Annotated in this window: 58 protein-coding genes (1 of these 58 running past the window's edge); 51 read left to right on the forward strand and 7 right to left on the reverse strand. The window is 64.4% G+C overall.

What is annotated here, in order from left to right; translation table 11 throughout:
* The first annotated feature begins 188 nt into the window (after positions 1-188).
* The 9 genes from acpP (at position 189) to NAV27_RS08105 (ending at position 8173) form a co-directional block, all read left to right on the forward strand.
* Entirely contained in the window at positions 189-425 is a 237-nt protein-coding gene (gene acpP / locus NAV27_RS08065; RefSeq protein WP_003283670.1) for an acyl carrier protein, read from the forward strand.
* A gap of 178 nt (positions 426-603) precedes the next feature.
* The gene (gene fabF / locus NAV27_RS08070; RefSeq protein ID WP_102828874.1) at positions 604-1848 is read left to right on the forward strand and encodes a beta-ketoacyl-ACP synthase II; all 1245 of its coding nucleotides are present in this window, start codon (positions 604-606) and stop codon (positions 1846-1848) included.
* Positions 1845-2666 (forward strand): aminodeoxychorismate lyase, encoded by an 822-nt coding sequence (pabC, locus tag NAV27_RS08075; RefSeq protein WP_102828875.1) that lies wholly within the window; start codon positions 1845-1847, stop codon positions 2664-2666. Before fabF ends, pabC begins: the two co-directional genes overlap by 4 nt.
* Positions 2663-3730, forward strand: coding sequence for an endolytic transglycosylase MltG (gene mltG, locus NAV27_RS08080; RefSeq protein WP_008570644.1), 1068 nt, complete (start codon positions 2663-2665; stop codon positions 3728-3730). The genes pabC and mltG overlap by 4 nt, the downstream gene beginning before the upstream one ends.
* On the forward strand, positions 3727-4359 hold the full coding sequence (tmk, locus tag NAV27_RS08085) for a dTMP kinase (protein ID WP_102828876.1): 633 nt from the start codon (positions 3727-3729) through the stop codon (positions 4357-4359). The genes mltG and tmk overlap by 4 nt, the downstream gene beginning before the upstream one ends.
* Complete coding sequence (locus NAV27_RS08090; RefSeq protein ID WP_102828877.1) at positions 4352-5338, forward strand: DNA polymerase III subunit delta'; 987 nt, start codon at positions 4352-4354, stop codon at positions 5336-5338. The genes tmk and NAV27_RS08090 overlap by 8 nt, the downstream gene beginning before the upstream one ends.
* Before the next feature lie 51 nt (positions 5339-5389).
* Positions 5390-5746 carry a PilZ domain-containing protein gene (locus NAV27_RS08095; RefSeq protein ID WP_008570640.1) on the forward strand — a complete coding sequence of 119 codons (357 nt, stop codon included), beginning with the start codon at positions 5390-5392 and terminating at the stop codon, positions 5744-5746.
* An 84-nt stretch (positions 5747-5830) separates the two neighbouring features.
* Positions 5831-6616, forward strand: coding sequence for a TatD family hydrolase (locus NAV27_RS08100; RefSeq protein WP_102828878.1), 786 nt, complete (start codon positions 5831-5833; stop codon positions 6614-6616).
* 162 nt (positions 6617-6778) lie between these two features.
* Positions 6779-8173 (forward strand): amino acid permease, encoded by a 1395-nt coding sequence (locus NAV27_RS08105; RefSeq protein ID WP_008570638.1) that lies wholly within the window; start codon positions 6779-6781, stop codon positions 8171-8173.
* Between the two features lie 202 nt (positions 8174-8375).
* Here NAV27_RS08105 and NAV27_RS08110 read toward each other — a convergent pair whose 3' ends face one another.
* Positions 8376-9509 (reverse strand): aminotransferase class V-fold PLP-dependent enzyme, encoded by a 1134-nt coding sequence (locus NAV27_RS08110; protein ID WP_037020850.1) that lies wholly within the window; start codon positions 9507-9509, stop codon positions 8376-8378.
* A 73-nt stretch (positions 9510-9582) separates the two neighbouring features.
* Here NAV27_RS08110 and NAV27_RS08115 point away from each other — a divergent pair, with 73 nt between their 5' ends.
* From NAV27_RS08115 to NAV27_RS08125, 3 genes are all read left to right on the forward strand, one after another.
* Complete coding sequence (locus NAV27_RS08115; protein ID WP_008570636.1) at positions 9583-10203, forward strand: TetR/AcrR family transcriptional regulator; 621 nt, start codon at positions 9583-9585, stop codon at positions 10201-10203.
* Positions 10204-10281: 78 nt separating this feature from the next.
* On the forward strand, positions 10282-10890 hold the full coding sequence (locus NAV27_RS08120) for a DUF4823 domain-containing protein (RefSeq protein ID WP_369805887.1): 609 nt from the start codon (positions 10282-10284) through the stop codon (positions 10888-10890).
* Positions 10891-10928: 38 nt separating this feature from the next.
* Positions 10929-11498, forward strand: a complete 570-nt coding sequence (locus tag NAV27_RS08125; RefSeq protein WP_102828879.1) for a DUF1285 domain-containing protein — start codon at positions 10929-10931, stop codon at positions 11496-11498.
* A gap of 78 nt (positions 11499-11576) precedes the next feature.
* On the opposite strand, the gene NAV27_RS08130 is transcribed toward NAV27_RS08125, so the two are convergent.
* Entirely contained in the window at positions 11577-13232 is a 1656-nt protein-coding gene (locus NAV27_RS08130) for an electron transfer flavoprotein-ubiquinone oxidoreductase (RefSeq protein WP_102828880.1), read from the reverse strand.
* Positions 13233-13560: 328 nt separating this feature from the next.
* On the opposite strand from NAV27_RS08130, the gene NAV27_RS08135 reads away from it, so the two are divergent.
* The 7 genes from NAV27_RS08135 to NAV27_RS08165 all read left to right on the forward strand — a co-directional run bounded on the left by NAV27_RS08135 (position 13561) and on the right by NAV27_RS08165 (position 19420).
* Complete coding sequence (locus NAV27_RS08135) at positions 13561-14310, forward strand: electron transfer flavoprotein subunit beta/FixA family protein (protein WP_102828881.1); 750 nt, start codon at positions 13561-13563, stop codon at positions 14308-14310.
* Positions 14311-15240 carry an electron transfer flavoprotein subunit alpha/FixB family protein gene (locus tag NAV27_RS08140; RefSeq protein WP_043297378.1) on the forward strand — a complete coding sequence of 310 codons (930 nt, stop codon included), beginning with the start codon at positions 14311-14313 and terminating at the stop codon, positions 15238-15240.
* Between the two features lie 119 nt (positions 15241-15359).
* A complete protein-coding gene (locus NAV27_RS08145; RefSeq protein ID WP_102828882.1) occupies positions 15360-16181 on the forward strand; it encodes a substrate-binding periplasmic protein in 822 nt (273 codons plus the stop codon).
* Between the two features lie 9 nt (positions 16182-16190).
* Positions 16191-16547, forward strand: a complete 357-nt coding sequence (locus NAV27_RS08150; RefSeq protein WP_102828883.1) for a DUF4398 domain-containing protein — start codon at positions 16191-16193, stop codon at positions 16545-16547.
* Positions 16544-17350 (forward strand): OmpA family protein, encoded by an 807-nt coding sequence (locus NAV27_RS08155; protein ID WP_102828884.1) that lies wholly within the window; start codon positions 16544-16546, stop codon positions 17348-17350. Before NAV27_RS08150 ends, NAV27_RS08155 begins: the two co-directional genes overlap by 4 nt.
* Before the next feature lie 94 nt (positions 17351-17444).
* Positions 17445-18875 (forward strand): aminotransferase-like domain-containing protein, encoded by a 1431-nt coding sequence (locus NAV27_RS08160; RefSeq protein ID WP_102828885.1) that lies wholly within the window; start codon positions 17445-17447, stop codon positions 18873-18875.
* A 41-nt stretch (positions 18876-18916) separates the two neighbouring features.
* Positions 18917-19420, forward strand: a complete 504-nt coding sequence (locus tag NAV27_RS08165) for a hypothetical protein (protein ID WP_102828886.1) — start codon at positions 18917-18919, stop codon at positions 19418-19420.
* Between the two features lie 24 nt (positions 19421-19444).
* On the opposite strand, the gene NAV27_RS08170 is transcribed toward NAV27_RS08165, so the two are convergent.
* Positions 19445-22006 carry a bifunctional diguanylate cyclase/phosphodiesterase gene (locus NAV27_RS08170; protein WP_102828887.1) on the reverse strand — a complete coding sequence of 854 codons (2562 nt, stop codon included), beginning with the start codon at positions 22004-22006 and terminating at the stop codon, positions 19445-19447.
* A 137-nt stretch (positions 22007-22143) separates the two neighbouring features.
* On the reverse strand, positions 22144-22311 hold the full coding sequence (locus NAV27_RS08175) for a DUF2897 family protein (protein ID WP_008570503.1): 168 nt from the start codon (positions 22309-22311) through the stop codon (positions 22144-22146).
* 181 nt (positions 22312-22492) lie between these two features.
* On the opposite strand from NAV27_RS08175, the gene pyrF reads away from it, so the two are divergent.
* Complete coding sequence (pyrF, locus tag NAV27_RS08180) at positions 22493-23188, forward strand: orotidine-5'-phosphate decarboxylase (RefSeq protein WP_102828888.1); 696 nt, start codon at positions 22493-22495, stop codon at positions 23186-23188.
* Positions 23189-23192: 4 nt separating this feature from the next.
* Here pyrF and NAV27_RS08185 read toward each other — a convergent pair whose 3' ends face one another.
* Entirely contained in the window at positions 23193-24191 is a 999-nt protein-coding gene (locus NAV27_RS08185; RefSeq protein ID WP_102828889.1) for an NADP-dependent oxidoreductase, read from the reverse strand.
* A gap of 210 nt (positions 24192-24401) precedes the next feature.
* On the opposite strand from NAV27_RS08185, the gene NAV27_RS08190 reads away from it, so the two are divergent.
* Entirely contained in the window at positions 24402-25163 is a 762-nt protein-coding gene (locus tag NAV27_RS08190) for an SDR family oxidoreductase (protein ID WP_102828890.1), read from the forward strand.
* A 118-nt stretch (positions 25164-25281) separates the two neighbouring features.
* Here the strand turns inward: NAV27_RS08190 and NAV27_RS08195 are convergent, their stop codons facing one another.
* Positions 25282-26469 carry a benzoate/H(+) symporter BenE family transporter gene (locus NAV27_RS08195; protein ID WP_102828891.1) on the reverse strand — a complete coding sequence of 396 codons (1188 nt, stop codon included), beginning with the start codon at positions 26467-26469 and terminating at the stop codon, positions 25282-25284.
* A 252-nt stretch (positions 26470-26721) separates the two neighbouring features.
* Here NAV27_RS08195 and fliE point away from each other — a divergent pair, with 252 nt between their 5' ends.
* From fliE to flhB, 18 genes are all read left to right on the forward strand, one after another.
* On the forward strand, positions 26722-27051 hold the full coding sequence (gene fliE, locus NAV27_RS08200; protein WP_003287594.1) for a flagellar hook-basal body complex protein FliE: 330 nt from the start codon (positions 26722-26724) through the stop codon (positions 27049-27051).
* Positions 27052-27064: 13 nt separating this feature from the next.
* Positions 27065-28852: a flagellar basal-body MS-ring/collar protein FliF gene (fliF, locus tag NAV27_RS08205; RefSeq protein WP_043297362.1), complete on the forward strand. Its 1788-nt coding sequence runs from the start codon at positions 27065-27067 to the stop codon at positions 28850-28852.
* Positions 28845-29861 (forward strand): flagellar motor switch protein FliG, encoded by a 1017-nt coding sequence (fliG, locus tag NAV27_RS08210; protein ID WP_008570497.1) that lies wholly within the window; start codon positions 28845-28847, stop codon positions 29859-29861. The genes fliF and fliG overlap by 8 nt, the downstream gene beginning before the upstream one ends.
* A 3-nt stretch (positions 29862-29864) precedes the next feature.
* Positions 29865-30635, forward strand: coding sequence for a flagellar assembly protein FliH (gene fliH / locus NAV27_RS08215; RefSeq protein ID WP_102828892.1), 771 nt, complete (start codon positions 29865-29867; stop codon positions 30633-30635).
* Entirely contained in the window at positions 30625-31983 is a 1359-nt protein-coding gene (gene fliI / locus NAV27_RS08220) for a flagellar protein export ATPase FliI (RefSeq protein WP_043297359.1), read from the forward strand. Before fliH ends, fliI begins: the two co-directional genes overlap by 11 nt.
* Before the next feature lie 3 nt (positions 31984-31986).
* Positions 31987-32439 carry a flagellar export protein FliJ gene (gene fliJ, locus NAV27_RS08225; protein WP_102828893.1) on the forward strand — a complete coding sequence of 151 codons (453 nt, stop codon included), beginning with the start codon at positions 31987-31989 and terminating at the stop codon, positions 32437-32439.
* A 184-nt stretch (positions 32440-32623) separates the two neighbouring features.
* Positions 32624-32929, forward strand: coding sequence for an STAS domain-containing protein (locus NAV27_RS08230; protein WP_003287600.1), 306 nt, complete (start codon positions 32624-32626; stop codon positions 32927-32929).
* Between the two features lie 7 nt (positions 32930-32936).
* A complete protein-coding gene (locus NAV27_RS08235; protein WP_102828894.1) occupies positions 32937-34625 on the forward strand; it encodes a fused response regulator/phosphatase in 1689 nt (562 codons plus the stop codon).
* Between the two features lie 29 nt (positions 34626-34654).
* Positions 34655-35005 (forward strand): Hpt domain-containing protein, encoded by a 351-nt coding sequence (locus NAV27_RS08240; RefSeq protein WP_054093360.1) that lies wholly within the window; start codon positions 34655-34657, stop codon positions 35003-35005.
* A 78-nt stretch (positions 35006-35083) separates the two neighbouring features.
* Positions 35084-36310 carry a flagellar hook-length control protein FliK gene (locus NAV27_RS08245; RefSeq protein WP_102828895.1) on the forward strand — a complete coding sequence of 409 codons (1227 nt, stop codon included), beginning with the start codon at positions 35084-35086 and terminating at the stop codon, positions 36308-36310.
* 208 nt (positions 36311-36518) lie between these two features.
* The gene (gene fliL / locus NAV27_RS08250) at positions 36519-37046 is read left to right on the forward strand and encodes a flagellar basal body-associated protein FliL (protein WP_102828896.1); all 528 of its coding nucleotides are present in this window, start codon (positions 36519-36521) and stop codon (positions 37044-37046) included.
* 12 nt (positions 37047-37058) lie between these two features.
* Positions 37059-38030 carry a flagellar motor switch protein FliM gene (gene fliM / locus NAV27_RS08255; protein WP_043297349.1) on the forward strand — a complete coding sequence of 324 codons (972 nt, stop codon included), beginning with the start codon at positions 37059-37061 and terminating at the stop codon, positions 38028-38030.
* A gap of 40 nt (positions 38031-38070) precedes the next feature.
* Entirely contained in the window at positions 38071-38538 is a 468-nt protein-coding gene (gene fliN / locus NAV27_RS08260) for a flagellar motor switch protein FliN (protein WP_054093358.1), read from the forward strand.
* Position 38539: 1 nt separating this feature from the next.
* Positions 38540-38959: a flagellar biosynthetic protein FliO gene (fliO, locus tag NAV27_RS08265; protein ID WP_102828897.1), complete on the forward strand. Its 420-nt coding sequence runs from the start codon at positions 38540-38542 to the stop codon at positions 38957-38959.
* Positions 38959-39735 carry a flagellar type III secretion system pore protein FliP gene (gene fliP, locus NAV27_RS08270; RefSeq protein WP_003287610.1) on the forward strand — a complete coding sequence of 259 codons (777 nt, stop codon included), beginning with the start codon at positions 38959-38961 and terminating at the stop codon, positions 39733-39735. The genes fliO and fliP overlap by 1 nt, the downstream gene beginning before the upstream one ends.
* 10 nt (positions 39736-39745) lie before the next feature.
* Positions 39746-40015: a flagellar biosynthesis protein FliQ gene (fliQ, locus tag NAV27_RS08275; RefSeq protein WP_003287611.1), complete on the forward strand. Its 270-nt coding sequence runs from the start codon at positions 39746-39748 to the stop codon at positions 40013-40015.
* Between the two features lie 3 nt (positions 40016-40018).
* The gene (fliR, locus tag NAV27_RS08280) at positions 40019-40795 is read left to right on the forward strand and encodes a flagellar biosynthetic protein FliR (protein WP_102828898.1); all 777 of its coding nucleotides are present in this window, start codon (positions 40019-40021) and stop codon (positions 40793-40795) included.
* A 33-nt stretch (positions 40796-40828) separates the two neighbouring features.
* Positions 40829-41965, forward strand: coding sequence for a flagellar biosynthesis protein FlhB (flhB, locus tag NAV27_RS08285; protein ID WP_008570487.1), 1137 nt, complete (start codon positions 40829-40831; stop codon positions 41963-41965).
* A 48-nt stretch (positions 41966-42013) separates the two neighbouring features.
* Here the strand turns inward: flhB and sodC are convergent, their stop codons facing one another.
* Entirely contained in the window at positions 42014-42535 is a 522-nt protein-coding gene (sodC, locus tag NAV27_RS08290) for a superoxide dismutase family protein (protein WP_102828899.1), read from the reverse strand.
* A gap of 237 nt (positions 42536-42772) precedes the next feature.
* Here sodC and flhA point away from each other — a divergent pair, with 237 nt between their 5' ends.
* The 12 genes from flhA to NAV27_RS08350 form a co-directional block, all read left to right on the forward strand.
* A complete protein-coding gene (flhA, locus tag NAV27_RS08295) occupies positions 42773-44893 on the forward strand; it encodes a flagellar biosynthesis protein FlhA (RefSeq protein ID WP_102828900.1) in 2121 nt (706 codons plus the stop codon).
* Positions 44894-44908: 15 nt separating this feature from the next.
* On the forward strand, positions 44909-46183 hold the full coding sequence (flhF, locus tag NAV27_RS08300) for a flagellar biosynthesis GTPase FlhF (protein WP_008570484.1): 1275 nt from the start codon (positions 44909-44911) through the stop codon (positions 46181-46183).
* Positions 46184-46273: 90 nt separating this feature from the next.
* Positions 46274-47098, forward strand: a complete 825-nt coding sequence (gene fleN / locus NAV27_RS08305) for a flagellar synthesis regulator FleN (protein ID WP_102828901.1) — start codon at positions 46274-46276, stop codon at positions 47096-47098.
* Entirely contained in the window at positions 47095-47841 is a 747-nt protein-coding gene (fliA, locus tag NAV27_RS08310) for an RNA polymerase sigma factor FliA (protein WP_083862569.1), read from the forward strand. The genes fleN and fliA overlap by 4 nt, the downstream gene beginning before the upstream one ends.
* Before the next feature lie 73 nt (positions 47842-47914).
* Positions 47915-48289 carry a chemotaxis response regulator CheY gene (locus tag NAV27_RS08315; RefSeq protein ID WP_171819274.1) on the forward strand — a complete coding sequence of 125 codons (375 nt, stop codon included), beginning with the start codon at positions 47915-47917 and terminating at the stop codon, positions 48287-48289.
* Between the two features lie 23 nt (positions 48290-48312).
* A complete protein-coding gene (locus NAV27_RS08320) occupies positions 48313-49107 on the forward strand; it encodes a protein phosphatase CheZ (protein WP_008570481.1) in 795 nt (264 codons plus the stop codon).
* 12 nt (positions 49108-49119) lie between these two features.
* Positions 49120-51261 (forward strand): chemotaxis protein CheA, encoded by a 2142-nt coding sequence (locus tag NAV27_RS08325; protein ID WP_102828902.1) that lies wholly within the window; start codon positions 49120-49122, stop codon positions 51259-51261.
* 46 nt (positions 51262-51307) lie between these two features.
* The gene (locus NAV27_RS08330; RefSeq protein ID WP_102828903.1) at positions 51308-52405 is read left to right on the forward strand and encodes a protein-glutamate methylesterase/protein-glutamine glutaminase; all 1098 of its coding nucleotides are present in this window, start codon (positions 51308-51310) and stop codon (positions 52403-52405) included.
* Positions 52406-53146 (forward strand): flagellar motor protein, encoded by a 741-nt coding sequence (locus NAV27_RS08335; RefSeq protein WP_008570478.1) that lies wholly within the window; start codon positions 52406-52408, stop codon positions 53144-53146.
* A 10-nt stretch (positions 53147-53156) separates the two neighbouring features.
* Complete coding sequence (gene motD, locus NAV27_RS08340; protein ID WP_102828904.1) at positions 53157-54005, forward strand: flagellar motor protein MotD; 849 nt, start codon at positions 53157-53159, stop codon at positions 54003-54005.
* Positions 54006-54081: 76 nt separating this feature from the next.
* Positions 54082-54870, forward strand: coding sequence for a ParA family protein (locus tag NAV27_RS08345; protein WP_102828905.1), 789 nt, complete (start codon positions 54082-54084; stop codon positions 54868-54870).
* An 87-nt stretch (positions 54871-54957) separates the two neighbouring features.
* Positions 54958-55045, forward strand: the start of a protein-coding gene (locus NAV27_RS08350; RefSeq protein WP_102828906.1) for a CheW domain-containing protein. Its footprint extends 710 nt past the window's final position; only the first 88 of its 798 coding nucleotides appear in the window; it begins with the start codon at positions 54958-54960; its stop codon lies beyond the right edge, outside the window.

A 55045-nucleotide genomic window follows, 5' to 3' on the forward strand; every position in this document is an offset into this window, starting at 1 on the left:
GTGACGCCGGGCGTGACTCGGCAGTCATAATGACTGTTTTAATCGCTATAAGCTGCGAAACGTTTATAGACAGATGGTTGGAAGTGGGTTCATGCTTGCCCGCTTTCAGCTTGAAATGCGGAAAACGCTTTCTATACACTACCGCGCAGACCAGCTGCCTGCTTTTTCCATAGGAGTGAAAACAAGGTATGAGCACCATCGAAGAACGCGTCAAGAAAATCGTTGCCGAGCAACTTGGCGTTAAAGAAGAGGAAGTTACCAACAGCGCTTCCTTCGTCGAAGACCTGGGTGCCGACTCTCTTGACACCGTCGAGCTGGTGATGGCTCTGGAAGAGGAATTCGAGACCGAGATTCCGGACGAGCAAGCTGAGAAGATCACCACCGTTCAGGAAGCCATCGATTACATCAACGCGCACGCGCAGTAAGTTGTAGTCCTGCTTCGGAACTAGGAAAGCCGCACTGCCTTGCACGAGGTAGTGCGGCTTTTCTTTGAGAGTCGATTCGCGGTGCGGCGATGCATGTTCGCTGCAGCCGCGAGTGTTCCCGCACTCATCGGACTACCGGCGGGAGCTGAGCCAAACGTCAAGGTATAGGAGAATTGCTGTGTCGCGTAGACGCGTCGTGGTTACCGGTATGGGCATGCTATCGCCGCTGGGCAACGATGTGCCGAGCAGCTGGCAGGGTATCCTGACCGGCCGCAGCGGCATCGGCCTGATTGAGCACATGGATCTTTCCGCCTACTCCACGCGTTTTGGCGGTTCGATCAAAGGCTTCGAGGTTGAGCAGTACCTGCCGGCCAAGGAGGCACGCAAGCTCGACCTGTTCATCCAGTACGGCCTTGCAGCCAGCTTCCAGGCCGTTCGTGATTCCGGTCTGGAAATTACCGACGCCAACCGCGAGCGTATCGGCGTCGTCATGGGCTCCGGCATTGGCGGGCTGACCAATATCGAGAACAGCTGCAAAGCGCTGATCGAGCAGGGGCCGCGGCGTATCTCGCCGTTTTTCGTTCCCGGTTCGATCATCAACATGGTGTCCGGTTTCCTGTCCATCCACTTGGGGTTGCAGGGGCCGAACTACGCGATTGCTACAGCCTGCACTACGGGCACTCACTGCATCGGCATGGCGGCGCGCAACATCGCCTACGGTGAAGCGGATGTAATGGTTGCCGGCGGTTCCGAGATGGCGGCTAGCGGTCTGGGCATTGGCGGGTTTGCCGCTGCGCGCGCGCTGTCGACGCGTAACGATGATCCTGCCGCCGCCAGCCGTCCATGGGATCGGCAGCGTGATGGCTTCGTGCTGTCCGATGGTGCCGGCGCGCTGGTGCTCGAGGAGCTGGAGCATGCCAAGGCGCGCGGTGCGCACATCTATGCGGAGCTGATCGGTTTCGGTATGAGCGCTGACGCGTTCCACATGACCTCGCCGCCGGACGACGGCGCTGGGGCGGCACGCTGTATCCGCAACGCGTTGAACGATGCCCGACTCAACGCCGCCGAGGTGCAGTACATCAACGCTCACGGTACCTCTACCCCGGCGGGTGACAAGGCCGAGGCTGCGGCGATACGCAGCGTGTTCGGCGACCATGCCTACAAGCTGTCCGTGAGCTCGACCAAATCGATGGTTGGTCACCTGTTGGGGGCGGCTGGCGCGGTCGAGGCGATCTTCAGTGTGCTGGCGATTCGTGATCAGGTGGCGCCGCCGACCATCAATCTGGATGAGCCGGACGAGGGCTGTGATCTGGACTTCGTGCCTCACCAGGCGAAGCCGATGCCCATCGATGTGACGATTTCCAACTCGTTCGGTTTTGGCGGCACCAACGGTTCGCTGGTGTTTCGCCGGTTCGCTGAGTGAAATCCTGCTGGATCGACGGACAGCCTGCTACCGGGCTGCCCGTCGACGATCGCGGCTTGGCCTATGGCGACGGCCTGTTCGAGACGATCAAGGTCGTGCGCGGCAAGCCGCAGTTGCTCGAACGTCATCTGCAGCGGCTGGATGAGGGTTGTCGGCGGCTTGCTATCCCTCTCGATCTGCCGCTTGTCAGAGCAGAGCTACTGGCATTCTGCGGTGAACTCGACACTGGAGTGGCCAAACTTACGGTCACCCGTGGTGCCGGCCGCCGCGGCTATGCACCTCCGCATCCCTGCTCTCCGCGGCGCCTGCTGCTCGGCTCGTCACTGCCGGCCTATCCAGTACAAAACGGACAGACAGGCGTACGTCTGTTTCCCTGCGCGACGCGGCTTGCCGAGCAACCGCTGCTGGCGGGGCTCAAGCACCTCAATCGTCTGGAGCAGGTTCTGGCCCGGGCCGAGTGGCAGGATTCGGCCTATGCCGAGGGGTTGATGCGCGATAGCTCGGGACGGGTGATCGAGGGTGTCTTCAGCAATCTGTTTATCGTGCGCGACGGTGTATTGCTCACCGCAGCGTTGCAGCGCTGTGGTGTCGCTGGAGTGATGCGTGCGGAACTCATCGAATGCGCGCAGCAACTAGGAGTTGCCGTGGTCGAGCGCGACCTGACGTACGAGGAGCTGCTGGCGGCCGATGAGGTGTTGCTGTGCAACAGTCTCTACGGCATCTGGCCGGTGGTGGCGTTGGCCGGGCATACCTGGCCGGTGGGCGTTCTGACCCGTAAACTGCAAGCGGCCATAGCCGACCTGTCGAGTGTCTCGTGATTCGTAAACTTCTCATTTCGCTTGGGCTGGTCGCGTTGCTGGCGCTCGCCGGCCTCGGACTCTTTGCCTGGAAGCAGTACTCCGCGCTGGAACAGCCGTTGGCGCTGGAGGAGCTGCAGTTGCTCGACGTCCAGTCCGGCGACACGCCCAGTGGCGTATTCCAGCGGTTGGAGACGCAGGGCTTGTTGCGTGATTCGTTCTGGCTGCGTGTTTACTGGCGGTTGAACCTGTCCGGTCAAAGCCTGCACAGCGGCGAATACAGGCTGACGCCCGGCATGAGCGCGCGCGACCTGATCGGGCTCTGGCAACGCGGCGAGGTGGAGCAATACAGCCTCACCTTGGTAGAGGGCTGGAATTTCCGTCAGCTGCGCGCTGCCCTCCAGGCGCAGCCGAAACTGCAGCAGACCCTGCAAGGGCTCGCGGATGCAGAGGTCATGGCGCGTCTGGGGCAGCCCGGTCTGCATCCTGAGGGACGCTTCTTTCCCGATACCTATCGTTTTACCCGGGGTACCAGCGACCTCGACTTGCTGAAACAGGCCTACACGCGCCTGGAGCAGGTGCTCGCGGAAGAATGGCAGCAGCGCGCGCAAGGACTGCCTTACCAGGACGCCTATCAGGCGTTGATCATGGCCTCGATCATCGAGAAGGAAACCGGAGTGCCGCAGGAGCGCGGCGAAATCGCGGGTGTATTCGTGCGTCGCCTCGCACGCGGCATGTTGCTGCAGACCGATCCCACGGTGATCTATGGCATGGGTGAGAGCTATCGCGGGCGCATCAGCCGCAACGACCTGCGCCGGCCGACGCCTTACAACACGTATACCACCGCCGGTCTGCCGCCGACGCCGATTGCGATGGTTGGGCGCGAGGCGATTCACGCCGCGCTGCATCCGAAGGAGGGGCGCAGTCTCTACTTCGTCGCACGCGGCGATGGCAGCCACGTCTTCAGCGACACCCTCGACGAGCACAATCGCGCGGTACGTCAGTATCAACTCAACCGGCGAGCCGACTATCGGTCCAGCCCGGCACCTCAACCGGCCCCGAGCACCAGCGAGCAAGCACAGTGACAGGACTTTTCATCACCCTGGAAGGGCCGGAAGGCGCCGGCAAGAGCACCAATCGCGAATATCTGGCCGAGCGGCTGCGCGCTCGCGGGCTGGATGTGGTGCTTACCCGCGAACCCGGTGGTACGCCGCTGGCGGAGCGGATTCGTGAGCTGCTGCTGACGCCGGCCGATGAGCCGATGGCAGACGATACCGAGCTGTTGCTGGTCTTCGCTGCGCGCGCCCAGCATCTGGCACAAGTGATCCGCCCTGCGTTACAGCGTGGCGCCGTGGTGCTCTGCGACCGCTTCACCGATGCGACCTATGCGTATCAGGGGGGCGGCCGTGGCTTATCGGTGGAGCGGATTGCCCAACTTGAGAACTTCGTCCAGGGCGATCTGCGACCGGATTTGACGCTGATCTTCGATTTGCCTGTCGAGATTGGGCTCAGCCGCGCCGCTGCACGTGGCCGACTGGATCGCTTCGAGCAGGAAGGGCTGCGATTCTTCGAGGCGGTGCGCCAGGCCTATCTCGCGCGCGCGCATGCCAGCCCAGCACGCTATCGCGTGATCGATGCGGCGCAGCCTCTGATCCAGGTGCAGCAGGCCATCGATCTTCTCGTCCCCGAATTGCTGGGGCGCTTCGATGGGTGAGGTGCTGGCCTGGCAATGTGGGCTCTGGCAACAACTGGCGGGGCGCGCGCAACATGCTCATGCCTACCTGCTGCACGGTCCGCGCGGTATCGGCAAGCGGATGCTCGCCGAACAGTTCGCGGCGTCTCTGCTCTGCCAGAACCCCACCGCGGCGGGCGCCTGCGGCCGTTGCAAGGCCTGTCTGTTGCTGGCGGCACATACGCATCCGGATTACTACGTGCTCGAGCCGGAAGAAGTCGACAAGGCGATCCGTGTCGATCAGGTGCGCGATCTGGTCGGTTTCGTTACGCAGACGGCGCAGCTCGGCGGACGCAAGATAGTGCTGCTCGAGCCCGTCGAGGCGATGAACCTGAACGCCGCCAACGCCTTGCTCAAAAGTCTGGAAGAACCGTCGGGCGAGACGATTCTGCTGCTGGTCAGCCATCAGCCCAGTCGCCTGTTACCGACCATCAAGAGTCGTTGCGTGCAACAGGCCTGTCCACTGCCATCCCACCAGCAAAGCCTCGAATGGCTGGCGAGTCAGCTGCCCGAACTGGCCGCCGAACTGCGCGAGGAGTTGCTTGCGCTTGCCGGTGGCTCTCCGCTGCTGGCAGCGAAGCTGCACGGGCAATCGGTGTTGGAGCTGCGGGCGCAGGTGGTCGAGGGCGTGAAGAAGCTGCACAAGACGCAGCAGTCGCCGAGCCAGCTGGCGGAAAGCTGGAATGCCTTGCCGTTGGGGCTGCTATTCGACTGGTTTTGCGAATGGGCACACCTGATTCTTCGCTATCAGATGACCGGTGATGAAGCCGCGCTCGGCGCTGCCGATATGAACAAGGTCTTGCATTACCTCGGCCAGAAAGCTTCGCGCGAAAACGTCATGGCGTTGCAGGACTGGTTGCTGGCACAGCGGCACAAGGTGCTCGGCAAGGCCAACCTCAATCGTGTCCTGCTTCTCGAAGCATTGCTGGTGCAATGGGCAAGCCTGCCAGGGGCACGCTAGAATCCACCGGACGCGGCTTGCGCCGGAGCGTCAACAATCCTAGGAAATCGCATGAGCCTGCCAGCAAACCTCGGTCCGCGTAACGGCATTCTGTCCCTGACCATCAAGGACAAGTCTGTGCTGTATGCGGCCTTCATGCCCTTCATCAAGAACGGCGGATTGTTCATTCCGACGAACAAGAGCTACAAGCTCGGCGACGAGGTCTTCATGCTGCTCAATCTGATGGATGAGCCGGAGAAGATCCCGGTCGCCGGCAAGGTTGTGTGGATCACTCCCAAAGGCGCGCAGAGCAACCGCGCGGCGGGGGTCGGCGTGCAGTTCAATGACGGCGACGCCACGGCCCGCAACAAGATCGAGACCTATCTGGCCGGCGCGCTGAAATCCGATCGTCCGACCCATACCATGTGACCGGCGGGCGCGGCGCCTCCCCAAGCGTGCACGCGTTTACCTTACAATCGCCGCCTTTCCCAACCAGGCGATAAGCGATTTCCCATGCTGGTAGATTCCCACTGTCATCTGGATCGACTCGATCTCGCCGCTCATGGCGGTTCGCTCGATGCGGCTCTGGACGCGGCACGTGCGTGCGGTGTCGGACATTTTCTCTGCATTGGCGTCAGTGCGGACAATGCGGCCGCGGTCAAGGCCATCGCCGAGCGCCATGCCGATGTCGATTGCTCGATTGGCGTGCATCCGCTGGATCTGGAGCCGGAAGCGCAGCCGGCGCTGGATTGGCTGCTCGCTGAGCTGGCTCATCCGCGGGTGGCCGCCATTGGCGAAACCGGCCTCGATTACCACTACGAGCCGCAGGCTGGCGAGCGCCAGCGCGAGTCATTCCGACTGCATCTACAGGCTGCTCAGGTCACCGGCAAGCCGGTCATCGTGCATACCCGCGAAGCGCGTGCCGATACCCTGGCGCTGCTGCGCGAGGCCGCGTTGCCGCAGGCCGGTGTGCTGCACTGCTTCACCGAGGACTGGGACATGGCCAGAGCGGCGCTCGATCTGGGGTTCTACATTTCGCTGTCCGGAATCGTCACCTTTCGCAATGCGGACGCGCTACGCGACGTGGCGCGGCGGATACCGGCCGACCGCTTGCTGGTGGAAACCGATGCGCCGTACCTGGCACCGGTGCCTCATCGCGGCCAGCCCAACCTGCCGCAGTACGTGCGTGAGGTCGCGGAATTTCTCGCGCACTGGCGTGACGTACCCTTCGAGCGTTTTGCCGAACAGACCACGGCCAACTTCCGCCGCCTGTTCCCGCTGGCGCACGTCGCGCCTTGATTGCAGAGGGCTGCGTGGGCGTTCGGGCGTGTACAATGCGCGCCGCTTGTGCTCATGGCTCTGCGCCATCGAGCGTAATCCGATGCGTTGGCTACATGCTCGGAGTTTCGTCGCTGCCGACAGCGTGTCGGCGGCCCCACAACCGTCACAGAAGGTGACGCAATGACTCGCGACACACTGCATACCGGCCCGCTCCAGCGTGGCCTGAAGAATCGCCATATCCAGCTCATCGCGCTCGGTGGCGCCATCGGTACCGGCCTGTTCCTGGGATCGGCCGGGGTGCTGCGTAGCGCCGGTCCGTCGATGATCCTGGGCTACGCCATTGGCGGCCTGATTGCTTTCCTGATCATGCGTCAGCTCGGCGAGATGATCGTCGAGGAACCGGTCGCCGGCTCGTTCAGCCATTTCGCCCATCAATACTGGGGACCGTTCGCCGGCTTCATGTCGGGTTGGAACTACTGGGTGCTCTACGTTCTGGTAGGCATGGCCGAGCTGACGGCAGTCGGCAAATACGTGCAGTTCTGGTGGCCGGAAATACCCACCTGGGCGACGGCGGCAGCCTTCTTCGTACTGATCAACCTGATCAACCTGACCAACGTGAAGGCGTTCGGCGAGGCCGAGTTCTGGTTTGCGATCATCAAGGTCGCGGCGATCATCGGCATGATCATGCTCGGACTGTTCCTGCTGTTCAGCGGACAGGGCGGCGAGCAGGCGAGCATCAGCAACCTGTGGAGTCACGGCGGGTTCTTCCCCAACGGCATCCATGGTCTGGTCATGGCGCTGGCCATCATCATGTTCTCCTTCGGCGGACTGGAATTGGTGGGGATCACCGCTGCGGAGGCAGCCGACCCGAAAACGGTGATCCCGAAGGCGATCAACCAGGTCGTCTATCGGATTCTGATCTTCTACATCGGCGCGCTTACCGTGCTGCTGACGCTTTATCCGTGGGACAGTCTGCTGGAAACCCTGGGTTCGGCGGCCGACCCCTACAGCGGCAGCCCGTTCGTGCAGATCTTCTCGCTGATCGGCAGCGATACCGCCGCCCATCTGCTCAATTTCGTCGTGCTGACCGCCGCGTTGTCGGTTTACAACAGCGGCGTGTACTGCAACAGCCGCATGCTCTACGGCCTGGCCGAGCAGGGGGATGCTCCCCGCGCCTTGCTCAAGGTCAACCGACGTGGCGTACCCGTGCTGGCGATTGGCGTCTCGGCGGCGGTTACGCTGCTGTGTGTGCTGGTCAACTATCTGGCACCGCAGAATGCGCTCGAACTGCTGATGTCGCTGGTGGTGGCCTCACTGGTAATCAACTGGGCCATGATCAGCCTGGCGCACCTGAAATTCCGCAAGGCGATGCAGCAGCGCGGCGTCGAGCCGAGTTTCAAGGCATTCTGGTTCCCGTTCAGCAATTACCTGTGCCTGGCGTTCGTGGTCGGCATCCTGACGATCATGCTGTTCATCCCGGGTATCCGTTTGTCGGTGTACGCCATTCCGTTCTGGGTGGCCTTCCTCGGTCTGTGCTTTCAGATACGCCGCACGCGTATCGCCCGGACGGCCTAAAAAAACCCGGCTTCCCTGAACGGAGAGCCGGGTCAAGACCATTAGGAGTATGAGAGCGTGTTCCTCACGCTCTCAGCTGGTCAGGCAGTGGGGGGAATGCCTCACCAGTGCTCTCAAGTATTAGTCTGTTCGAAAGATTTCGCCGCCAATAGCGGCGATTTTGTTAAATCTATTTGGAATACATCCGCTGGCGATTCATCGCTCAAGCGCGTGCTAGGCGGGCGACCACCGCCAGGGTTTCATCGATGATCCGCGCCTCGGTGTAGAAGTGCGGTGAAAAGCGCACGCCGCCACCGCGCAGCGCGCACACGATCTGTTCGGCTTTCAGTTGCTCGAAAAGCGTTTGATTCGAGCCGCTGTCCAGGCGGAAGGTGACGATGCCGGAGCGACGTTCCCGAGTCCCGGGACTCAGAAGCTCGATGCCGTCGATGCCTTTCAGACCCTGGTGTAGCCAGTCGATACGCTCGGCCAGTCCGTTGGCAACCTGTGGCATGCCGATCTCCTCGAGCAGCGACAGGCTGGCATCCAGCGCCATCGCGCCAAGCATGTTCGGGCTGCCGCACTCAAAGCGCCGGGCGCTGTGGGCGGGCTCCCATTCGCTGCGCTCGTAGTCGCCGGCATGCTCGAGCATGTGCCAGCCGAATTCGTGCAGTGTGAGGCGCTCGCGCAGATCGCCACGGCAATAGAACACGCCAAGCCCCTCCGGTCCCAGCATCCACTTGTGTCCATCCGCCATCGCAAACGCGCAGCGGCTTTGTTGCACGTCGAAGGGCAGGGCGCCGATCTGCTGAATCGCATCGATACACAGCAGCACGCCCCGCTGCTCACAGCCTTCTCCCAGGCGCTGGAGGTCAAGACGCAGGCCGCTGGCATATTGCACGGCGCTGATGGCCATCAGACGTACCCGCGGGCCGCAGGCGGCGAGCAGGTCGGCTTCCGGATCGGCACCCTTGAGACTGACCTGGATGACCTCCACGCCTTGCGGGCGTAGCGCCTCCCAGACCACTCGGTTGGACGGAAACTCCTCATCGCTGATGATGATCTGGTCGCCGTGTTGCCAATCCAGGCCGAATGCCACGAACGACAGGGCTTCCGAGGTGTTCTTGACCAGCGCGATGTCCGCGCTGCCGGGCGCATTGAGCAGGCGCGCGAGGCGCTCGCGCAGGCGCTGTTCGGTTTCCAGCCATTGTGGATAGTCGCGGGCGCCGATGGTCATGTTCTGCTCGGCGAAGCGCGAGACGGCCTGCGCTGCCCGCCGAGGCCAAGGTGCGACGGCAGCATGGTTCAGGTATCTCAATCCGACCGGATGAGGAAATTCGTCACTGAATTGAATCATTGTTGGATGCCTCGTGCATTCGATGACTGGATAGGCATAATGGCTACCTCGTTTTTCACGCCAGCAGCCCTCCATGCAGACAGAATCCCGGAAGGTTCGCGAGTTTCGTCGCCGCGAACAGGAAATACTCGACATTGCCCTGCAGCTGTTTCTCGATCAGGGCGAAGACAGCGTCACGGTCGAGATGATTGCCGATGCCGTCGGAATCGGCAAAGGCACCATCTACAAGCACTTCAAGTCCAAGGCCGAAATCTACCTGCGGCTGATGCTTGATTATGAGCGTGACCTGAACGCGCTGCTTCATTCCGAAGATGTCGACCGTGACAAGGAAGCGTTGTCACGGGCCTATTTTGAGTTCCGCATGCGCGATCCGCAGCGCTACCGCCTGTTCGACCGGCTGGAAGAGAAAGTCGTGAAGGGCAATCAGGTGCCGGAGCTGGTGGAAGAGCTGCACCGCATTCGCGCCTCCAACTTCCAGCGTCTGACTCAGCTGATCGAAGGCCGCATCGCCGAAGGCAAACTCGAGGACGTGCCGCCGTATTTCCACTATTGCGCGGCCTGGGCGCTCGTGCATGGCGCGGTCGCGCTGTATCACTCGCCGTTCTGGAGCAATGTGCTAGAGGATCAGGAAGGGTTCTTCCAGTTTCTCATGGACATCGGCGTGCGCATGGGCAACAAGCGCAAGCGTGATTGAGGGATACCGGCGGGTGGTATGGCGTGGATGCTGCATTCAGGCAGCGACGTGCCGGCTTCCCGTCGCCGGCTGGAGAATATGCAGATGCGATTGCTCTACGTAGTGCTGGGCGCCCTGACCCTGACCGGCTGCATGAAGGTCAGCGATATGGCCGAAGGCACCCGCTATCACCTGCGCGACGCCGGTATCCTCGACCACAGCCAGACGCGCCGTGCCAGCCCGTGGCGTTTGCAGGCCGATTCCTTCATCTATATTGCGCAGGGGCCTTTCACCCCGCCGGGTAATGGCTATCCGCGTCCCAATGTGGTCGCCGAGGAGGCGTTCGCCGGGTTCGTCGAGTATTTCCCGATGGTGCGTCGCGCGGCGCAGCCGGTCGGCTTCGAAGACGCGATGGCGCAGGCAACGGCCGTCGGCGCGCACTACGTGCTCTATACGCGGTTCGCCGCGGCGGATGACCGTATTGGCAGTTTCGATGAGCTGAACGAACAGCGTGCCGTCGATCGTCTGGGGGTCGACAGTGGCGTCGTGCAGCTGATGCTGGTCGAGACCGGCACGCGTTATCTGGTCGATACTGCCCGTATCCGTGCTCGCGGCGGGCTACTCAATCTGTACGATGCCAAGCCTGACGAGCTGCTCGGCCCGCCGTTGCGAGATTATGCGCGGCGTCTGCTGGGGCTCAGCGACTGAGTGTCGAGTGTCGATGGGCGACGCGGAGGACCATATCAATGAGCGAATCTACGAAAGCCACCGAACTGCTGGGACAGATCCCGAAGGGCGAGGTGCGTGGACTGCCGCCGGTGCATCTCTGGAATCCGCCATTCTGTGGCGACATCGACATGCGCATTGCCCGCGATGGCAGCTGGTATTACCTCGGTACGCCGATCACCCGGCCGGCGATGGTGCGTCTGTTCTCCACCGTGTTGCGGCGTGATGGTGAGGGGTACTTTCTGGTTACGCCGGTCGAGAAGGTCGGGATACGCGTCGATGACGCACCGTTCGTGGCGGTGCGCCTGGAGGTGACGGGGCAGGGTGAAGCCCAGCAGCTGCGCATGATCACCAACGTCGAGGATGAGGTCCTGGTTGGCGGCGAGCATCCGCTGCGCGTCGAACTGGATCCGCAAACCGGCCAACCTTCTCCCTATGTGCATGTGCGTGCGAATCTGGAGGCGTTGGTTCATCGCAACGTGTTTTACGAACTGGTGGAGCTGGCGGTGCCACGTCTGCTCGACGGGGAGAGCTGGCTGGGTGTCTGGAGTGGCGGCGAGTTCTTCCCGCTCGGACGGGCGACGGAGTAGCGCCGCGCGACGGCTCGGCAAGAATGTCACCTCGACGAAAAAGGCTCCCGAAGGAGCCTTTTTTCGTTGACGCTTTATTTACATGTTGGGGTAGTTTGGGCCACCAGTGCCTTCCGGCGCCACCCAGGTAATGTTCTGCGCCGGGTCCTTGATGTCGCAGGTTTTGCAGTGCACGCAGTTCTGCGCGTTGATCTGGAAGCGTTTGCTGCCGTCGTCGTTGCTGACGACTTCGTACACGCCCGCCGGGCAGTAGCGTTGTGCTGGCTCATCGTAAAGCGGCAGATTCTTCTCGATCGGAATGTTCGGATCGGTCAGCCGCAGGTGGATCGGCTGGTCTTCCTCGTGGTTGGTGTTGGAGAGGAATACCGAAGAGAGCTTGTCGAAGCTCAGTTTGCCGTCCGGCTTCGGATAGTCGATCTTCTTCGCCTCGGCTGCCGGCTTCAGGCAGGCATGGTCCGGCTTGCTGTCGTGCAGGGTGAAGGGGATCTTGCCACCGAAGATGTTCTGGTCGATGAAGTTGAATGCGCCGCCAATGATTGCGCCCCATTTGTGGATGGCGGCGCCGAAATTGCGGCTCTTGTACAGCTCATCGTACAGCCAGCTATTTTTGAAGCCTTCCTGATAGGCGGTCAGTTCATCGCCGCCCTCGCGCCCGGCCAGCAGCGCATCGGCAGCCGCTTCGGCGGCAAGCATGCCGGACTTCATTGCCGTATGGCTGCCCTTGATCTTGGCGAAGTTCAGGGTGCCGGCGTCGCAGCCGATCAGCGCGCCGCCATTGAAGACCATTTTCGGCAGGCAGTTCAGGCCGCCCTTGGCGATGGCGCGGGCGCCGTAGGACACGCGCTTGCCGCCCTCGAGGTACTGCTTGATCACCGGATGATGCTTGTAACGCTGGAATTCGTCGAACGGCGACAGGTGCGGGTTGCTGTAGGACAGATCGACGATCAGGCCGACGACCACCTGGTTGTTTTCCAGGTGATAGAGGAATGAGCCGCCGGAGTTCTCATCGTCCAGTGGCCAGCCGGCGGTGTGTACGACCAGACCCTGCTCGTGCTTGGCCGGGTCGATGTCCCACAGCTCCTTGATGCCGATGCCGTAATGCTGCGGATCGACGTTGGCGTTGAGCTGGAAGCGGTTGATCAGTTGCTTGCCGATATGACCGCGGCAGCCCTCGGCGAACAGCGTGTACTTGGCGCGCAGTTCCATCCCGGGCGTGTACATGCCGTCCTTCGGATTGCCTTCGCGGTCGACGCCCAGATCACCGGTGACGATCCCGCGTACCACGCCTTGCTCGTCGATCAGCGCTTCCTGAGCGGCGAAGCCTGGATAGATTTCCACGCCGAGATTCTCGGCCTGCTGTGCCAGCCAGCGGCACAGATTGCCGAGCGAAATGATGTAGTTGCCCTCGTTGTGCATGGTCTTGGGAACCAGGGCGTTGGGCAGTTTGTTGGCGGCGTCGGCGTTCTTGAGCAGATAGATGTCGTCGCGCTTGACCGGAGTGTTCAGCGGGGCGCCAAGTTCTTTCCAATCGGGGAACAGTTCGTCCAGCGCGCGCGGCTCGAAGACCGCGCCGGAGAGAATGTGGGCGCCTACTTCGGAACCCTTTTCGACGACGCATACACTGATTTCCTGACCGGCATCGGCGGCTTTCTGCTTCAGGCGGCAGGCTGCGGACAGGCCTGCAGGGCCGGCGCCGACGATGACAACGTCGAATTCCATGTATTCGCGTTCCATTGGGCTTTCTCCTAGTCAAGGCTTGTTTGTTATGTGAGTGGCAAAGGCACAATCGTTCCCTGATCGAACCGGCCGGCGCATTATATATAGACGCTCGAACCGGTCCAATACAAACGTTTGTTTGAATTTTTCCGAAGCCTGTTAGAATCGCCCGCACCGCATGGTTATGACGGGGCATATGCGTTGTTGACCCCATCCGCGGCCTGCGGTCAAGATACGAACGGTTTGCGCTCGCCGCACAGGCAAATGACTGACGATCCCAGAGCCTTCGCGCCGGGTTCGGTTCGCCTCGGCGAAATTCTATTCACCGGAGAGTAACGAGGAATCCATGAAGGTTCTTGTAGCTGTCAAACGAGTGGTCGACTACAACGTCAAGGTTCGCGTCAAGGCGGACAACTCCGGCGTCGACCTCGCCAACGTCAAGATGTCGATGAACCCCTTCTGCGAAATCGCTGTGGAAGAAGCCGTGCGCCTGAAAGAGAAGGGCGTGGCGAGTGAGATCGTTGTCGTCACCATCGGTCCGGCCGCTGCTCAGGAGCAGCTGCGCACCGCGCTGGCACTGGGCGCCGACCGCGCCGTGCTGGTTGAGTCCGCGGATGAACTGAGCTCCCTGGCCGTCGCCAAGCTGCTCAAGGCAGTGGTCGACAAGGAACAGCCGCAGCTGGTGATCCTCGGCAAGCAGGCCATCGACAGCGACAACAACCAGACCGGCCAGATGCTGGCCGCGCTGACCGGGTACGCCCAGGGCACCTTCGCCTCCAAGGTGGAAGTGGCTGGCGACAAGGTCAACGTCACCCGTGAGATCGACGGCGGCCTGCAGACCGTCGCGCTGAGCCTGCCGGCAATCGTGACCACCGACCTGCGCCTGAACGAGCCGCGCTACGCGTCGCTGCCGAACATCATGAAGGCCAAGAAGAAGCCGCTGGAAACCCTGACCCCGGACGCGCTGGGCGTCGCCACCGGCTCCACCGTGAAGACCCTGAAGGTCGAAGCGCCGGCTGCCCGCAGCGCCGGCATCAAGGTCAAGTCCGTGGCAGAACTGGTCGAGAAACTGAAGAACGAGGCGAAGGTAATCTAAATGACTATCCTGGTTATCGCTGAACACAACAACGCCGTCCTCGCGGCCGCAACCCTGAACACCGTGGCGGCAGCCGCGAAAATCGGTGGCGACATCCATGTGCTGGTCGCTGGCTCCGGCTGTGGCGCCATTGGCGAGGCAGCTGCCAAGATCGCAGGCGTTTCCAAGGTGCTGGTTGCCGACGATGCCGCTTATGCCCATCAGCTGCCGGAAAACGTTGCGCCGCTGATCGCCGATCTGGCGAAGAATTACAGTCACGTGTTGGCCGCAGCCACCACCAACGGCAAGAACTTCCTGCCGCGCGTGGCTGCGCTGCTGGATGTCGACCAGATCTCCGAGATCACGTCGGTCGAAAGCGCTGACACCTTCAAGCGTCCGATCTACGCCGGCAACGCCATCGCCACCGTACAGTCCACCGCACCGATCAAGGTGATCACCGTGCGTACCACAGGCTTCGACGCGGTCAGCGGCGAAGGTGGTTCGGCTGCCATCGAGCAGATCTCCGGCAGTGGTGACGCGGGCAAATCCTCCTTCGTCGGCGAGGAGCTGGCCAAGTCCGACCGTCCCGAGCTGACCGCCGCCAAGATCGTCATTTCCGGCGGTCGCGGCATGCAGAACGGCGAGAACTTCAAGCACCTGTATTCGCTGGCCGACAAGCTCGGTGCGGCGGTAGGCGCCTCGCGTGCCGCCGTCGACGCCGGTTTCGTGCCCAACGACATGCAGGTCGGCCAGACTGGCAAGATCGTCGCGCCGCAGCTGTATATCGCCGTTGGTATTTCCGGTGCCATTCAGCACCTGGCCGGTATGAAGGATTCCAAGGTGATCGTTGCGATCAACAAGGACGAGGAAGCACCGATCTTCCAGGTTGCCGATTACGGCCTGGTCGGCGATCTGTTCGAGATCGTGCCCGAGCTGGAAAAGCTGGTCTGATTCGTCAGCCGCCAAAAAAACCCGCTTTCGAGCGGGTTTTTTTATGCGCGAACGGCAGGGCGGCCAATGCTAAGATCACGCCGCATCGCGTTCGTGTGCTCCTTCAAAAGGTGTCGTTCATGGGGTTTGGCCTTCTGCTGAAATCGGTTCTGGTTGCGCTGCTGGTGGTGCCCTCGCTGGCGTTCGCAGTGGGTAAATGCGAGCGACTGGTTGCCACTGGGGCGGCGGACAACCCACCGTTTCTCTGGCGCGATCCGCAGAATCCGCAACGGCTGCTGGGCGCCAACGCCGAGCTACTGAAGCAGATCGGCAAGTCCCTCGGGGTGAAGGTCGAATTGCTCTACAGCGGCGACGCCAGCAAGGCGCTCGACGAAGTGCGCAGCGGTCGGGTCGATATCCTGGCCGATGCCCGGCTGGTGACGCAGCGCCTGGACGAGATGGATTTCGTTCATCCGTCCATCGCGTCGCTGCAGACAGTGGCCTGGGTGCGCAACGAGCCGGGTTTCTTCTATGCCACGCGCGACGACCTCGCCGGGCATGACGGGCGTTTCGTCAGCACCAGTCGATTTGGTCGCGAGTTTGATGCTTTTGCCAGACAACGCCTGACGCTGCAGGCGGATGCTTCGTTGACACAGGCGATGGAGCAGCTGGTGGCCGGCAAGACCGACTACGTCCTGCACGAGCGCTACAGCGCGCTTGCCGGCATGGGCGCACTGGCGATATTGGACAAGGTGCAGCGGCTGGAGCCACCGGTGCTCAGCCATGAGATGCATCTGGCCATTTCCCACAACTCCGCCTGCAACGACGCCTGGCTGCGGGGACAACTGGCGCTGAAGATGACAGAATTGCGCGCCGCCGGGGTACCCGAGCAGCTGCTGGCCAGCAATCTGGAACGCTGGAAACTGCAGCAGGTCGGAACGGCGAAGGCGTCGCCACAGTAGGACATCGTCGTGAAGAAACTTTGCTGTCTATTATTCGGGCTGGCGCTGGCCGTCCTCGGTGGTTGCGCCAGTGATCCGGCACCGCGCGAACAAATACGTCTGACCGAACAGGCCGTGCAGCAGGCACGGGCAGTCGGTGCCGACGAGCATACGGCCGAGCTGATGCTCGCTGAGCTGAAGCTGGCCGCTGCCCGTGCGGCCATCAACGACGAGGACTTCCGGCAGGCGCGCCTGCTGAGCGAGCAGGCTGAGCTGGATGCGCGCCTGGCCGAAGCGCGGGTGCTGAATGCCAAGAGTGCCAGCCAGATTGCCGAGCTGAACCGCAGCATCGAGCGCCTGCGCCAACAACTGGGGGATCTGCGGTGAGCCGGTTTCGTCGACAGGCGCTGATCTGCCTCCTGCTGGGCGGGCTGGCCGGTTGCGCCAATCCCGACCTCGAACAGCAGCTTTCCCAGGCAGCAGAGAGCTACACCAAGGTCAGCAGCGACACGCGGATCCAGCGTGGGGCGCCGAAGGACGTCGTGCGCGCCGGCGAATCGCTGGCGCGGGCGCAGCGCTTTGCCGAGTTCTGGGGCGGCGCCGAGGACGCCCTGCATTATTCCTACCTGAGCCTCAGCTACAGCGAGATCGCCCGGCAGCACGGTACGTTGCTCGACAACCAGCAGCGCATCGTACAACTGCAGATGGAGCGCCAGCGCCTGCGCGACATGCTGCGCGACGCCCGCCTGTTGAGTGCGCAGCAACCGGGGCGCTGGGGTGATGACCAGATCATCAGCATGGCGGCGACCGAGACCGATCGCGGGCTGGTGATGACGCTCGGCGATGTGCTGTTCCGTGCCGACAGCGACGAACTGGGCCGCGAGGCCAATCGGACGCTGCTCAAGCTGGCGCATTTCCTCGAACTCAACCCGCAGCGGCGGGTACGCATCGAGGGCTATACCGATAGCCGCGGTGACGCCGACCGCAACCTTGCGCTATCGCAGGCGCGTGCTGCGGCCGTCGCCGAGGTGCTGACCGATCTGGGCATCGCCTCGCAGCGCATCGAGATACGCGGTTACGGCGAAGCCTTCCCGGTTGCGGAAAACGCTTCGGCGCGCGGTCGTGCGCAGAATCGGCGCGTGGAAATCCTCTTTTCCGATGCGCAAGGCGAGCTGGGGCCTGATCGCTGAAACATCTGTTTCGCCCACTCGCGATGTAACTGTATTGGTTTCGTTCTTCGTTGCTGAGCTACTGTTACGGTTCAGTTCGCGGGGATCGGCAAAAATGACCAATCTGTTGCTCTATCAGCGCATCGCTCAACAGCTGGCCGAGGATATCCGGCGCGGCGTCTATCGCCCGGGGGAGCGCGTGCCCTCGGTGCGCAAGATGAGCCAGCAGCTCAACGTCAGCCACGCGACGGTGCTGCAGGCCTACGCCAACCTGGAAGACCAGGGCATGATTCGCGCCCGTCCGCAGTCGGGCTTCTACGTGCACCAGACGCCCATGCTGACCGCGCCGACGCCCGACATCGCGCAGGTCGAGCGGCCCACGCTGGTCACCCGCAGCAGCATCATCAACCAGGTGCTCAACGAGTCACGCCGCGAGGGCCTGATTCCGCTGGGCGCTGCCGTTCCGCACGTCGACTACCTGCCGGTGCGCGCGCTGCACCAGCAGCTGGCCAAGGTGACCCGCTTCCACAGCCCGCGCGCCTTCAGCTACATGTTCAGCCCGGGTTACGAACCGCTGCGCCGGCAGGTTGCGATCCGCATGCGCGACGCCGGGGTGCTGGTCGATCCGGCCGAAGTGGTGATCACCCACGGTTGTGTCGACGCGCTGCAGATGTCGTTGCGCGTGCTGACCCGGCCCGGCGACCTGATTGCCGCCGAGTCGCCGACCTATTACGGCCTGCTGCAACTGGCGGACCTGCTGGGGCTGAAGGTGATCGAGATCCCCAGCGACCCAGACACCGGCATGAGCCTCGAGGCGCTGCAGCTGGCCGCCAGCCAGTGGCCGATCAAGGCGTTGGTGCTGACCGCGCGGCTGAGCAACCCGCTGGGCGTGAGCATGCCCGACAGCCGGCAGAAGCAGCTGCTCAACCTGGCGTCACGCTTCGACATCCAGATCGTCGAGGACGATATCTACGGCGAGCTGATGTTCGAGCAGGGCCCGTACAAGGCGCTCAAGTCCAATGACCGCGAAGGCCGGGTGATCTATTGCTCGAGCTTTTCCAAGACCCTGTCGCCGGGCGTACGCATCGGTTGGATCATCGCCGGCCGGCACCAGGCCGAGGTGCAGCGCCTGCAGACATTCAGCACGCACTCGGCGTGCAGCGTGACGCAGATGGGCGTGGCCGCTTATCTGGAGAATGGTGGCTATGACCGTCACCTGCGCTTCATCCGGCAGGAGTACCGCAAGAACCTGTCGGCGTTCCAGCTGGCGGTGCAGCGTTACTTTCCCGAAGGTACGCAGATGACCCGGCCCAAGGGCAACTTCATTCTCTGGGTCAGCCTGCCGGCGCGGGTCAACACCAAGGACCTGCAGGTGCGCGCGCTGGCGCAGGGCATCAGCATCGCGCCGGGGCTGATCTTCAGTAACACCGAGCAGTTCAATCACTGCATCCGGCTGAACTGCGGCCTGCCCTGGAACCGCGAGACAGAGCGGGCGCTGAGTACGCTCGGCGCGCTGGCCGTCGAGCTTTGCCGGGAGGCACAATAGCGCCGCGCCCGGTATGCGCGAACGAGAGGAGCGGCGCTGCGATGATCAAACCCCTGTGGCTGGCAGGTGCGCTGCTTGTTCTGACCGCCTGCGATAAGGAGCCGTCCACACCGCCGGCGCCAGCGAAGACCGCGCCGCCCGCGCTGCAGGCGCCGGCCGCACCGCAGCAGGCCGAGGAAACGCCGCCGGATCTGAAGATCGAGGTGGCGCCCGCAACTGAACAGGCCGACGAAACGAAGCCGCCCGTGCAGATCAGCGTACCGAAGCCGCCACCCGCGGCGCCGGCGCACAAAGTCGCGACTCCCGAGAAGCTTGAGAAGATCGAAGAGATCGAGTTGACCACCCCCCGGCTCGACCTGAGCCTGCCGGAAGACTGGGCCAAGGAGTTCGGGCACGACGAGTCCGCGCCGGCGATGAGCCTACTGCCGCCGCTGTTCAGTGAGCCGACGCAGTCGGTACAGATGAGCGGGCGGCTGATCACCGGCGACGAGGAAGACGATCCGCTGATCGAAGGCGCGGAAATCCAGTTCGAATTCAAGCGCTGAGCGCGGCCGGACGAACCGCGCCGCTCAAGGTGTCCGACGTGCCAGTAGTGTCAGCAGTGCGTCGGCCGCCAGCGGCCGGCTCATATGGAAGCCCTGTACCTCGGTGCAGCCGTCGGCCTGCAGTAGGCGCAACTGCTCGGCGGTTTCCACACCCTCGGCGGTGACCTGCAGATTCAGCCCGCGTCCGAGATCGATCAGTGCGCGGACGATCGAGTGATCTTCGGCATTCTGCTGCATGCCGCCGACGAAGCTGGTATCGATCTTGATCACGTCGAACGGGTAGGTGCGCAGGTTGCTGAGCGACGAATAGCCCGTGCCGAAATCATCCATCGCCAGTCGCACGCCCAGCGCCTTGAGGCTGCTGAGCAGCGCCAGGGTGCCGGCGTTTTCCTGCAGCAGGGCGCTCTCGGTGATTTCCAGCTCCAGCCGGCTGGCGGGCAGGCCGCTTTCGGCCAACGCGGCCTTTACCTCATCCAGCAGTTGCTCATGGCGCAGCTGCAGCGGAGAAAGGTTGACCGAGACCACCAGACCGTCCGGCCAGGCTACGGCGTCGCGGCAGGCCTGGCGTAAAACCCAGTTGCCCAGCGTGGCGATCAGGCCGGTTTCTTCGGCGAGCGGGATGAACGACTCGGGCAACAGCAGCCCGCGTTCTGCATGCGGCCAGCGCAGCAGCGCCTCGGCGCCGATGATGTGCAAGCCCGCGCTGCGGTAGCGCGGCTGGTAATGAATTTCGAAACGTTCGTCGGCAATCGCCTGACGCAGCTCGTCTTCCTGTCGATGGCGATCGTTGGCGCGATTGTCCAGTTCGCGCGTGTACGGATGCCAGATGCCGCGGCCGTTGGCCTTGGCCTGGTACAGCGCGATGTCGGCGCAGCGCAGCAGCTCGCTGGCCAGCAGGCCGTCGCCGGGCGCCACCGCGACGCCGATACTGGCGCCGACGTAGATCTTGTGTCCCTCGTAGAAGAACGGCTCGCTGATAGCGGCGATCACTCGCTCGCAAAGCCGCGCGATGTCCTCCGGCGCGCCCAGACGGCCGAGCACCATGACGAACTCGTCGCCTCCCAGGCGGGCCACCAGATCATCGTCGCGTGTGCATTGCTTGAGGCGCTGGGCGACCCCGATCAGCACCTCGTCGCCTGCGGCGTGGCCGAGTGTGTCGTTGACCGGCTTGAAGCGGTCCAGATCGAGATAGAGCACCGCCAGCCGGGAGGTGCCGCGCAGCGCCGCCAATCGGCCTTCCAGGTGGTCGCGCAGGCGGGCGCGGTTGGGCAGCCCGGTCAGCGCGTCATGTTGCGACAGATACTGGACGCGTGCCTGGGCACGGGTTTCCTCGGTGATGTCGCTCGCAGTGCCGCGATAGCCGCGCAACTGGCCGTCATCGCGGATCGCCCGTGCGGCCAGCCGGCAATGCCGTTCGCGACCATCTGCATCGCGATAGCTGCATTTCAGCGCGTTTGCCTGTGGCGCCTGCAGCCACTCGTGCAGGGCGGCGTGGTCGCTGATCAGCAGGTTGATCAGCGGACGGCCGATCCAATTAGCCGGAGCGTGGCCGGTGATTTCTTCGAAACGACTGGAGAGGTAGGTCAGGTGCGCCTGTGCATCGGTTTCCCAGATCCAGTCGGAGGCCGCCTCGGCGACATCGCGAAAACGTGCCTCGCTGGCGCTCAGCTCGCGACTCTTGCTGGCCAGGCGGGCGTAGTTGGTGTCCATCATCTGCACCGTACGCAGCGCCAGACGCCCCAGCACCCAGATCAGCCCGCCCAGCGCCAGCGCCGCCAGCGCGAGCGTCGGTAGCGCTACCCAGAGCATCCGTCGTCCTGGCTGCGCGGGTTTCCAGGTCAAGGTCTGGGCGGTGCCGTCTTCCAGCGTCAGCGGCAGCTGTGGCGCCGTGCGCGGGGTGTCGGCATCCGCTACGCGCAGCGCGTCGACGGCGTAGTCCTGGCCGAGCTCGGCCAGGCGTGCGGTATCCAGCACATCGACGAACAGCACGATCGAGGCCGGCGTCGCGGCAGCCTTGACCGTGCTGTCTCCCGGCGACAGCACGGCCGCGGCCACCATCGCCGGCGTGCCATCCACCGACAACAGGCCGACCACGCCCTGTTCGTGGTCGAACGCCAGGCGTGCGCGCGCCAGCAGCGGCTCCAGGCCGCCCTGCAACCACCGGTAGGCGTCGACCGAGCGCAGCTCGCCGTCAATCACCGCATAGGACGTCTCGCCCTGCGGTGTCACCAGCAGCACGCCTTCATAGCCGAAGTCTTCGTACAGCGAGGCGCCGAAGTTGGCTTGCGTATAGGCCCAGTCGATGCTCACCGGGCCGTTGAGGTGCGCATAGGCATCACCCCAGAAGGCGTAGTCGACCACCGAGCGGCCCATCCACTCGCGCTGCCCCTCGATGGCCTTGCCGGTGAGGAAGCGGCTTTGCGCAACGGCATCTTCATCGATGCTCGTGGCGATCCGGCTGACCGCGACGCTGGCGCCGAGCAGCGCGCAAAGCAGCACGCCAACTGCGCCGGGCAGTATGCGGCGGGTAAAAATGGCGCGGGCGTGGAGGCGGTTTTCTTCGATATCGGGCAGGGCTGCTGACATGCACATTCATCTGGAGGGAAAGGAAAAATCGGCGCAGCGATCCGGACAGGCGCTGCCACCGATGAGCGTGTCGTGCTTCCTTTCACCTCGCCGAACGTGCGGCGATTGCGATGCTGCAGCCGCAGCGGCGACCGGGTTCAGCGGTCGCGTGCGTCCTGTGCGTCTGCTGCGGCATTGCGCTCGGCGATGCGCTTCTTCTGTTCTTCGCTGAGGGGAATCTTGCGCGCCGTCGAGCGCAACATGAGCAGGCTGCCGACGATGGAGCCGAGCGCTACGGCCAGAATCAGCCAGAAGTACCAGGGCATGGCGTACCTCCACAGACGAAATAGACGAAGCCGCAGACCTTATTTGCGGACAGCGTCACTTTACGCTGCACCGTAGTGTGGGTCACGTGCGATCCGGTTTGTCGGCGCAAGCGGCGGGGGCTTTAGTTCGACCGCAGATTTTCTGCGACAATGCGCGCCGAATTTTGCCGAGGACCCCGTCATGACTTGCCAGACTCCGATCATCGTTGCGCTCGACTTCCCTTCGCAGGACGCCGCCCTGGCGCTGGCGCAGCAGCTCGATCCCGCGCTGTGCCGGGTCAAGGTCGGCAAGGAGTTGTTCACTCGCTGCGGCCCGGCGGTGGTCGAGGCGCTGCGCGCGCGCGGCTTCGAGGTGTTCCTCGACCTGAAATTCCACGACATTCCCAACACCACGGCGATGGCGGTCAAGGCAGCCGCTGAGCTGGGCGTATGGATGGTCAACGTGCACTGCTCGGGTGGCCTGCGCATGATGGCGGCCTGCCGCGAGACGCTGGACAAGATCGGCGGACCGGTGCCGCTGCTGATTGGCGTGACCGTGCTGACCAGCATGGAGCAGGCCGATCTGGCTGATATCGGCCTGGACATCGCGCCGCAGGAGCAGGTGCTGCGCCTGGCCGGGCTGGCCGCGCGAGCCGGTCTCGACGGCCTGGTCTGCTCGGCCCAGGAAGCGCAGCCGTTGAAGGCGCAGTACCCGCAGCTGCAGCTGGTGACGCCCGGCATTCGTCCAGCCGGTAGTGCCCAGGACGACCAACGGCGCATCCTCACGCCGGCGCAGGCGATGGCCGCCGGATCGGATTACCTGGTCATCGGTCGGCCGATCGCCCAGGCCGCCGATCCGGCGCAGGCGCTGGCCGCGGTCGTTGCCGAGCTGGGTTGAGCGCTCAGCCGACCTTGAGCACCAGCTTGCCGAAGTTCTCGCCGCTGAAGAGCTTCAACAGGGTTTCGGGGAAGGTTTCCAGGCCCTCGACGACGTCCTCCTTGCTCTTCAGCTGGCCGCTGGCCAGCCAGCCGGCCATCTCGCGCATCGCCTCCGGGTAACGAGCCATATAGTCGGTCACCACCATGCCTTCCATGCGCGCACGGTTGACCAGTAGCGACAGGTAGTTCGCCGGTCCCTTGACCGCCTCCTTGTTGTTGTACTGACTGATCGCGCCGCACAGCACCACTCGCGCACCGACGTTGATGCGAGTGAGCACGGCGTCGAGGATGTCGCCGCCGACGTTGTCGAAATAGACGTCCACACCCTGCGGGCATTCGCGCTTCAGGCCCGCGGCCAGGTCCTCGTGCTTGTAGTCGATGGCACCGTCGAAGCCCAGTTCCTCGGTGAGGAAGCGACACTTGTCGGCGCCGCCGGCGATGCCCACTACCTTGCAGCCTTTTATCTTGGCGATCTGCCCGGCCACGCTGCCCACCGCGCCGGCAGCGCCGGACAGCACCACGGTATCGCCGGCCTTCGGCTGGCCGACGGCGAGCAGGGCGAAGTAGGCGGTCATGCCGGTCATGCCCAGCGCCGACAGGTAGCGCGGCAGCGGCGCCTGCTGCGGGTCGACCTTGTAGAAGCCTTTCGGCTCGCCGCGAAAGTACTTCTGCACACCCAGCGGACCATTCACGTAGTCGCCGACGGCGAAGCCCGGATGCTGCGAGGCGATCACCTTGCCGACGCCGAGCGCGCGCATCACCTCGCCGAGGCCCACCGGCGCAATGTACGACTTGCCTTCGTTCATCCAGCCGCGCATGGCCGGATCGATGGACAGGTATTCGACCTGCACCAGAATTTCGTTGGGGCCGGGCTCACCGGTGTCGGCCTCGGCAAAGCGGAAGGTGTCGCGCGTTGGCGCGCCGATCGGTCGCTGGGCCAGCAGGTACTGTTGATTGAGCATGTCGAACAAGCCTTTGTTGAGCGAAAAGCTTGGTTTAGCCGCCGCTGCGCGTGACCGCAACATGCATCCGTCGGCGCGTATGCACTGGCATCCAGAGCGGTGATATCGGCGTCGAGGGTTCCACGGAGCGGTATAACGGTGACCGCTTATGGTCTCGCGGTCACGTCAGGACCCGGCGCCAGGTTCAATCTCTCGTTCAGGAGCTTCAGCATGAGCATGAAATTCTCCGGTCAGGTCGCCCTCGTCACCGGCGCAGCGGCGGGCATCGGCCGCGCCACCGCGCTGGCCTTCGCCGAGCAGGGCCTCAAGGTCGTCCTCGCCGATCTCGATGACACCGCTGGCGAGGCGGCCGCCGCGGCGATTCGGGAAAACGGCGGTGAGGCGTTGTTTGTCCGTTGCGATGTTACGCGCGACGAACAGGTCAGAGCCTTGCTGGAGCAGGTCGTGGGTCGTTTCGGCCGGCTCGACTATGCCTTCAACAACGCCGGTATCGAGATCGAGCAAGGCCGGCTGGCCGAAGGCAGCGAGGCGGAGTTCGACGCGATCATGGGCGTCAACGTCAAGGGCGTGTGGCTGTGCATGAAGCACCAGTTGCCGCTGATGCTGGCGCAGGGCGGTGGCGCCATCGTCAATACCGCCTCGGTGGCCGGCCTCGGTGCGGCGCCGAAGATGAGCATCTACTCGGCATCCAAGCACGCGGTGATCGGCCTGACCAAGTCGGCGGCCATCGAGTATGCGAAGAAGGGAATTCGGGTGAATGCGGTGTGCCCGGCGGTGATCGACACCGACATGTTCCGTCGCGCCTACGAGGCCGATCCGCGCAAGGCGGAGTACGCGGCAGCGATGCATCCGGTGGGGCGTATCGGCCGGGTGGAGGAGGTGGCGGCAGCGGTACTCTATCTGTGCAGCGATGGCGCCTCGTTTACCACGGGCCATGCGCTGGCGGTGGATGGCGGGACGACGGCGATTTAGCGTTCTGATTTGAGCGGGTGAGGGGCGATTCTCGAGTGCGGCAATGCCTCGGGCTTCGCCTGCCGGTCGCCTTGTCGGCTGCCGGATCGCCCCGGCGCGGCGCCGAAACCAGGCCCGCTCAGCCTCGCTTGCTTAGCACCAGCAAGGTCACCACCCCCGCAATCAACCCCCACAGCGCAGCCCCGATGCCGAACAGCGTCAGCCCCGACGCCGTCACCATGAAGGTAACTAGCGCTGCCTCGCGCTCATGCGGCTGCTGCATGGCCTGGGTCAGCCCCGCGCCGATCGAGCCGAGCAGCGCGAGCGCCGCGATCGACAGCACCAGCGCCGTCGGAAACGCCGCGAACAGTGCCGCCAGGGTCGCGCCGAAGATGCCGGCGATGCCATAGAACACCCCGCACCACACCGCCGCCGTGTAGCGTTTGCGCGGGTCGGGATGCGCCTCGGGGCCGGCGCAGATCGCCATGGTGATCGCCGCCAGATGGATGCCGTGCGAGCCGAACGGTGCCAGTAGCACCGAGGCGATGCCGGTCACCGAAATCAGTGGCGAGGCTGGCACGTCGTAACCCTCGGCACGCAGCACTGCCAGCCCCGGCATGTTCTGCGACGCCATCGCGATGACGAATAGCGGGATGCCGATGCTGAGAATTGCGGCAAACGACAGCGCCGGCGTGGTCCATACCGGCACCGCCAGCTCCAGACGCAAGTCGCGGAAATCCAGCAGCCCCTGCATGGCCGCCAGCACGCAGCCGACCACCAGCGCACCCGGCACCGCATAGCGCGGCAGCAGCCGTTTGCCCAGCAGGTAGGTGAAGAACATGCCCAGCACCAGCAACGGCTGGGCCGGCACGGCGCGGAAAATCTCGCTGCCGATATTGAACAGCACGCCGGCCAGCAGCGCCGCGGCGAGCGAGGCGGGAACGCGGCGCATCAACCGTTCGAAGCTGCCGGTAAGCCCGCACAGCACGATCAGTGCCGAGGCGAAGATGTAGGCGCCGATCGCCTCCGCGTACGGTACGCCGGGCAGACTGGCGATCAGCAGGGCGGCGCCGGGCGTCGACCAGGCGACCACCACCGGCGTGCGGTAACGCAGCGACAGGCCGACGCTGCAGATCGCCATGCCGATCGACAATGCCCAGATCCACGAGGAGATTTGCCCGGCGCTCAGCCCGGCTGCCTGGCCGGCCTGGAACATCAGTACCAGCGAGCTGGTGTAGCCGGTCAGCATGGCGATGAAACCGGCGACGATGGTCGAGGGCGAGCTGTCGCTGAGGGGACGCAGTCCAAGGCGGGCGGATTCGGTCATGGTGCTTGTTCTTGTGGGGCCGACGGGACGCCGCCGGTCGGGCCGGGACGCATCTGCAGGCTAGCCTACCGGCACGGTGCGCGCGGCATGCAGTACAGCCGGCGGCGGGTTCGACGGAACAGTGTCGGTGTTCGCAGTCGGACGAAGGTAGGTGCCGGTGGCAGGGCATGTCACAGTTTCTGGCACCCTTGTTGCTATCTACTCACTGCCTGCCACGTAGCGTCAAAAAACCGTGGCTGTTGGAGGAAGTAGATGAGTCAGGGTGTCCAATTCAATCGCTTGATGCTGGAAATGCGGGCCATGCAGACCGATGCCATGGCGCGCACCAAGCCCGAGGCGCCGGTACAGGAAGCCGGTGCGCCGAGCTTCTCCGACATGCTCGGCCAGGCGGTGAACAAGGTGCACGAAACCCAGCAGGTTTCCAGTCAGATGTCCTCCGCCTTCGAGATGGGGCAGGGCGGCGTCGACCTGACCGAAGTGATGATCGCCTCGCAGAAGGCCAGCGTTTCTTTCCAGGCCCTGACCCAAGTGCGTAACAAGCTGGTCCAGGCCTATCAAGACATCATGCAGATGCCGGTGTGAGGCGGATTGAATTATGGCTGATGCGGTGAGCAACGTTCCGGTGCAGAGCGGCGCGGTAGAGGCGAAGAAGCCGCTGCTGGGGCTGTCGTTCCTGGAAAATCTCTCCGAGATGTCGATGCTGCGCCAGATCGGCCTGCTGGTCGGGCTGGCGGCGAGCGTCGCCATCGGTTTCGCCGTGGTGCTCTGGTCGCAGCAGCCGGACTATCGCCCACTGCTCGGCAGCCTCGCCGGTATGGACGCCAATCAGGTGATGGAGACGCTCGCCGCGGCGGATATCGCCTACACTGTCGAGCCCAATTCCGGCGCGCTGCTGGTCAAGGCCGACGACCTCGCACGCGCCCGGCTGAAGCTCGCCGGTGCCGGCATCGCGCCAGCCGACAGCAACATCGGTTTCGAGATCCTGGACAAGGAGCAGGGCCTGGGCACCAGCCAGTTCATGGAGGCGACCCGTTACCGCCGCGGCCTGGAAGGCGAACTGGCGCGCACCGTGTCCAGCCTGAACAACGTCAAGGGTGCCCGTGTGCACCTGGCGATTCCCAAGAGTTCGGTGTTCGTCCGTGACGAACGCAAGCCCAGCGCCTCGGTGCTGGTCGAGCTGTACCCGGGCCGCTCGCTGGAGCCGAGCCAGGTGATGGCGATCATCAACCTGGTCGCCACCAGCGTGCCGGAGCTGAGCAAGTCGCAGATCACCGTGGTGGACCAGAAGGGCAACCTGCTGTCCGACCAGCAGGAGCTGTCCGAGCTGACCATGGCCGGCAAGCAGTTCGACTACAGCCGGCGCATGGAAGGGCTCTACACCCAGCGCGTGCACAACATCCTGCAGCCGGTGCTGGGCAGCGGCCGCTACAAGGCGGAAGTCTCGGCGGACGTCGATTTCAGTGCGGTGGAGTCCACCTCGGAAACCTTCAACCCTGACCAGCCGGCACTGCGCAGCGAGCAGAGCGTCAACGAACAGCGCCAGAGCAGCCTGCCGCCGCAGGGCGTGCCCGGTGCGCTGAGCAATCAGCCGCCCGGACCGGCTTCGGCGCCGGAGCAGGCCAGACAGCAGGCCGCCGCCGCGGGCGCCGTGGCACCCGGTCAGCCGCTGCTGGATGCCAACGGTCAGCAGATCATGGACCCGGCGACCGGCCAGCCGATGCTGGCACCATATCCCTCGGACAAGCGCGAGCAGGCCACCCGCAACTACGAGCTGGATCGCTCCATCAGCTACACCAAGCAGCAGCAGGGTCGCCTGCGCCGGCTGTCGGTGGCGGTGGTGGTTGACGACCAGGTCATGACCAATGCTGCCGGAGAAGTCACCCGTACGCCGTGGACCGCCGACGACTTGGCGCGCTTCACCCGTCTGGTGCAGGACGCCGTGGGCTTCGATGCCAGCCGTGGCGACAGCGTCAGCGTGATCAACACCGCCTTCGTCGCGGATTCCTTCGACGATGCGGTGATCGATATCCCGTTCTACTCGCAGCCGTGGTTCTGGGATGTGGTCAAGCAGGTGCTGGGCGTGCTGTTCATCCTGGTGCTGGTGTTCGGCGTGCTGCGTCCGGTGCTGAACAACCTGACCCATGCCGGCAAGGGCAAGGAACTGCAGAACATTGGCGACGGCGATGTCGAACTGGGAGACATGGACGGCGTCGACGGTGCGCTGGCCAACGACCGCGTCAGCCTCAGCGGTCCGCAGAACATCATGTTGCCGAGTCCGAGCGAGGGATACGAAGCCCAGCTCAACGCGATCAAGAACCTGGTGGCCGAAGATCCGGGACGGGTCGCCCAGGTGGTGAAAGAGTGGATCAACGCCGATGAGTGAGAACCGGGTTCAAACCAAGCTCAACAAGGTCGACAAGGCCGCCATCCTGCTGCTGTCGCTGGGCGAAACCGATGCCGCGCAGGTGCTGCGTCACCTCGGTCCGAAAGAGGTGCAGCGGGTCGGCACGGCGATGGCGCAGATGCGCAACATCCACCGCGAGCAGGTCGAGCGGGTGATGAGCGAATTCGTCGAGATCGTCGGCGACCAGACCAGCCTCGGCGTCGGCTCCGACGGCTACATCCGCAAGATGCTCACCCAGGCGCTGGGCGAGGACAAGGCCGGCGGCCTGATCGACCGCATCCTGCTGGGTGGCAACACCAGCGGCCTGGACAGCCTGAAATGGATGGAGCCGCGCGCCGTGGCGGACGTGATCCGCTACGAACACCCGCAGATCCAGGCCATCGTGGTGGCCTATCTGGACCCCGACCAAGCGGGCGAGGTGCTGTCGCACTTCGACCACAAGGTGCGCCTGGACATCGTGCTGCGCGTGTCCTCGCTCAACACCGTGCAGCCGGCAGCGCTGAAGGAACTGAACCTGATCCTCGAGAAGCAGTTCTCCGGCAACACCAACACCAGTCGCGCCAGCCTCGGCGGTGTGAAGCGTGCCGCCGACATCATGAACTACCTCGACAGCTCCATCGAAGGCCAGCTGATGGACGCCATCCGCGAGGTCGACGAGGACCTGTCGACGCAGATCGAGGACCTGATGTTCGTCTTCGACAACCTGGCCGACGTCGACGACCGCGGCATCCAGATCCTGCTGCGCGAGGTTTCCTCCGACGTGCTGGTGCTGGCGCTCAAGGGCGCCGACGAAGCGATCAAGGAAAAGGTCTTCAAGAACATGTCCAAGCGCGCCGGCGAACTGCTGCGCGACGACCTGGAGGCCAAGGGCCCGGTGCGCGTCAGCGAAGTCGAGAACGCGCAGAAGGAAATCCTCACCATCGCCCGCCGCATGGCCGAAGCCGGGGAGATCGTCCTGGGCGCCAAGGGCGGCGAGGAAATGGTCTAAGCCGTGGCCAAGGAAAATCCTAGCGATGTGATCCGTGCCCAGGACGTGCGGCTGTTCGACCGCTGGGCGCTGCCCAGCTTCGACGCCGAGGGTGCGGCAGCCGAAGAGTCCGTCGAAGCGGAACCGGTCGTCGAAGAGCTGGCGCACAGCGAAGAGGTCCCGGTCGAGGAAGTCAAACCCTTGACACTCGACGAGCTGGAAGCGATTCGCCAGGAGGCCTACAACGAAGGCTTCGCCACCGGCGAGAAGGACGGCTTCCATGCCGGCCAGCTGAAGGCCCGCCAGGAGGCCGAGACGGCGCTGGCCGCACGCCTGCAGAGCCTGGAGCAGCTGATGACGCAGCTGCTCGATCCGATTGACGAGCAGGATCGCAACCTCGAGCACGCGCTGGTCACGCTGGTCAGCCACCTGTCGCGCGAGGTGATCCAGCGCGATCTGCTGATCGATTCCAGCCAGATCCGCCAGGTGCTGCGCGAGGCGCTCAAGCTGCTGCCGATGGGCGCGCAGAACGTGCACGTTCACGTCAATCCGCAGGATTTCGAACTGATCAAGGCGCTGCGCGAGCGTCACGAGGAGAGCTGGCGGATTCTCGAAGACGCCAGCCTGCTGCCCGGCGGCTGCCTCATCGAGACCGAACACAGCCGCATCGACGCCAGCGTCGAGACGCGCCTGAGCCAGGCGATCAAGCAGTTGTTCGAGCAGCAGCGCGAGAACGCCACGCATCCGCCGGCGGCCGATCTGCACCTCGATCTGGACCACCCCGATGCGCCTTGACCGGGTCAGTTTCGCCCGGCGCCTGGCCTGCTACACCGAGGCGGTCAAGCTGCCCAGTCAGCCGATTCTCGAAGGCCGCCTGCTGCGCATGGTTGGCCTGACGCTGGAAGCCGAGGGCCTGCGCGCCGCGGTCGGCAGCCGCTGCCGGGTGATCAACGACGACAGCTACCACCCGACCGAGGTCGAGGCCGAGGTCATGGGTTTCTCCAGCGGCAAGCTCTACCTGATGCCAGTCGGCAGCCTCGCCGGTATCGCGCCCGGCGCGCGGGTGGTGCCGCTGCCCAATACCGGTCGCCTGCCGATGGGTATGTCCATGCTTGGCCGCGTGCTCGACGGCGCCGGCCGCGCGCTGGACGGCAAGGGCGGCATGCGCGCCGAAGACTGGGTGCCGATGGACGGTCCGGTGATCAACCCACTCAAGCGCCACCCGATCAGCGAGCCGCTGGACGTCGGCATCCGCAGCATCAACGGCCTGCTCACCGTCGGCCGCGGCCAGCGCCTGGGCCTGTTCGCCGGTACCGGCGTCGGTAAGTCGGTGCTGCTGGGCATGATGACCAAGTTCACCGAGGCGGACATCATCGTCGTCGGCCTGATCGGCGAGCGCGGGCGCGAGGTCAAGGAATTCATCGAACACATCCTTGGCGAGGAAAGCCTCAAGCGCTCGGTGGTGGTCGCTTCGCCCGCCGATGAGGCGCCGCTGATGCGCCTGCGCGCCGCACAGTACTGCACGCGCATCGCCGAGTACTTTCGCGACAAAGGCAAGAACGTCCTGCTGCTGATGGATTCGCTGACGCGCTACGCCCAGGCCCAGCGCGAAATCGCCCTGGCCATCGGCGAGCCGCCAGCGACCAAGGGCTATCCGCCATCGGTGTTCGCCAAGCTGCCGAGCCTGGTCGAGCGCGCCGGTAATGCCGAGCAGGGCGGCGGTTCGATCACCGCGTTCTATACGGTGCTCTCCGAAGGCGACGATCAGCAGGACCCGATCGCCGACGCCGCGCGCGGCGTGCTCGACGGCCACATCGTGCTGTCGCGGCGGCTGGCCGAGGAGGGTCACTATCCGGCCATCGATATCGAAGCGTCGATCAGCCGGGTCATGCCGCAGGTGGTGGATGCCGAGCATGTGCGCGCCTCGCAGCGTTTCAAACAGCTGTGGTCGCGTTACCAGCAGAGTCGCGACCTGATCAGCGTCGGCGCCTACGTGCCCGGCGGCGACCCGGATACCGACCTTGCCATCGCCCGCCAGGCCGAGATGGTTCGCTACCTGCGCCAGGGTCTGAACGAAAGCGAGCGGCTGGAGGAAAGCGCGGCACAACTGGCCGCGGTATTCGGCCCGCGTCAGGGCGCGTAATCCGTGGCAAGCAGTCGTGCCGACCGGTTGGCGCCGGTGATCGAGATGGCGCAGAAGGCCGAGCGCGACGCCGCGCGCATGCTCGGTCAGGGGCAGATGCAGCTGTCGCAGGCCGAGGCCAAGCTCGGCGAGCTCGAGCAGTATTTCAGCGATTACCAGCAGCAGTGGCTGCGCCAGGGCAGCCAAGGCGTGTCCGGCCAGTGGCTGATGAACTATCAGCGTTTTCTGTCCCAGCTCGAATCGGCCATCGGCCAGCAGCAGCGCAGCGTGGCCTGGCATCGCGACAACCTGGCCAAGCTGCGAAGCCAGTGGCAGCAGCGGCACGCGCGGCTCGAAGGGCTGAGCAAGCTGGTGGAGAGTTATCTGCGCGAGGCGCGCGTCGCGGCCGACAAGCGTGAGCAGAAACTGCTCGACGAGTTCTCGCAGCGGCTGGCAGGACGGCCCCGGCAGGATTGAGCTTGCCGCTGTAGGGTCTGAATGCTAAATCTTCTCGGGTATCATCGCAGCAGCCCGCGACAGCTCGCTGGTACGCGCCCATTCAGCGCCGTGCAGCCTGCGCCCGGTTCACCGGCAGGCACAGTCGTTCTCACGTGGCGCATGGCGGTCTGGCAAGACCCCGTTTCGGATCAGGGAGTGCTACATGACCATTACTTCTCAACCATCGGCCGATGGGCGCGAACTGACGATCGCCATCAGCGGACGCTTCGATTTCAACGCCCACCAGGCATTCCGCGATGCGTACCAGCGTCAGGACGTCACGCCCGAGCGCTATGTCGTCGATCTGCAGGGCGCGACTTATCTCGACAGCTCGGCGCTCGGCATGCTGTTGCTGCTGCGCGACCATGCCGGCGGCGATGAAGCCGACGTCCGGCTGCTCAACTGCAATGCCGACGTGCGCAAGATTCTTTCGGTGTCCAACTTCGAACAACTGTTCGTGATCGCCTGAGGTGCCGATGCGCCTGACCATCCTGATCGCCGAGGACAGCCCGGTCGATCGGATGCTGCTGTCGACCATCATCGCCCGTCAGGGCCACCATGTGCTGACCGCCGGCGACGGCCTGGAAGCCGTAGCGCTCTACGAACGTGAGCGTCCGCAGCTGGTGCTGATGGATGCGCTGATGCCGCTGATGGACGGCTTCGAGGCGGCGCGGCGGATCAAGAGTCTGGCCGGCGACGAGCTGGTGCCGATCATCTTCCTCACCTCGCTCAGCGAGAACCAGGCGCTGGTGCGCTGTCTGGAAGCCGGTGGCGACGACTTCATCGTCAAGCCGTACAACCCGGTGATTCTCGAAGCCAAGATCAAGGCCATGCATCGGCTGCGTCGACTGCAGGCGACGGTGGTCGAGCAACGCGACCTGATCGCCCGGCGCAACCAGCAGCTGCTAGACGAGCAGCGTGCGGCCAAGGCGATCTTCGACAAGGTGGCGCATGCCGGTTGCCTGGGCGCGCCGAACATCCGCTACCGGCAATCGCCGCGAGCGCTGTTCAACGGCGACCTGCTGCTGGCGGCGCAATCGCCGACCGGGCAGATGTTCGTGCTGCTGGGCGACTTCACCGGCCACGGCCTGCCGGCGGCGATCGGCGCCATGCCGCTGGCCGAGACCTTCTACGGCATGACCGCCAAGGGCTACGCGGCCAAGGACATCCTTCGTGAGCTGAATGCCAAGCTCAAGCAGATCCTGCCGGTGGAGATGTTCTGCTGCGCCACACTGCTGGACATCAACCTCACCCAGGGCGTGCTGAATGTCTGGAACGGCGGGCTGCCGGACGGCTACCTGATTCGTCCGGACGGTGAGCGCGTGGCGCTGGTGTCGCGCCATCTGCCGCTGGGCGTGCTGGCGCCGGGTGCGTTCGATGCGCACTTCGAGAGCCACCCGCTGAAACTCGGCGATCGCCTGCTGCTGCTGTCCGACGGCGTGGTGGAGAGCAGCAATGCGCGCGACGAGTTGTTCGGCGAGCAACGCCTGCTGGCCGTTCTCGATGCCAACCACGATGCGAAGCGGCTGTTCGACGAGATCGAGGAGGCGCTGCTGGCGTTTCACGGCCAGCTGCGCGACGACCTCAGCCTGGTCGAGGTCGATCTGAGCGAGAAGATGGCGGCGCTGCAGCTGCCTTTGTCGTTCGGTGCGCCGAAGGAAGGCCGGCCGGCCGACTGGTCCGGGCGCTTCGAGCTGCGTGCGGCCAGCCTGCGCGCCGGCAATCCCTTGCCGCTGTTGCTGCAGGTGCTGCTGCAGGTCCATCAGCTGCGGCCTCGCGCCGGCGCCGTTTATGCGGTACTGGTCGAGCTGTATTCCAACGCGCTGGAGCACGGCGTGCTCGGCCTGGATTCGGCGCTCAAGCGCGATGCCGCCGGCTTCGCCCGCTATTACGAGGCGCGTAGCGAGCGTCTGGCCGCGCTGGTGGACGGCTACATCCGTCTCGAACTGGATATCCAGTGCGACGCAGTGGGTGGTCGCCTGCGCATCGGCATTCAGGACAGCGGCACGGGCTTCGATGTCGAGCGCGCGCTGGGCGAGGCGCGCGGCGTGGAATCTCTGGGTGGACGGGGATTGCAGTTGATCCGTCAGCTCAGTGACGGTTTCGCCTGGCAGGCCGACGGGCGCGGACTGAGCGTGGAGTTCCGTTGGTCGGCTCAGGCATAATTCAGCGCCTTTCTCCCAGGAGCGGATCTGTGTCCATTCCTCATCTCGACAGTGCCGTACTCGTCACGCTGCAAGCGGTCATGGAGGGCGAGTACCCACTTCTGCTGGACACCTTCCTGGTCGACTCCGAGGAGCGCCTGCGCCTGCTGCGCCAGGCCTTCCAGGCCGGGGAGGGCGAGACGCTGCGGCGTGCGGCGCACAGCTTCAAGGGCAGCTGCAGCAACCTGGGCGCCGCCGCGCTGGCCGATCTGTGCTGCCAGCTGGAGACCCTGGCCCGCGAGCAACGACTGGTCGAAGCGCCGGCGATGATCGAGCGGATCGAGCGCGAGTTCGCCATCGTCGGCATCCTGTTTCGTGCCGAGCGTCAGCGCTACGGCTGAACGGACGGCTCTCTGACGGTTTTGCTGGCCCGGAACTTGCTCAAGGTTCTGCACGAACCACACTGAGCGGAATGTTTCATGGCCGTTTCCCCCGATCTGTTGCTCAAGTCCCCGACTCTCGAAGTGCGTCCCAAGGCCGCCGCCGCGCAACCGTCGCCGGCGCCCGAGGCGAGCGATGGCAAGCGTTCCAGCTTCTCCGAGGTGTATGCGCGCGAGCGCCAGACCAAGCCTGTCGAGCGCAAGGACGATGCTTCGGCATCGTCGCGCGAGCAAGTCGACGAGGAGCAGAGCGCCGGTGAGCCGACGGCAACCGCTGACGCCGAGAAGTCGACGGTTGCCGAGAGCGGCAATTCCTTGCCTGGCGAGGAAGCGAGCGATGAGCCGCTGCCGGAGGGCGAGCTCGATCCGCTGCTGCTGTTCGGCCTGAATGGCCAGTTGCCGGCGCCCGAGCCGGCCGCCGCTCAGACCGAGGCCCTGACGCTGATGCCAGGGCTGGGCCAGACGCAGCTGACACCGCCGCTCGCTGATGCCGAGACGCAAGTGTCGGAAGATGTTTCCGGCGAGTCGGCGACCACCGTCGCGGCACCGGCCCTGACGCTGAAGGCCGCGCCCACCGCCGTTTCGCCAGCCGCTGCGAGCGAGACCGCGGCACCCGCCGAGGACGACTTCGCCAGTCTGCTGCAAGCCAGCAGCGAGCCCGAGCCGGAAGTCGAGCTGGAGGTTGCGCTGAGTGAAGTCTCGAAGGGCCTGGATGCGCCGCAGGACAGCCGTCAGCCGGCCGATCCGGCGCTCGGCCGTGCCAGCCCGCTGAGCCAGGCGATCACCCAACAGATTCAGCAGGCGCAGCGCACGCCGCTGGTACCGGGGCAGCCGGTGGCGATGCAGCAGGCCGGCTGGAGCGAGGCGGTGGTGGATCGGGTGATGTGGCTGTCCAGCCAGAACCTCAAATCGGCGGAGATCCAGCTCGATCCGGCTGAACTGGGGCGGATGGAGGTGCGCATCGAGATGAACCGCGAGCAGGCGCAGATCACCTTCCTCAGCCCGCATGCCGGCGTGCGCGATGCGCTCGAAGGGCAGATGCAGCGCTTGCGCGAGATGTTCGACCAGCAAGGCATGAGCATGAACGTCAACGTTTCCGATCAGTCCCTGGCGCGTGGCTGGCAGGGCCGCGGCGAAGGCGAAGCGGGGCGCGGTGGCGCGTCGCCTGCCGCGACGGCGGGCGACGACGAGCAGCTGCAAGGCGTCAGCGAAGTCGCCAGCAATCGTGCCGTGGGCAACCGCGGGCTGGTGGATTACTACGCCTGACCGGCCGCCGCCGGTTTCCCGTCGCTCTGGCGCGCAGGCCCGTCTCGCGCCGGAGCGTCATCTATCTTCCTTCGGGCGTGCCGGGCGGCGCCTTCAGGGATGCCGTATCCTCTGCGGCCTAACGCGCAGCGCGTCGCTGACATTGGCACAGCAGTTGCTCCAACGATGCCTCAGTGAGCGGTCGCGCGTAGAATGACGGATATTTGGCATGGCGAAGAAACAGGTACCCCCCGGACCACCGATTGCCGACGCGCAGGACGCGGGCAAAGGTCGGTTGAAGATCATCATCGCGATCGCGGTGGCCTTCCTGCTGGCCATCGGGTTGTCCATCGGCGGCACGCTGTTCTTCCTCGATAAAGGTGACGACAAGGCGGCTGAGCAGCCGGCCGAGGCCGGGCAGACGGCGACCGGCAAGCCGGCGGCGATCTACGAGGTGCTGATGCCGGCCTTCGTGGTCAACTTCAATCACAAGGGGCGTCAGCGCTACATGCAGGTGAGCGTGGCGCTGATGTCGCGCGATCAATTGGCGCTCGATGCGCTCAAAGGACATATGCCGTTGCTGCGCAATCATCTGGTGATGCTGTTCTCCAGTCAGGATTTCGCGGCGTTGATGACCCCGGTGGGCAAGGAAATGCTGCGTCAGCAGGCTACCTCCAGCGTGCAGGAACTGGCGCAGAAGGAAGTCGGTAAGCTGGCGGTCGAGCAAGTGCTGTTCACCAACTTCGTACTGCAATAGAAGGTTCCGCCGATGGCTGTTCAAGACCTGCTTTCGCAAGACGAGATCGATGCGCTGCTGCATGGCGTCGATGACGGTCTGGTCGATACCGAAAGCGATGCCGAACCGGGCGCGATCAAGAGCTACGACCTCACCAGCCAGGATCGCATCGTCCGCGGGCGCATGCCGACGCTGGAAATGATCAACGAGCGCTTCGCGCGTTACACCCGCATCAGCATGTTCAACCTGCTGCGCCGCTCGGCAGACGTCTCGGTGGGCGGTGTGCAGGTCATGAAATTCGGCGAGTACGTGCATTCGCTGTACGTGCCGACCAGCCTCAATCTGGTGAAGATGAAGCCGCTGCGCGGCACCGCGCTGTTCATCCTCGACGCCAAGCTGGTGTTCAAGCTGGTGGACAACTTCTTCGGCGGCGACGGCCGCCACGCCAAGATCGAGGGTCGCGAGTTCACCCCCACCGAACTGCGGGTGGTGCGCATGGTGCTCGATCAGGCCTTCACCGACCTCAAGGAAGCCTGGCATGCGGTGCTGGATGTCAACTTCGAGTACATCAACTCGGAGGTGAATCCGGCGCTGGCGAACATTGTCAGCCCCAGCGAAGTGGTGGTGGTGTCGACCTTCCACATCGAGCTGGACAGCGGCGGCGGCGACCTGCACGTGACCATGCCCTATTCGATGATCGAGCCGATCCGCGAAATGCTCGACGCCGGCTTCCAATCCGACGTCAGCGACCAGGACGAGCGCTGGATCAAGGCGCTGCGCGAAGACATCCTCGACGTCAACGTACCGCTCGGCGCGACGGTGGTGCGCCGCCAGCTGAAACTGCGCGACATTCTCAACATGCAGCCGGGCGACGTGATTCCGGTGGAGATGCCCGAGGACATGATCATGCGCGCCAACGGCATGCCGGCCTTCAAGGTCAAGCTGGGTGCGCATAAGGGCAATCTGGCCCTGCAGGTGCTGGAGCCGGTGGTGCGAACCCGGTGACTCATTTTTCTACTCAATTCGAGCCGGTCGAGGACTAGCGATGGCAGACGATCAGAACACTTCCCCCGAAGAGCAGGCGCTCGCCGACGAATGGGCCGCGGCTCTGGCCGAGGCCGGCGATGCCAGCCAGGACGACATCGACGCGTTGCTCAATCAGGGGCCGGCGGCGGCACCGGCCGCTCCGCGTGCACCGCTGGAGGACTTCGCCAGCGCACCCAAGGGCGGCGGCGTGCCGCTGGGGCTGGAAGGGCCGAATCTGGATGTGATTCTGGATATTCCGGTGTCCATCTCGATGGAAGTCGGCAGCACCGAGATCAGCATCCGCAACCTGCTGCAGCTCAATCAGGGCTCGGTGGTGGAGCTCGACCGGCTGGCCGGCGAGCCGCTGGACGTATTGGTCAACGGCACGCTGATCGCCCATGGCGAGGTGGTGGTGGTCAACGAGAAGTTCGGCATTCGCCTGACGGACGTGATCAGCCCCACCGAACGCATCAAGAAGCTGCGCTGACATGCGCGCGCTAGCCTTTCTCGCGCTGCTGGTAGCGCTGCCGGCACTGGCTGCCGAACCGTCCGCCAGCATGAGTGGCACCGACATGGGCGCGCAGCTGAGCAAACTGCTGCTCGGCCTGCTGCTGGTGGTCGGCCTGATCTTTCTGCTGGCCTGGCTGCTGCGCCGCGTCCAGCAGATGAATCCACGCGGTACTCAGGTGATCAAGCTGGTTTCCAGCCAGGCACTCGGCCCGCGCGAGCGGCTGGTGCTGGTGCAGGTCGGCAGCGAGCAAGTGCTGATCGGCCTCTCGGCCGGGCGCATCACGCCGCTGCACGTGCTCAAGGAGCCGGTGCATCTGCCCGATTCCGAACCGGCCAACCCGGAGTTCGCCCAGCGCCTGATGGAGCTGTTGGGCAAGGATCACAAGGACAAGCCCTGATGTTGCGAATTCTGCTGGCGTTGCTGCTGGCCGTGGTCGCCCCGCTGGCTCTCGGCCAGGAAGCGGGCGGACTGCTGACCCGTGGCGACAATCCGCTGTCGATCCCGGCGATCACCCTGAGCACCGACGCCCAGGGCCAGCAGGAGTATTCGGTCAGCCTGCAGATTCTGCTGATCATGACGGCGCTGAGCTTCATCCCGGCGTTCGTCATGCTGATGACCAGCTTCACGCGAATCATCATCGTATTCTCCATCTTGCGTCAGGCGCTGGGCCTGCAGCAGACGCCATCGAACCAGATTCTCATCGGCCTGACGCTGTTCCTTACGCTGTTCATCATGGCCCCGGTGTTCGAGCGGATAAACCAGGAAGCGCTGCAGCCGTACCTCGCCGAGCAGATTCCGGCGCAGGAGGCGATCACCCGCGCCGAAGTCCCGCTCAAGGCGTTCATGCTGGCGCAGACTCGCGAGAGCGATCTGGACCTGTTCATGCGTCTGTCGCGGCGTACCGACATCGCCAGCCCGGAAGCGGCGCCGCTGACCATTCTGGTGCCGGCCTTCGTCACCTCGGAGCTGAAGACGGCGTTCCAGATCGGTTTCATGATCTTCATTCCGTTCCTGATCATCGACATGGTGGTGGCTAGCGTGCTGATGGCGATGGGCATGATGATGCTCTCGCCACTGATCATCTCGCTGCCGTTCAAGATCATGCTGTTCGTGCTGGTCGACGGCTGGGGCCTGATCATCGGCACCCTGGCCGGCAGCTTCGGCACGCTCTAGGAGGCTCGTCATGACGCCCGAAGTCGCGGTGGACCTGTTTCGCGAAGGCCTGTGGATGACCGCGATGATCGTCGGTGTGCTGGTGATGCCGAGCCTGCTGGTCGGCCTGGTGGTGGCGATGTTCCAGGCCGCCACACAGATCAACGAACAGACCCTGAGCTTCCTTCCGCGCCTTTTGGTGATGCTGCTGACGCTGATCTGGGCCGGGCCGTGGCTGGTGCGCGAGCTGATGGAGTACACCCAGGGCCTGATCGCCAACATTCCGCTGATCATCGGCTGAACCATGCTGGAACTGAGCAATGCGCAGATCGGCAGCTGGGTGGCGCAGTTTCTGCTCCCGCTGTTTCGTATCGCCGCGTTGCTGATGAGCATGCCGATCATCGGCACGCAGCTGGTGCCGCCGCGGGTGCGACTGTATCTGGCGCTGGCCATCACCCTGGTGCTGGCGCCGACGCTCGGGCCGATGCCGCTGGTCGAGGCGCTGAGCGTGCGCGCGCTGCTGCTGATCGCCGAGCAGATTCTGATCGGCGTGATGCTCGGTTTCGTTCTGCAGCTGTTCTTCCAGGTGTTCATCGTTTCCGGGCAGCTGCTGGCGATGCAGATGGGCCTGGGGTTCGCCTCGATGGTCGATCCGGCCAACGGCGTGTCGGTGCCGGTGCTCGGCCAGTTCTTCAACATGCTGGTGATCCTGCTGTTCCTGGCGATGAACGGCCATCTGGTGGTGCTGGAAATCCTCACCGAGAGCTTCGTGACCCTGCCGGTGGGCGGCGGGCTGTCGACCAATCATCTGTGGGAGGTGGCGAGCAAGCTCGGCTGGGTGCTCGGCGCCGGCCTGCTGCTGGTGCTGCCGGCGATCACCGCGCTGCTGGTGGTCAACCTGGCGTTCGGCTTGATGACTCGTGCCGCACCGCAGCTGAACATCTTTTCCATCGGCTTTCCGCTGACGCTGGTGCTGGGTCTGGTCATCGTCTGGATCGGCATGGCCGACATCCTGGCGCAGTATCAGATCTTCGTCGGCGAGTCGCTGGCGATGCTGCGCGAGCTGGTGGGGCTGCGCTGATGAATACGCTGATGCACAACGCGGAGGCCGTCGATGGCTGAAAGCGAAAGCGGTGCCGACAAAAGCGAGGAACCCACAGAGAAACGGCTACGGGAATCTCGCGAGAAAGGCCAGATCGCGCGCTCGCGCGAGCTGAACACGGTGGCCGTAACCATCGGCGGCATTGGCGGCCTGCTAGCGTCCGGCAGCGGGCTGGCGCAGGCGCTGATGGCGATGATGCAGGGCAGTTTCGAGCTGAGCCGCGAAACCCTGCTGGACGAGAGCAACATGGCGATGCTGCTGGCGGCCAGCGGCAGGATCGCGCTGGAGGCGACCCTGCCGTTGCTGATCGCCTTGCTAATCGCGTCCATCGCCGGGCCGATCGCGCTGGGCGGCTGGCTGTTCTCCGCCAAGGCAATGGCGCCCAACTTCGGCCGGATGAATCCTGCTGCCGGGCTCAAGCGCATGTTCTCGACCAAGGCGCTGGTGGAGCTGCTCAAGGCCCTCGGTAAGTTCTTGGTGGTGCTGCTGGTGGCGTTGATGGTGCTGTCCTCCTACGAGGACGATCTGCTCTCCATCGCCAAGCAGCCGCTGGACCTGGCGATCATGCACAGCGCCGAGGTAGTCGGCTGGTGCGCGCTGTGGATGGCCTGCGGGCTGATCCTGATCGCCGCGGTGGATGTGCCGTTCCAGCTCTGGGACAACAAGCAGAAGCTGATGATGACCAAGCAGGAGGTCAAGGACGAGTACAAGGACTCCGAGGGCAAGCCGGAGGTCAAGTCGCGCATCCGTCAGCTGCAGCGCGAGGCGGCGCAGCGGCGCATGATGCAGGCCGTGCCCGAGGCCGATGTGGTGATTACCAACCCGACGCACTTTGCCGTGGCGCTGAAATACGACGGCGACAAGGGTGGCGCGCCTCGGCTGGTGGCCAAGGGCGGCGACTTCGTGGCGCTGAAGATTCGCGAGATCGCCCAGGAGCACAACGTGACGGTGCTTGAATCGCCGGCGCTGGCGCGAGCGGTGTACTACTCGACCGAACTGGAGCAGGAAATTCCTGCCGGCCTCTACCTGGCCGTGGCGCAGGTGCTGGCTTACGTCTATCAGTTGCGCCAGTACCGCGCCGGCAAGGGCCGTCGACCCGATCCACTGAACGACCTGCCGATTCCGCCAGATCTGCGGCGCGACGAATAGCGGCGGGCTGCAAGCGTGTCGCTTGCAGCCCGAGGCCCGTCGCTGCCGTTACTCGATGACGCCGCAGGCCACCCGGGCACCGCCACCGCCGAGCGGCTGCGGATGGTCGGCATGGTTGTCGCCGCCCTGATGCACCATCAGCGCCAGGCCCTTGATGTCGCCCAGGCTCTTCAGGCGTGGGGCCAGCACGGGCTGGCTGGCCTTGCCATCCTTGTCAACATAGAGCGCGGGCAGGTCGCCCAGGTGGCCGTCGCCCCAGGGTTCGCCGTGCTTGCCGCTGTTCTTCGGATCCCAGTGGCCGCCGGCAGCGCCCGCCGGCGTGACCTTGCCGTCGATCTCGGCGCTCTCGCAATTGCCCTTGGCGTGCACGTGGAAGCCGTGAATGCCGGGCTCCAGCCCCGACAATTCGGGGCGCAGGACCAGGCCGTATTCGCTGCTCTCGATCTTCACGCTGCCGACGGCGGCGCCGATGCCCTGGGCGCTGACGGCCTTGAGCGGAACGCTGAGCGTCTCCGCCTGGACAGTCAGCGCGGTGCAGCCGGCCAATGCGGCGATGATCCACTGTTTCATCGATTGTCTCCTTGCAGGTTGGGCCGGGCGGAGCGGTTCCGCCGGTCGAAGGTCTGACTGCGCGACACCGGTCGGGTTCGCCCGCAGGCGGCGAGACGTCCCGTAGCGCCTGCTTCAGTTGAGTTCAACTGGCCCGCGTCCGCCAGTCCGCCGCTGCGCCGCCAAGTTGGACCCCTTCTTGCTATAGCCCACGGCAGGGCGCATCGGGCGTCAAAAAACTTTCTGCTGGGGGCCACGTTGGATCGCACGCAACTCATCAACATGCGCAACAACCTGACGGGTGTCGGTCGCGGCAACCTCGGGGTGCCGCTGCTGTTGCTGGTGATGCTGGGCATGATGATGCTGCCCGTGCCGCCGTTCCTGCTCGACGTGCTGTTCACCTTCAACATCGCACTGTCGATCGTCGTGCTGCTGGTCAGTGTCTACGCGCTGCGGCCGCTGGATTTCGCGGTGTTCCCGACCATCCTGCTGGTGGCGACCTTGCTGCGTCTGGCGTTGAACGTCGCATCCACCCGGGTGGTGCTGATTCACGGCCACGAAGGCGGCGCGTCGGCCGGTCACGTGATCGAAGCCTTCGGCAACGTGGTGATCGGCGGCAACTACGTGGTCGGTATCGTGGTGTTCGCGATCCTGATGATCATCAACTTCGTGGTGGTCACCAAGGGCGCCGGGCGGATTTCCGAGGTGAGCGCGCGCTTCACCCTCGACGCGATGCCCGGCAAGCAGATGGCGATCGATGCCGACCTCAACGCCGGGCTGATCGATCAGGCCGAGGCGAAAAAGCGCCGGGTCGAGGTGGCTTCCGAAGCGGACTTCTACGGCTCGATGGACGGTGCCAGCAAGTTCGTGCGCGGCGACGCCATCGCCGGCCTGCTGATCCTCTTCATCAATCTGCTCGGCGGCATGGGCATCGGCATGGCGCAGCACGGCCTGAGCTTCGCTGAAGCCGGCAAGGTCTACGCGCTGCTGACCATCGGTGACGGTCTGGTGGCGCAGATCCCCTCGCTGCTGCTGTCCACCGCGGCGGCGATCATGGTGACGCGGGTCACCAGCTCCGAGGACATGGGCCAGCAGGTCAACCGGCAGATGTTCGCCTCGCCCAAGGCGCTGGCGGTATCGGCCGCGATCATGATCGCGATGGGCCTGGTGCCGGGCATGCCGCACCTGTCATTCCTCGGCCTCGGTGCGCTCGCCGCCGGTGGCGCCTACTGGATCTGGTATCGGCAGAAGCGCGTCAAGCAGCACGCCGAGCAGGAAGTGCAGAAGCAGCAGGAGCTGCTGCCAGCGCAGCGCGCGGCGGAAACCAAGGAGCTGGGCTGGGATGATGTCACGCCCGTGGACATGGTCGGTCTGGAGGTTGGCTACCGGCTGATTCCGCTGGTCGATCGCAACCAGGGTGGCCAGCTGCTGGCGCGGATCAAGGGCGTGCGCAAGAAGCTGTCGCAGGACCTGGGCTTCCTCATGCCGTCGGTGCATATCCGCGACAACCTCGATCTGCTGCCCAATGCCTATCGCCTGACGCTGATGGGCGTCAGCCTGGCCGAGGCGGAGGTCTACCCGGATCGCGAGCTGGCGATCAACCCGGGCCAGGTGTTCGGGCCGCTCAACGGCATCGCGGCCAAGGACCCGGCGTTTGGGCTGGATGCGGTGTGGATCGAGGGCAGCCAGCGCGACCAGGCGCAGTCGCTCGGCTATACCGTGGTGGATGCCAGTACCGTGGTTGCCACCCACCTCAATCAGGTGTTGTACAAGCACGCGCATGAACTGCTTGGCCATGAGGAGGTCCAGCAGTTGCTGCAATTGCTCGCGCGCAGCTCGCCCAAGCTGGCCGAGGAGCTGGTGCCGGGCATGCTGTCGCTGTCCACGCTGCTCAAGGTGTTGCAGGCGCTGCTGCAGGAGCAGGTACCGGTGCGTGACATCCGCACCATCGCCGAAGCCATCGCCAATGTCGCCACTAAGAGTCAAGATCCCGCCGCGATGGTGGCGGCAGTGCGCGTCGCGCTTTCTCGCGCAATCGTGCAGAACGTTGTGGGACTAGAGCCGGAGCTGCCTGTGATCACGCTGGAACCGCGATTGGAACAGATCTTGCTCAATAGCCTGCAGAAGGCCGGACAGGGTGCCGAAGATGGCATCCTGCTGGAGCCGGGAATGGCAGAGAAGTTGCAAAGGTCGCTGGTAGAAGCGGCGCAGCGCCAGGAAATGCTCGGTAAGCCGGCGATCCTCCTGGTGGCCGGACCGGTTCGCGCGATGTTGTCCCGCTTCGCCCGGCTGGCCGTACAGAACATGCATGTACTGGCCTACCAGGAAATTCCGGACAACAAGCAGGTCACCATCGTTGCGACGGTGGGTCAGAATTAATCGAGGGTGCAGGCCATGCAGGTCAAACGTTTCTTCGCCGCCGATATGCGCATCGCCATGAAGATGGTGCGCGACGAGCTGGGCGCCGATGCCGTGATCATCGGCAATCGCCGGGTCGCCGGCGGTGTCGAGCTGACTGCCGTGCTCGATTACCCGATGCAGGCCGCGCCGGAAGCGAACAAGCCCAACCCCGTGCTGGAAGCCGAGCTGCGCAAGACGCAGGCGCGCATCGCCTCGGCGCATGCCGAACTGAGCGCGCCGAGCCGCGTGAAGGCGGGCCAGGACCGTCAACTGCTTGACGAGCAGCCGGCCGCCGCGCCGCAGCCCGCTGCCAGTGCGCCGGTCGATACGCGCGCCTTCGAGAGCATGTGCACCGAACTGCAAGGCCTGCGTGAGCTGATCGAAGTGCAGCTCGGCTCCATCGCCTGGGGCCAGGAGCAGAGCCGACGGCCGCAGCAGGCCGGACTCTGGCGCCGCCTGCAGCGTCTCGGCCTGCCGGCAGAACTGTCGCGCAGCCTGCTGGAAAAGGTCGCCACCATCGCCGATCAACGTCAGGCCTGGCGCATGCTGCTGGCGCACCTGGCGCAGGCGATCAAGGTCACCAAGCACGAACCGCTGGAAGAGGGCGGGGTAATCGCCTTGGTGGGACCGGCCGGTGTCGGCAAGACCACCACGCTGGCCAAGCTGGCGGCCCGTTACGTATTGAAGTACGGCGCGCAGAACATTGCGCTGGCGAGCATGGATAACTACCGCATCGGCGCGCAGGAGCAGCTCAAGACGCTCGGTCGTATTCTCGATGTGCCGGTGGTGCAGATCGACCCGTCGCAGCCGCTGGGCAAGACGCTGGCGCCGCTGGCGCGCAAGCGCGTGATCCTGATCGACACGGCCGGGCTGCCGGCGAGCGATCCGACACTGCGCATGCAGCTCGAAGCGCTGTCCGATCGTGGCGTGAAATCGAAGAACTACCTGGTGCTGGCCGCCACCAGCCAGAGCCAGGTGCTCAAGGCGGCGTGGCACAACTATCGTCGCTGCGGCCTGGCCGGTTGCATCCTGACCAAGCTCGACGAGGCCGGCTCGCTCGGCGACGTGCTCGGACTAACGATCAGCCAGCACCTGCCGATAGCCTACCTCGCCGACGGGCCGCGTATTCCCGATGACCTGCACCTGCCGCGCAGTCATCAGCTGGTCAGTCGGGCGGTGAGCCTGCAATCTGGCGAGGAGCCGAGCGAGGAAACGATGGCCGATATGTTCGCCGGCCTGTACAACGAATCATCGCGGCGAGCGGGCTGAAGCGGCAGTGCGTTACTCGGATAAACCTGATGCATTCGAGCTGAATGCATCGCCGGCCTTGCAGGCCGAGCAACATATAGGCGTTTGAACATGGGTATGCATCCCGTACAGGTGATTGCGGTGACCGGCGGCAAGGGTGGCGTCGGCAAGACCAACGTGTCGGTCAATCTGGCACTGGCGCTGGCCGAACTCGGCCGGCGGGTGGTGCTGCTTGACGCCGACCTCGGGCTGGCCAATGTCGACGTGCTGCTGGGGCTGACTACCAAGCGCACGCTTGCCGACGTGATCGCCGGTGAATGCGACCTGCGCGACGTGCTCATCCAGGGGCCGGGCGGCATCCGCATCGTGCCGGCGGCATCCGGCACGCAGAGCATGGTGCAGCTGTCCTCGCTGCAGCACGCCGGCCTGATCCAGGCGTTCAGCGAGATCGAGGATCTCGACGTACTGATCATCGACACCGCCGCCGGTATCGGCGAGGCGGTGATCAGCTTCGTGCGCGCCGCGCACGAGGTGCTGCTGGTGGTCACCGACGAGCCGACCTCGATCACCGACGCCTATGCGCTGATCAAGCTGCTCAACCGTGATTACGGCATCAACCGCTTCCGCGTGCTGGCCAACATGGCGCACGCGCCGCAGGAAGGGCGCAACCTGTTCGCCAAGCTGACCAAGGTCACCGAGCGCTTCCTCGATGTCGCACTGCAGTATGTCGGCGCGATTCCCTACGACGAAACCGTGCGCAAGGCCGTACAGAAGCAGCGTGCAGTCTACGAGGCCTATCCGCGGTCGAAATGCGCATTGGCTTTCAAGGCCATCGCGCAGAAGGTCGACACCTGGCCGCTGCCGGCCACGCCGCGCGGGCATCTTGAATTCTTCGTCGAGCGCCTGATCAGGCCTGCGAACGACACTCACGAATGACGGCTGCTGGATTCGCTATGTATTACAGCAAGGCTCAGGCGAAGGATGCCCAGCATCGTTTGATCGACCAGTATGCGCCGCTGGTCAAGCGCATTGCCTACCACCTGCTCGCACGCCTGCCGGCCAGCGTCCAGGTCGACGACCTGATCCAGGCAGGGATGATCGGCCTGCTGGAGGCAGCGAAGAAGTACGACGCCGGCAAGGGCGCCAGCTTCGAAACCTACGCCGGTATCCGCATCCGCGGCACCATGCTCGACGAGGTGCGCAAGGGCGACTGGGCGCCACGCTCGGTGCATCGCAACTCGCGCATGGTCAGCGAGGCGATTCGCGCCATCGAAGCGAAAACCGGACGTGACGCTAAAGATCACGAGGTTGCGGCCGAACTTAAGCTCAGCCTCGATGAGTACTACGGCATTCTCGGCGATACCCTGGGCAGCCGCCTGTTCAGCTTCGACGACCTGTTGCAGGACGGCGAACATGGCGAGTTGCACGACGATGCCGCCAGCACTCATTCCGAGCCGTTTCGCGATCTTGAGGACGAGCGTTTCCAGCAGGCGCTGGCCGATGCCATCACCAACCTGCCCGAACGCGAAAAGCTGGTGCTGTCGCTGTACTACGACGAAGAGTTGAATTTGAAGGAAATCGGTCAGGTGCTCGGGGTCAGCGAGTCGCGGGTCAGTCAGCTGCATAGCCAGTGCGCCGCCCGTCTGCGTGCCCGCCTCGGCGAATGGCGGGCGAGCTGACCGGTACCCTCACTGCGAGACGTGCTCGGTTGCCGAGATTTTGGGATTTACGGAGGTCGACTTGGACAAGAACATGAAAATCCTCATCGTCGATGACTTCTCGACGATGAGACGAATCATCAAGAACCTCCTGCGAGACCTGGGGTTCACCAACACCGCCGAGGCCGACGACGGCACCACTGCGTTGCCGATGCTCAAGAGCGGCAGCTTCGATTTCCTCGTCACCGACTGGAACATGCCGGGCATGAGCGGCATCGACCTGCTGCGCCACGTGCGTGCCGACGAGCGCCTCAAGCACCTGCCGGTGCTGATGGTGACGGCCGAAGCCAAGCGCGATCAGATCATCGAAGCGGCCCAGGCCGGCGTTAACGGTTACGTCGTCAAGCCTTTCACTGCCCAGGTGCTCAAGGAGAAGATCGAAAAGATCTTCGAGCGCGTCAACGGCTGAAGCAGTAACGCCGCGAGGGCACTATGACGCAAGCAGACCAACGCCTGGCGGAGTTCGAAGCGACTCTGCAGGCCAATGCACCGCAGCTGATTGAAAGCCTGCAGCAGGGCCGCTTCGATGAGGCGGCGCAAATGTTCAACGAGCTCAACCAGGCCCGTAATCAGGGGCTCTATCAAGAGGTTGGCAAGCTCACCCGCGAACTGCACAACGCGATCGTCAAGCTCGAGATGGACACCTGCGCCACGGGCGGGGATCCGTCGCCGATAACCGATGCGACCGACCGGCTTTCCTACGTGGTGGCGATGACCGAGAAGGCCGCCAACCGCACCATGGATCTGGTCGAGGAGTCGGCGCCGCTGGTGAACTACGTAAGCTACGAAGCCCAGAGTCTGACCGCCGACTGGCAGCGCTTCATGCGCCGCGAGATGAACGCCGAGCAGTTCCGCGAGCTGGTCCGGCGCATCGACCAGTACCTGCAGCGCTCGATGAACGATGGCAGCCAGCTGTCGCAGAACCTCAGCGAAATCATGCTGGCACAGGACTTCCAGGACCTGACCGGGCAGGTGATCAAACGCGTCACGCGGCTCATCACCGAGCTGGAAAGCAACCTGGTCAACCTGGTGGCAATGGCCGGGCAGGTCGATCGCGTGGCCGGCATCCAGCACGACCGCGACGCGATGCGTGCCGAGCAGGAAAAGAAAAAACAAGAGAAAGAGCCTTCCAACGGTGAAGGTCCGCAGATGCATGCCGATATACGTGAGGACGTCGTATCTGGACAGGACGACGTGGACGATCTGCTTTCGAGCCTGGGCTTTTAGGGGAATTGCAATATGAGCTTCGACGCCGATGAAGAAATCCTCCAGGATTTCCTGGTAGAGGCCGGCGAGATTCTCGAACTGTTGTCAGAGCAGTTGGTGGAGCTGGAAAGCAGCCCCGACGACATGGCGTTGCTCAATGCAATTTTTCGCGGGTTCCACACGGTCAAGGGCGGGGCGGGCTTCCTGCAGCTTAACGAGCTGGTGGAATGCTGCCACATCGCCGAGAACGTCTTCGACATCCTGCGCAAGGGCGAGCGCCGGGTGGATTCCGAGCTGATGGACGTGGTGCTGCAGGCGCTGGACGCCGTCAATGCCATGTTCAGTCAGGTTCGCGAGCGCGTCGAGCCGACCCCGGCAACCCCTGAGCTGCTGGCGGCGCTGTCGCGCCTGGCCGAGCCGGCGTCGGCGGATGCGCCCGGTGTAGCGGCAGAAGTCGCGGCGCCGGTGGTGGCGGACGATGAGTTCGAGCAGATGCTGCAGGCTATCGATACGCCGGCCGTCGCCGAGCCCGCAACGGCGTCGAGCGATGAAATCACCGACGATGAGTTCGAGTCGCTGCTCGACCAGCTGCACGGCAAGGGGCAGTTCAGTGCCGCGGCCGCCGAAGCGGAAACGGCAGCAGAGCCGGTAGCAGCCGCGAGCGACGAGATCACCGACGAAGAATTCGAGGCGCTGCTCGACCAGCTGCACGGCAAGGGGCAGTTCAACGAGCCTGCCGCCACGCCTGCGTCAGCACCCACGGTAGCCGAGGCCGGCGCCCCGGCGGCCGGCGACAATATCACCGACGACGAATTCGAAGCGCTGCTCGATCAGCTGCACGGCAAGGGCAAGTTCGAGCCCGAGAGCGTGGCGCCGGCCGCTGCAGTAGCGGCAGCGGCTCCGCCTGCATCGGCGGCCAAGAGCGCGCCGCGCCAGCCCGCTGCCGTGCCGAACAAGGCAGAGGCGGCACCGCGCGCAGCGGCCCCGGCCGAGAAACCGGCCAGCGACGCGGAAACCACCGTGCGGGTCGATACCGCCCGGCTCGACGAGATCATGAATATGGTCGGCGAACTGGTGCTGGTGCGAAACCGTTTGGTGCGCCTAGGCGCCAACAGCGGCGACGAGGCGATGTCCAAGGCCGTGTCCAACCTCGACGTGGTCACCGCCGATCTGCAGAGCGCGGTGATGAAGACGCGCATGCAGCCGATCAAGAAAGTCTTCGGCCGCTTCCCGCGGCTGGTTCGCGATCTGGCGCGTAACCTGAAGAAAGAGATCAACCTGGAGCTGGTGGGCGAAGAGACCGATCTCGACAAGAACCTCGTCGAGGCGCTGGCCGATCCGCTGGTGCACCTGGTGCGCAATGCCGTCGACCACGGCATCGAGTCGCCGGAGGACCGCGAGGCCGCCGGCAAACCGCGCGTCGGACGCGTGGTGCTGTCCGCGGAGCAGGAGGGCGACCACATCCTGCTGATGATCACCGACGACGGCAAAGGGATGGACGCCAACATCCTGCGTGCCAAGGCGGTGGAGAAGGGCATGCTGGACAAGGATGCCGCCGAGCGCCTGAGTGATCTGGAGTGCTACAACCTGATCTTCGCGCCCGGTTTCTCGACCAAGACCGAGATTTCCGACGTGTCCGGCCGTGGCGTCGGCATGGACGTGGTCAAGACCAAGATTTCCCAGCTCAACGGCACGGTCAACGTGTTCTCCACCAAGGGCCAGGGCTCGCGGGTGGTGATCAAGGTGCCGCTGACCCTGGCGATCATGCCGACGCTGATGGTCATGCTCGGCAACCAGGCATTCGCTTTCCCGCTGGTCAACGTCAACGAGATCTTCCACCTCGACCTGTCGCGCACCAATGTGGTGGACGGCCAGGAGGTGGTCATCGTCCGCGACAAGGCACTGCCGCTGTTCTATCTCAAGCGCTGGCTGGTGCAGGGCGCCGAGCAGGACGAGCAGCGTGAGGGGCACGTGGTCATTCTCAGCGTCGGCAACCAGAGCATCGGCTTCGTCGTCGACCAGCTGGTGGGTCAGGAAGAGGTGGTGATCAAGCCGCTCGGCAAGATGCTGCAGGGTACGCCCGGCATGTCCGGCGCGACCATTACCGGCGATGGCCGCATCGCCCTGATCCTCGATGTTCCCAGCATGCTCAAGCGCTACGCGCGTCGGGTGTGACAGACCGGCAGGGGTCGTGACGGGCCACTGCCGCTAGGAGTGTTTTATGGCAGTCAAGGTCCTGGTGGTCGACGATTCGGGGTTCTTCCGCCGGCGTGTCTCGGAGATCCTCGCCTCGGATCCCGGTATCCAGGTGGTCGGCACCGCCACCAACGGTCGCGAGGCCATCGATCAGGTACTGGCGCTCAAGCCGGATGTTGTCACCATGGACTATGAAATGCCCATGATGGACGGCATTACCGCCGTGCGGCAGATCATGCAGCGCTGTCCCACGCCGGTGCTGATGTTCTCGTCGCTGACTCACGAAGGCGCCCGGGTCACGCTCGATGCGCTCGACGCCGGCGCGGTGGACTATCTGCCGAAGAACTTCGAGGATGTCTCGCGTAACCCGGAGAAGGTCAAGCAACTGCTGTGCGAGAAGATCCATACCGTCTCGCGCAGTAACCGGCGCTACGGCAGCTGGAGCGGTACGGCAGCGCCCGCACCGACCCCGGTCGCCCGCAGCACGCCGCTGACGACCGGGGCCGTGTCACCGCGCGCCAGCACCTCTGCGGCGCCCGTCGCCGCGGCACCCAAACGCAAGGCCTACAAGCTGGTCGCCATCGGCACCTCGACCGGCGGCCCGGTGGCGCTGCAGCGGGTGCTGACCCAGTTGCCAGCCAGTTTCCCGGCGCCGATCGTGCTGATCCAGCACATGCCGGCGGCGTTCACCAAGGCCTTCGCCGAGCGCCTCGACAAGCTCTGCAAGATTCGCGTCAAAGAAGCCGAGGACGGCGATTTGCTGCGCCCCGGGCTTGCGCTGCTGGCGCCGGGCGGCAAGCAGATGATGATCGACGGACGCGGGGCGGTGCGCATCCTGCCCGGCGATGAACGACTGAACTACAAGCCGTGCGTGGACATCACCTTCGGCTCGGCGGCCAAGTCTTTTCACGACAAGGTGCTGGCGGTGGTGCTCACCGGCATGGGCGCCGATGGCCGCGAGGGTGCGCGCCTGCTCAAGCAGAGCGGCAGTCAGGTGTGGGCGCAGGACGAGGCCAGCTGCGTGATCTATGGCATGCCGATGGCGGTGGTTAAGGCGAATCTCAGCGACGCCGTCTACAGCCTGGACGATATCGGTCGCCATCTCACCGAGGCGTGCATCTAGATGGATGTTCTCAGCCTGATCGGGCTGGTGCTGGCCTTTGTCGCCATCGTCGGCGGCAATTTCCTCGAAGGCGGGCACATTTCCTCGTTGCTCAACGGGCCGGCCGCTCTCATCGTGCTGGGCGGCACCCTGGGCGCGGTGCTGCTGCAGACGCCAATCGCGGTGTTCATGCGTGCGGTGTCCATCGCGCGCTGGATCTTCTTCCCGCCGCGCATCGATATGAACGGAGGCATTCAACTGGTCACCGGCTGGAGCAACACCGCGCGCAAGGAGGGCCTGCTGGGCCTGGAGCCGGCGGCTGAAACCGAGCCCGATCCCTATGCGCGCAAGGGCCTGCAACTGCTGGTCGATGGCGCCGAGCCGGAAGTCATTCGCAGCATCCTCGAGGTCGACCTGTACACCCAGGAGAGCCGTGACCTGCGCGCGGCCAAGGTCTACGAGAGCATGGGCGGCTATGCGCCGACCGTTGGCATCATCGGCGCGGTGATGGGCCTGATTCACGTGATGGGCAACCTCGCCGACCCCAGCCAGCTGGGCAACGGCATCGCCGTGGCGTTCGTCGCGACCATCTACGGCGTCGGCGTGGCCAACCTGCTGGTGCTGCCGATCGGCAACAAGCTCAAGAGCGTGGTGCAGCGGCAGACTGCCTATCGCGAGATGCTGCTCGAAGGCGTGTTGTCGATCGCCGAGGGTGAGAACCCGCGTTCCATCGAAATGAAGCTGCAGGGCTTCATCGACTGAGGCCGCCGCGATGGCACGACGCAGACACGCCGAAGAGCATGAAAATCACGAGCGCTGGATGGTGTCCTACGCGGACTTCATTACCCTGCTGTTCGCCTTCTTCGTGGTGATGTACTCGATCTCGTCGGTGAACGAGGGCAAGTACAAGATCCTCTCCGATTCATTGGTCGGCGTGTTCAACCAGGTGGATCGCGCGGTCAAGCCGATCCCTATCGGTGAGGAGCGGCCACGCACCACCAGCCCGGCGCTGTCGGAGGTCGATCAGCCGACCGGGCAGTCGCTGCTGGAGCAGAGCGTCGCCGACCCGCTGCATAGCATTGCGCAGAGCATGCGCGAGACCTTCGGCGAGCTGATTGCCGACGGCCAGCTGACGGTGCGCGGCAACGAGCTGTGGATCGAGATCGAACTCAATTCCAGCCTGCTGTTTCCCAGCGGCGATGCCATTCCCAACGATCTGGCCTTCGATCTGATCGCCCAGGTGGCGGCGATTCTCGCGCCGTTCGACAACCCGATCCATGTCGAAGGGTTCACCGACAACCTGCCGATCAGCACCGCCAAGTTTCCGACCAACTGGGAGCTTTCCGCAGCGCGCGCCGGCAGCGTGGTGCGCATGCTGGCTGCCGATGGTGTCGATCCGGCACGCATGGCGGCGGTGGGCTACGGCGAGTTCCAGCCGGTGGCGGACAATGCGACGCCCGAGGGACGCGCGCGCAATCGGCGTGTGGTGCTGGTGGTGTCGCGCAATCTCGACGTGCGCCGCAGCGTTACCGGCACCGGTAGCAGCAACGCGCGGGCGGACGCGGCGCTGCAGCGAGCTGGCACACAAACTGCACCGGTCAGCGGCAATTCGGCGCACTAGGGCGCCTTCGTCAAATCACCGTCGTCGCGGGGCCTGGCAGTCGCCGGCCCGCTCGGATTCGGATGGAATGTGCGCAATGAGAGTCTGGGCAGTAGCCAATCAAAAGGGCGGGGTGGGCAAGACCACCACGTCGATCGCACTGGCAGGCTTGCTCGCCGATGCGGGCAAGCGGGTGGTGGTGCTCGATCTCGACCCTCATGGGTCGATGACCAGCTATTTCGGCCATGACCCGGATAACCTCGAGCACAGCGTCTTCGATCTGTTTCAGCACAACGGCAGCGTACCCGAGGGCTTGCCGTGGCAGTTGCTGCTGTCGACCAGTCATGAGCGTATCTCGCTGTTGCCGTCCAGTACCGTGCTCGCCACGCTGGAGCGCCAGTCGCCCGGGCAGAACGGTCTGGGCCTGGTCATCGCCAAGAGTCTGTCGCAGCTGTGGCAGGACTTCGATTACGCCATCATCGACAGCCCGCCGTTGCTCGGCGTATTGATGGTCAATGCGCTGGCGGCCAGCCAACAGCTGGTGATTCCGGTACAGACCGAATTCCTCGCGATGAAGGGGCTGGAGCGGATGGTCGGCACCCTCGCGATGATCAATCGCTCGCGCAAACAGCCGCTGCCTTATGTCATCGTGCCGACCCTGTTCGACCGCCGGACGCAGGCGTCGATGAATACCCTCAAGGTGTTGCGTGCCGGTTACCCGAACAGCCTGTGGCCAGCGTTCATCCCGATCGATACGCGCCTGCGCGACGCCAGCCGGGCGGGGCTCACGCCGTCGCAGTTCGACTCGGGCAGCCGGGCGGTGCTGGCGTACCGCGCGCTGCTCAAGCATCTGCTGTCACTGCAGACCTCGCCCGAGGCAGCCTGACATGCTGACGAAGTGTCGGATGACCGGCTCAAGTTCGCCTTGGCACTGGCCGATAGCCTGTCTGAATTTTCAACAGAAGTGGGTCCCATGAGCCGCGCCGTTCTCACCGAAACTCGCTCCCAGCTCGCGCTGCAGTCGTATCTCGATGCGCTGCTGCAGGACGCGACGGTCGAGC

Source organism: Stutzerimonas degradans, from assembly GCF_024448505.1.
GTDB lineage: Bacteria > Pseudomonadota > Gammaproteobacteria > Pseudomonadales > Pseudomonadaceae > Stutzerimonas > Stutzerimonas degradans.

What these genes read in the sequence shown, in the direction of transcription:
- acpP (WP_003283670.1), top strand. Translation starts at nt 189, where the DNA reads ATGAGCACCATCGAAGAACGCGTCAAGAAAATCGTTGCCGAGCAACTT.
- NAV27_RS08090 (WP_102828877.1), top strand. Translation starts at nt 4,352, where the DNA reads ATGGGTGAGGTGCTGGCCTGGCAATGTGGGCTCTGGCAACAACTGGCG.
- NAV27_RS08095 (WP_008570640.1), top strand. Translation starts at nt 5,390, where the DNA reads ATGAGCCTGCCAGCAAACCTCGGTCCGCGTAACGGCATTCTGTCCCTG.
- NAV27_RS08100 (WP_102828878.1), top strand. Translation starts at nt 5,831, where the DNA reads ATGCTGGTAGATTCCCACTGTCATCTGGATCGACTCGATCTCGCCGCT.
- NAV27_RS08105 (WP_008570638.1), top strand. Translation starts at nt 6,779, where the DNA reads ATGACTCGCGACACACTGCATACCGGCCCGCTCCAGCGTGGCCTGAAG.
- NAV27_RS08110 (WP_037020850.1), bottom strand. Translation starts at nt 9,509, where the DNA reads ATGATTCAATTCAGTGACGAATTTCCTCATCCGGTCGGATTGAGATAC.
- NAV27_RS08115 (WP_008570636.1), top strand. Translation starts at nt 9,583, where the DNA reads ATGCAGACAGAATCCCGGAAGGTTCGCGAGTTTCGTCGCCGCGAACAG.
- NAV27_RS08120 (WP_369805887.1), top strand. Translation starts at nt 10,282, where the DNA reads ATGCAGATGCGATTGCTCTACGTAGTGCTGGGCGCCCTGACCCTGACC.
- NAV27_RS08125 (WP_102828879.1), top strand. Translation starts at nt 10,929, where the DNA reads ATGAGCGAATCTACGAAAGCCACCGAACTGCTGGGACAGATCCCGAAG.
- NAV27_RS08130 (WP_102828880.1), bottom strand. Translation starts at nt 13,232, where the DNA reads ATGGAACGCGAATACATGGAATTCGACGTTGTCATCGTCGGCGCCGGC.
- NAV27_RS08135 (WP_102828881.1), top strand. Translation starts at nt 13,561, where the DNA reads ATGAAGGTTCTTGTAGCTGTCAAACGAGTGGTCGACTACAACGTCAAG.
- NAV27_RS08140 (WP_043297378.1), top strand. Translation starts at nt 14,311, where the DNA reads ATGACTATCCTGGTTATCGCTGAACACAACAACGCCGTCCTCGCGGCC.
- NAV27_RS08145 (WP_102828882.1), top strand. Translation starts at nt 15,360, where the DNA reads ATGGGGTTTGGCCTTCTGCTGAAATCGGTTCTGGTTGCGCTGCTGGTG.
- NAV27_RS08160 (WP_102828885.1), top strand. Translation starts at nt 17,445, where the DNA reads ATGACCAATCTGTTGCTCTATCAGCGCATCGCTCAACAGCTGGCCGAG.
- NAV27_RS08165 (WP_102828886.1), top strand. Translation starts at nt 18,917, where the DNA reads ATGATCAAACCCCTGTGGCTGGCAGGTGCGCTGCTTGTTCTGACCGCC.
- NAV27_RS08170 (WP_102828887.1), bottom strand. Translation starts at nt 22,006, where the DNA reads ATGTCAGCAGCCCTGCCCGATATCGAAGAAAACCGCCTCCACGCCCGC.
- NAV27_RS08175 (WP_008570503.1), bottom strand. Translation starts at nt 22,311, where the DNA reads ATGCCCTGGTACTTCTGGCTGATTCTGGCCGTAGCGCTCGGCTCCATC.
- pyrF (WP_102828888.1), top strand. Translation starts at nt 22,493, where the DNA reads ATGACTTGCCAGACTCCGATCATCGTTGCGCTCGACTTCCCTTCGCAG.
- NAV27_RS08185 (WP_102828889.1), bottom strand. Translation starts at nt 24,191, where the DNA reads ATGCTCAATCAACAGTACCTGCTGGCCCAGCGACCGATCGGCGCGCCA.
- NAV27_RS08190 (WP_102828890.1), top strand. Translation starts at nt 24,402, where the DNA reads ATGAGCATGAAATTCTCCGGTCAGGTCGCCCTCGTCACCGGCGCAGCG.
- NAV27_RS08195 (WP_102828891.1), bottom strand. Translation starts at nt 26,469, where the DNA reads ATGACCGAATCCGCCCGCCTTGGACTGCGTCCCCTCAGCGACAGCTCG.
- fliE (WP_003287594.1), top strand. Translation starts at nt 26,722, where the DNA reads ATGAGTCAGGGTGTCCAATTCAATCGCTTGATGCTGGAAATGCGGGCC.
- fliF (WP_043297362.1), top strand. Translation starts at nt 27,065, where the DNA reads ATGGCTGATGCGGTGAGCAACGTTCCGGTGCAGAGCGGCGCGGTAGAG.
- fliG (WP_008570497.1), top strand. Translation starts at nt 28,845, where the DNA reads ATGAGTGAGAACCGGGTTCAAACCAAGCTCAACAAGGTCGACAAGGCC.
- fliI (WP_043297359.1), top strand. Translation starts at nt 30,625, where the DNA reads ATGCGCCTTGACCGGGTCAGTTTCGCCCGGCGCCTGGCCTGCTACACC.
- NAV27_RS08230 (WP_003287600.1), top strand. Translation starts at nt 32,624, where the DNA reads ATGACCATTACTTCTCAACCATCGGCCGATGGGCGCGAACTGACGATC.
- NAV27_RS08235 (WP_102828894.1), top strand. Translation starts at nt 32,937, where the DNA reads ATGCGCCTGACCATCCTGATCGCCGAGGACAGCCCGGTCGATCGGATG.
- NAV27_RS08245 (WP_102828895.1), top strand. Translation starts at nt 35,084, where the DNA reads ATGGCCGTTTCCCCCGATCTGTTGCTCAAGTCCCCGACTCTCGAAGTG.
- fliL (WP_102828896.1), top strand. Translation starts at nt 36,519, where the DNA reads ATGGCGAAGAAACAGGTACCCCCCGGACCACCGATTGCCGACGCGCAG.
- fliM (WP_043297349.1), top strand. Translation starts at nt 37,059, where the DNA reads ATGGCTGTTCAAGACCTGCTTTCGCAAGACGAGATCGATGCGCTGCTG.
- fliN (WP_054093358.1), top strand. Translation starts at nt 38,071, where the DNA reads ATGGCAGACGATCAGAACACTTCCCCCGAAGAGCAGGCGCTCGCCGAC.
- fliO (WP_102828897.1), top strand. Translation starts at nt 38,540, where the DNA reads ATGCGCGCGCTAGCCTTTCTCGCGCTGCTGGTAGCGCTGCCGGCACTG.
- fliP (WP_003287610.1), top strand. Translation starts at nt 38,959, where the DNA reads ATGTTGCGAATTCTGCTGGCGTTGCTGCTGGCCGTGGTCGCCCCGCTG.
- fliQ (WP_003287611.1), top strand. Translation starts at nt 39,746, where the DNA reads ATGACGCCCGAAGTCGCGGTGGACCTGTTTCGCGAAGGCCTGTGGATG.
- fliR (WP_102828898.1), top strand. Translation starts at nt 40,019, where the DNA reads ATGCTGGAACTGAGCAATGCGCAGATCGGCAGCTGGGTGGCGCAGTTT.
- flhB (WP_008570487.1), top strand. Translation starts at nt 40,829, where the DNA reads ATGGCTGAAAGCGAAAGCGGTGCCGACAAAAGCGAGGAACCCACAGAG.
- sodC (WP_102828899.1), bottom strand. Translation starts at nt 42,535, where the DNA reads ATGAAACAGTGGATCATCGCCGCATTGGCCGGCTGCACCGCGCTGACT.
- flhF (WP_008570484.1), top strand. Translation starts at nt 44,909, where the DNA reads ATGCAGGTCAAACGTTTCTTCGCCGCCGATATGCGCATCGCCATGAAG.
- fleN (WP_102828901.1), top strand. Translation starts at nt 46,274, where the DNA reads ATGGGTATGCATCCCGTACAGGTGATTGCGGTGACCGGCGGCAAGGGT.
- fliA (WP_083862569.1), top strand. Translation starts at nt 47,095, where the DNA reads ATGACGGCTGCTGGATTCGCTATGTATTACAGCAAGGCTCAGGCGAAG.
- NAV27_RS08315 (WP_171819274.1), top strand. Translation starts at nt 47,915, where the DNA reads ATGAAAATCCTCATCGTCGATGACTTCTCGACGATGAGACGAATCATC.
- NAV27_RS08320 (WP_008570481.1), top strand. Translation starts at nt 48,313, where the DNA reads ATGACGCAAGCAGACCAACGCCTGGCGGAGTTCGAAGCGACTCTGCAG.
- NAV27_RS08325 (WP_102828902.1), top strand. Translation starts at nt 49,120, where the DNA reads ATGAGCTTCGACGCCGATGAAGAAATCCTCCAGGATTTCCTGGTAGAG.
- NAV27_RS08330 (WP_102828903.1), top strand. Translation starts at nt 51,308, where the DNA reads ATGGCAGTCAAGGTCCTGGTGGTCGACGATTCGGGGTTCTTCCGCCGG.
- NAV27_RS08335 (WP_008570478.1), top strand. Translation starts at nt 52,406, where the DNA reads ATGGATGTTCTCAGCCTGATCGGGCTGGTGCTGGCCTTTGTCGCCATC.
- motD (WP_102828904.1), top strand. Translation starts at nt 53,157, where the DNA reads ATGGCACGACGCAGACACGCCGAAGAGCATGAAAATCACGAGCGCTGG.
- NAV27_RS08345 (WP_102828905.1), top strand. Translation starts at nt 54,082, where the DNA reads ATGAGAGTCTGGGCAGTAGCCAATCAAAAGGGCGGGGTGGGCAAGACC.